The sequence below is a fragment of the Rhodoferax sp. genome, from assembly GCF_034519335.1.
Lineage (GTDB): Bacteria > Pseudomonadota > Gammaproteobacteria > Burkholderiales > Burkholderiaceae_C > Allorhodoferax.
Map to the genome: position 1 here is coordinate 168,193 of NZ_JAXHOL010000035.1, position 40,562 is coordinate 208,754.

41 protein-coding genes, 1 tRNA gene and 1 pseudogene (1 of these 43 running past the window's edge) are annotated in these 40,562 nt (G+C 61.4%); 28 read left to right on the forward strand and 15 right to left on the reverse strand.

Features of this window, described 5'->3' with window-relative positions:
• Both U5O12_RS16180 and U5O12_RS16185 read left to right on the forward strand, forming a co-directional pair.
• A protein-coding gene (locus U5O12_RS16180) for a DUF2189 domain-containing protein (protein WP_322579634.1) crosses the window boundary here: on the forward strand, positions 1 to 115 show its final stretch. Its footprint begins 731 nt before the window's first position; 115 of the gene's 846 nt are visible here — the last part of the coding sequence; the start codon falls outside the window, past its left edge; it ends in the stop codon at positions 113 to 115.
• A complete protein-coding gene (locus tag U5O12_RS16185; protein ID WP_201740788.1) occupies positions 115 to 324 on the forward strand; it encodes a DUF2788 domain-containing protein in 210 nt (69 codons plus the stop codon). The genes U5O12_RS16180 and U5O12_RS16185 overlap by 1 nt, the downstream gene beginning before the upstream one ends.
• 7 nt (positions 325 to 331) lie before the next feature.
• Here U5O12_RS16185 and U5O12_RS16190 read toward each other — a convergent pair whose 3' ends face one another.
• The 3 genes from U5O12_RS16190 to U5O12_RS16200 are packed head-to-tail and all read right to left on the reverse strand — an operon-like array spanning position 332 to position 3,446.
• On the reverse strand, positions 332 to 910 hold the full coding sequence (locus U5O12_RS16190) for an NnrU family protein (RefSeq protein ID WP_322579635.1): 579 nt from the start codon (positions 908 to 910) through the stop codon (positions 332 to 334).
• A 15-nt stretch (positions 911 to 925) separates the two neighbouring features.
• The gene (locus tag U5O12_RS16195) at positions 926 to 2,485 is read right to left on the reverse strand and encodes a diguanylate cyclase (protein WP_322579636.1); all 1,560 of its coding nucleotides are present in this window, start codon (positions 2,483 to 2,485) and stop codon (positions 926 to 928) included.
• 13 nt (positions 2,486 to 2,498) lie between these two features.
• Positions 2,499 to 3,446, reverse strand: coding sequence for an alpha/beta hydrolase (locus U5O12_RS16200; RefSeq protein ID WP_322579637.1), 948 nt, complete (start codon positions 3,444 to 3,446; stop codon positions 2,499 to 2,501).
• Between the two features lie 417 nt (positions 3,447 to 3,863).
• Between U5O12_RS16200 and minC the strand changes: the two genes are divergently transcribed.
• From minC to minE, 3 genes are read left to right on the forward strand one after another with little or no spacing between them, the layout of a single operon-like run.
• On the forward strand, positions 3,864 to 4,631 hold the full coding sequence (gene minC / locus U5O12_RS16205) for a septum site-determining protein MinC (protein WP_322579638.1): 768 nt from the start codon (positions 3,864 to 3,866) through the stop codon (positions 4,629 to 4,631).
• A gap of 38 nt (positions 4,632 to 4,669) precedes the next feature.
• On the forward strand, positions 4,670 to 5,485 hold the full coding sequence (gene minD, locus U5O12_RS16210; RefSeq protein WP_322579639.1) for a septum site-determining protein MinD: 816 nt from the start codon (positions 4,670 to 4,672) through the stop codon (positions 5,483 to 5,485).
• A 3-nt stretch (positions 5,486 to 5,488) separates the two neighbouring features.
• Positions 5,489 to 5,752, forward strand: a complete 264-nt coding sequence (gene minE / locus U5O12_RS16215) for a cell division topological specificity factor MinE (protein WP_322579640.1) — start codon at positions 5,489 to 5,491, stop codon at positions 5,750 to 5,752.
• Between the two features lie 75 nt (positions 5,753 to 5,827).
• Here the strand turns inward: minE and U5O12_RS16220 are convergent, their stop codons facing one another.
• From U5O12_RS16220 to U5O12_RS16245, 6 genes and pseudogenes are all read right to left on the reverse strand, one after another.
• Positions 5,828 to 6,790: a metallophosphoesterase gene (locus tag U5O12_RS16220; protein ID WP_322579641.1), complete on the reverse strand. Its 963-nt coding sequence runs from the start codon at positions 6,788 to 6,790 to the stop codon at positions 5,828 to 5,830.
• A 111-nt stretch (positions 6,791 to 6,901) separates the two neighbouring features.
• The gene (locus U5O12_RS16225; protein WP_322579642.1) at positions 6,902 to 7,681 is read right to left on the reverse strand and encodes an NRDE family protein; all 780 of its coding nucleotides are present in this window, start codon (positions 7,679 to 7,681) and stop codon (positions 6,902 to 6,904) included.
• Between the two features lie 17 nt (positions 7,682 to 7,698).
• Positions 7,699 to 8,163: an Lrp/AsnC family transcriptional regulator gene (locus U5O12_RS16230; protein WP_322579643.1), complete on the reverse strand. Its 465-nt coding sequence runs from the start codon at positions 8,161 to 8,163 to the stop codon at positions 7,699 to 7,701.
• A 320-nt stretch (positions 8,164 to 8,483) separates the two neighbouring features.
• A complete protein-coding gene (gene gstA, locus U5O12_RS16235; RefSeq protein ID WP_322579644.1) occupies positions 8,484 to 9,092 on the reverse strand; it encodes a glutathione transferase GstA in 609 nt (202 codons plus the stop codon).
• A 69-nt stretch (positions 9,093 to 9,161) separates the two neighbouring features.
• Positions 9,162 to 10,787: a GMC family oxidoreductase gene (locus tag U5O12_RS16240; protein ID WP_322579645.1), complete on the reverse strand. Its 1,626-nt coding sequence runs from the start codon at positions 10,785 to 10,787 to the stop codon at positions 9,162 to 9,164.
• 5 nt (positions 10,788 to 10,792) lie between these two features.
• Positions 10,793 to 11,549 (reverse strand): annotated as a pseudogene (locus tag U5O12_RS16245) (class II aldolase/adducin family protein).
• Between the two features lie 103 nt (positions 11,550 to 11,652).
• Here U5O12_RS16245 and U5O12_RS16250 point away from each other — a divergent pair.
• Positions 11,653 to 12,348 carry a Crp/Fnr family transcriptional regulator gene (locus U5O12_RS16250; protein ID WP_322579646.1) on the forward strand — a complete coding sequence of 232 codons (696 nt, stop codon included), beginning with the start codon at positions 11,653 to 11,655 and terminating at the stop codon, positions 12,346 to 12,348.
• Between the two features lie 10 nt (positions 12,349 to 12,358).
• On the opposite strand, the gene U5O12_RS16255 is transcribed toward U5O12_RS16250, so the two are convergent.
• On the reverse strand, positions 12,359 to 13,345 hold the full coding sequence (locus tag U5O12_RS16255; protein ID WP_322579647.1) for a helix-turn-helix domain-containing protein: 987 nt from the start codon (positions 13,343 to 13,345) through the stop codon (positions 12,359 to 12,361).
• A gap of 174 nt (positions 13,346 to 13,519) precedes the next feature.
• Between U5O12_RS16255 and U5O12_RS16260 the strand changes: the two genes are divergently transcribed.
• Genes U5O12_RS16260 through U5O12_RS16285 form a run of 6 tightly spaced genes read left to right on the forward strand, consistent with a single transcriptional unit; the run spans position 13,520 to position 19,590 of the window.
• A complete protein-coding gene (locus U5O12_RS16260) occupies positions 13,520 to 14,719 on the forward strand; it encodes an amino acid ABC transporter substrate-binding protein (RefSeq protein ID WP_322579648.1) in 1,200 nt (399 codons plus the stop codon).
• 7 nt (positions 14,720 to 14,726) lie between these two features.
• Positions 14,727 to 15,602 (forward strand): branched-chain amino acid ABC transporter permease, encoded by an 876-nt coding sequence (locus tag U5O12_RS16265; RefSeq protein ID WP_322579649.1) that lies wholly within the window; start codon positions 14,727 to 14,729, stop codon positions 15,600 to 15,602.
• 8 nt (positions 15,603 to 15,610) lie between these two features.
• A complete protein-coding gene (locus U5O12_RS16270; protein ID WP_322579650.1) occupies positions 15,611 to 16,588 on the forward strand; it encodes a branched-chain amino acid ABC transporter permease in 978 nt (325 codons plus the stop codon).
• Positions 16,581 to 17,336, forward strand: coding sequence for an ABC transporter ATP-binding protein (locus tag U5O12_RS16275; protein ID WP_322579651.1), 756 nt, complete (start codon positions 16,581 to 16,583; stop codon positions 17,334 to 17,336). The genes U5O12_RS16270 and U5O12_RS16275 overlap by 8 nt, the downstream gene beginning before the upstream one ends.
• Positions 17,333 to 18,103 carry an ABC transporter ATP-binding protein gene (locus U5O12_RS16280; RefSeq protein ID WP_322579652.1) on the forward strand — a complete coding sequence of 257 codons (771 nt, stop codon included), beginning with the start codon at positions 17,333 to 17,335 and terminating at the stop codon, positions 18,101 to 18,103. The genes U5O12_RS16275 and U5O12_RS16280 overlap by 4 nt, the downstream gene beginning before the upstream one ends.
• A 32-nt stretch (positions 18,104 to 18,135) precedes the next feature.
• The gene (locus tag U5O12_RS16285; RefSeq protein ID WP_322579653.1) at positions 18,136 to 19,590 is read left to right on the forward strand and encodes an aldehyde dehydrogenase; all 1,455 of its coding nucleotides are present in this window, start codon (positions 18,136 to 18,138) and stop codon (positions 19,588 to 19,590) included.
• 84 nt (positions 19,591 to 19,674) lie between these two features.
• Here U5O12_RS16285 and U5O12_RS16290 read toward each other — a convergent pair whose 3' ends face one another.
• Positions 19,675 to 20,259, reverse strand: coding sequence for an NAD(P)H-dependent oxidoreductase (locus U5O12_RS16290; RefSeq protein ID WP_322579654.1), 585 nt, complete (start codon positions 20,257 to 20,259; stop codon positions 19,675 to 19,677).
• 435 nt (positions 20,260 to 20,694) lie between these two features.
• Here U5O12_RS16290 and mnmG point away from each other — a divergent pair, with 435 nt between their 5' ends.
• The 11 genes from mnmG to U5O12_RS16345 all read left to right on the forward strand — a co-directional run bounded on the left by mnmG (position 20,695) and on the right by U5O12_RS16345 (position 30,603).
• On the forward strand, positions 20,695 to 22,755 hold the full coding sequence (gene mnmG, locus U5O12_RS16295) for a tRNA uridine-5-carboxymethylaminomethyl(34) synthesis enzyme MnmG (RefSeq protein WP_322579655.1): 2,061 nt from the start codon (positions 20,695 to 20,697) through the stop codon (positions 22,753 to 22,755).
• Between the two features lie 37 nt (positions 22,756 to 22,792).
• Positions 22,793 to 23,449, forward strand: coding sequence for a hypothetical protein (locus U5O12_RS16300; RefSeq protein ID WP_322579656.1), 657 nt, complete (start codon positions 22,793 to 22,795; stop codon positions 23,447 to 23,449).
• 5 nt (positions 23,450 to 23,454) lie between these two features.
• Positions 23,455 to 24,018, forward strand: a complete 564-nt coding sequence (locus U5O12_RS16305; protein ID WP_322579657.1) for a DUF4124 domain-containing protein — start codon at positions 23,455 to 23,457, stop codon at positions 24,016 to 24,018.
• On the forward strand, positions 24,005 to 24,688 hold the full coding sequence (gene rsmG, locus U5O12_RS16310) for a 16S rRNA (guanine(527)-N(7))-methyltransferase RsmG (protein ID WP_322579658.1): 684 nt from the start codon (positions 24,005 to 24,007) through the stop codon (positions 24,686 to 24,688). Before U5O12_RS16305 ends, rsmG begins: the two co-directional genes overlap by 14 nt.
• A 412-nt stretch (positions 24,689 to 25,100) precedes the next feature.
• Entirely contained in the window at positions 25,101 to 25,718 is a 618-nt protein-coding gene (locus U5O12_RS16315; RefSeq protein WP_322579659.1) for a LysE family transporter, read from the forward strand.
• Positions 25,719 to 25,783: 65 nt separating this feature from the next.
• Positions 25,784 to 26,569, forward strand: coding sequence for a ParA family protein (locus U5O12_RS16320; RefSeq protein ID WP_322579660.1), 786 nt, complete (start codon positions 25,784 to 25,786; stop codon positions 26,567 to 26,569).
• Positions 26,570 to 26,644: 75 nt separating this feature from the next.
• The gene (locus U5O12_RS16325) at positions 26,645 to 27,196 is read left to right on the forward strand and encodes an RBBP9/YdeN family alpha/beta hydrolase (RefSeq protein WP_322579661.1); all 552 of its coding nucleotides are present in this window, start codon (positions 26,645 to 26,647) and stop codon (positions 27,194 to 27,196) included.
• Positions 27,197 to 27,234: 38 nt separating this feature from the next.
• Positions 27,235 to 28,194, forward strand: a complete 960-nt coding sequence (locus U5O12_RS16330; protein WP_322579662.1) for a ParB/RepB/Spo0J family partition protein — start codon at positions 27,235 to 27,237, stop codon at positions 28,192 to 28,194.
• Between the two features lie 54 nt (positions 28,195 to 28,248).
• Complete coding sequence (locus tag U5O12_RS16335; RefSeq protein ID WP_322579663.1) at positions 28,249 to 29,040, forward strand: class I SAM-dependent methyltransferase; 792 nt, start codon at positions 28,249 to 28,251, stop codon at positions 29,038 to 29,040.
• Entirely contained in the window at positions 29,037 to 29,795 is a 759-nt protein-coding gene (locus U5O12_RS16340) for an HD-GYP domain-containing protein (protein WP_322579664.1), read from the forward strand. Before U5O12_RS16335 ends, U5O12_RS16340 begins: the two co-directional genes overlap by 4 nt.
• 16 nt (positions 29,796 to 29,811) lie before the next feature.
• Positions 29,812 to 30,603, forward strand: coding sequence for a transporter substrate-binding domain-containing protein (locus tag U5O12_RS16345; RefSeq protein WP_322579665.1), 792 nt, complete (start codon positions 29,812 to 29,814; stop codon positions 30,601 to 30,603).
• A 21-nt stretch (positions 30,604 to 30,624) separates the two neighbouring features.
• Here the strand turns inward: U5O12_RS16345 and U5O12_RS16350 are convergent, their stop codons facing one another.
• From U5O12_RS16350 to rtcR, 4 genes are all read right to left on the reverse strand, one after another.
• Positions 30,625 to 31,437, reverse strand: a complete 813-nt coding sequence (locus tag U5O12_RS16350) for an amino acid ABC transporter permease (RefSeq protein WP_322579666.1) — start codon at positions 31,435 to 31,437, stop codon at positions 30,625 to 30,627.
• Between the two features lie 21 nt (positions 31,438 to 31,458).
• Complete coding sequence (locus U5O12_RS16355) at positions 31,459 to 32,265, reverse strand: transporter substrate-binding domain-containing protein (RefSeq protein WP_322579667.1); 807 nt, start codon at positions 32,263 to 32,265, stop codon at positions 31,459 to 31,461.
• A gap of 78 nt (positions 32,266 to 32,343) precedes the next feature.
• Entirely contained in the window at positions 32,344 to 33,768 is a 1,425-nt protein-coding gene (locus U5O12_RS16360) for an FAD-binding oxidoreductase (protein ID WP_322579668.1), read from the reverse strand.
• A gap of 68 nt (positions 33,769 to 33,836) precedes the next feature.
• Positions 33,837 to 35,438, reverse strand: coding sequence for an RNA repair transcriptional activator RtcR (gene rtcR, locus U5O12_RS16365; RefSeq protein WP_322579669.1), 1,602 nt, complete (start codon positions 35,436 to 35,438; stop codon positions 33,837 to 33,839).
• A 200-nt stretch (positions 35,439 to 35,638) separates the two neighbouring features.
• Here rtcR and U5O12_RS16370 point away from each other — a divergent pair, with 200 nt between their 5' ends.
• The 5 genes from U5O12_RS16370 to U5O12_RS16390 form a co-directional block, all read left to right on the forward strand.
• Complete coding sequence (locus U5O12_RS16370) at positions 35,639 to 37,192, forward strand: RNA-binding protein (RefSeq protein ID WP_322579670.1); 1,554 nt, start codon at positions 35,639 to 35,641, stop codon at positions 37,190 to 37,192.
• 250 nt (positions 37,193 to 37,442) lie between these two features.
• Positions 37,443 to 37,514: transfer RNA gene (locus U5O12_RS16375), tRNA-Asp, on the forward strand.
• Between the two features lie 130 nt (positions 37,515 to 37,644).
• The gene (locus tag U5O12_RS16380) at positions 37,645 to 38,877 is read left to right on the forward strand and encodes an RtcB family protein (protein ID WP_322579671.1); all 1,233 of its coding nucleotides are present in this window, start codon (positions 37,645 to 37,647) and stop codon (positions 38,875 to 38,877) included.
• Between the two features lie 9 nt (positions 38,878 to 38,886).
• The gene (gene rtcA / locus U5O12_RS16385; RefSeq protein ID WP_322579672.1) at positions 38,887 to 39,948 is read left to right on the forward strand and encodes an RNA 3'-terminal phosphate cyclase; all 1,062 of its coding nucleotides are present in this window, start codon (positions 38,887 to 38,889) and stop codon (positions 39,946 to 39,948) included.
• Positions 39,949 to 40,013: 65 nt separating this feature from the next.
• Positions 40,014 to 40,562 (forward strand): cob(I)yrinic acid a,c-diamide adenosyltransferase (locus U5O12_RS16390; RefSeq protein ID WP_322579673.1); only part of this gene is annotated, 549 nt, incomplete at its 3' end.

A 40,562-nucleotide genomic window follows, 5' to 3' on the forward strand; every position in this document is an offset into this window, starting at 1 on the left:
GATTCCCATGCTGGGCCATGCCAGCTGGCATGCCTACCGTGACTTGGTGGATGCCTCGGCACTGCCAGCACGTGAAGCCTATTCCGAGCCCTACATCCCACAGGGCCAACGCTAATGTTCGGGTTCTCTGAAGAGCAAATTGCCGGCTTTGGCCTGAGCTTCGGCGTGGGCGGCTTCATGCTCTACATGCTGTTCATCATTGGGCAACTGGCCTGGGAATCAAAAGCCGGGAAGTTCGGCACCTTTGTGCTGTTTTTGGGCCTGGCCTTTGGCATGGTGGGCTTTGCCGCCAAGTTTGTCATCCAGTGGTTACTGACTCCCTGAATGCGCCTCAGCCGAGCGGACGGATGCCGATCAGCACACCGTGCAAATAGAAGGCGAACAATGCCCAGCCCACAACACCCACAACAACTGTAGCGACAGTCCCGGGTAACGCGCCTGCCGCATACACGGTCCCCTGCGCCCGGTCACGCCGGCGCGACGCAACAAAACACAGCACCGCCCACACCAGAAAGCTGCCGAACAATAGGAGGTGTGCCACGGTTCCGGTAGCCAGCAAATGGGCCAATGCCCAGGTTTTGACGGACAACACCATCGGGTGGTGCACACGTGCCTTGATGGCGTTGCCTGGTACATACGCAGCGGCCAGAAAAACGAACGCTGGCAGTGTAAGCAAAGCAGCCAGATGGCGCATGCCGGTGGGCGGCGTCCACAGCACGGCGGGGGTTTCCCGCGCAAGCCCAAAGCCCCAAACGATCAGCCCAAAACCCAGCAAAGAAAGCACGGAATAGACACCCTTGTAGGTGTTCTCTCCCCACACGGTGCGCAGGCGTGTGCGGGTGGTCTCCGCCACGATGCGGATGGAATGTAGGCCCAGAAAAATGAGCAGGCCGGCAAGCAGATACACCATGGTTATGTCTCCCGGTCAGGCGCCCAGCACCCTGTTTTTGCCAGCGCGTTTGGCGAGGTACATGGCCTGATCGGCACGTTTGATGGCGTCGGCAGGCTCTTCGTTGGTCACGAGCTGGGCGACCCCGGCGCTGAAGGTGATCAACACCTTCTCGGTACCGGCAAGAAAGAATTTTTTGGTTAATTCCCGCTGCAAGCGGGTCATGGCATCTATGCCTTTGTCCAATGGGGTATCTGGCAACAGAATGACAAATTCTTCACCGCCGTAACGCGCCAAGGTGTCTTGTGGCCGCATGCATTCGCGTGCCACCTTTGCAAGATGGGTCAGTGCCACGTCACCCGTAGCGTGGCCCATCGTGTCGTTTAGCTTTTTAAAGTTGTCGATATCCAGCAAGGCCACGCTGAGGGGTGCATCTTTGCGCCGCACATTCGAGACTTCGCGGTTCAGCGCTTCGTCCAGTCCTTTGCGGTTCAGGGCACCCGTCAATGGATCATGGCGAGCCTGTGCGCTCACACGGTCCAATTCCTGGTGCAACTTGGCAAGCTGCGCATCGGTCTCTGTAGCGCGCTCTCGCATGTTTTGCATTTGCTCTCGGGATACTTGACTTTCTTGCGCCATCGCGCGGGTGGTACCCACGACATCCTTGAGCACAGGCGCAATCTCGGCAATCGACTTGGCCTGTTCAATCAGCTTCGCACTTTCTTCCAGCTTTTGCTGGAAATTGCCGGTGGATTGCGTCATTTGTGAAAGACGTTCCACAAAAGTGGCCAGCATGCTACGCATCTCATTTTGCGCTTGAAGGGTTTTTTGTTTGGCGTCCTTTTGTTTGAAGATGACGTCCTTGAGGCGGCGTTCAACATCATCCAGGCGACGCAAGGTCAAGGGTGGCGTGGACGCTTCCATCAGCGCATCCATCTGGCCCTTGAGCCACTGTTCTTCGAGGCTCAACTCGCCAATATTTTCAAACACCAGATGCAGCAGTTTCAGCAGGGTGGTGCGAACCTCGGCCTGATCCTCTGCTGCAAACGACAAACGGTGGCTGTAGTTCACCAACATGAGTTTGGCGGTGGCCACATCCGTGCCCGGTTGACGCAAGGCCTTTACCAAGGTGTCTGTCTGCTCGTTGAAGCGGACGTCGTCATTGCCCAAAGCAGGTTGTGCGTACTCGATAAGCTTGCCAATCTGTGCCAAAAACTCGGCGGTGAGTGCTGCGGGCTGTGCCACAGAAGCTGCAGGTTCGGCAGCAAAGCCGCCAGTGCTGGTGGCAGCGCCGTTGTCTGGCACGTTGATTGGTGTGAAACCACCATAGGCCACCAGCGCAGATTTGACACCATCCCAGCTCAGCCTATCAATCGAATAATCCAACAAACCCTTCTGCTTTTGTTGGCCCGGTGTTTTGGCAGGCAGCGACTGGGAAATATCGCGCAAGATGTCTGCCGGGAAATGCGGCACATGGGGTATGCCCGCAATCTCGTTGTAAATGGAAAGGTAATTGGCCGGGGTAGGGACCAGCTTGCGCGCGGTGAGTTGCTTGAGCGTTTCGCGGGCGATTTCAAATGGTTTTTTGTCAGCCATGGCAACACAGGTTCTAAACGATGTTCAGGAAAGCACGCACGGCATCCACCGTGCGCTGGGGGTCCTCTTCATGGGGCACATGCCCCAAGTCATCAAAAACAAGCAGGCGCGCATTGGGGATGTCCCGCACAAACTTCTGGGCATTGTCCAGTGGAATCAACCTGTCTTGTGCACCCCAGATCACCAAGCTAGGTATTTTGAGGGTTTTGAGTGCCTCTGTCTCGCCAAACAGGCCCTGCTGAAAACGATGCGCTAAGGCAGCGCGGTTGCCCGTACGCAAGGTTAGCTCGTAATAGCGGTCTACCAACTCAGGTGTCACTTTAGAGGGATCCCCATAGACATTGCGCAAGCTGCTCTGAATCACCCCGCGCGGCAGCACATACTCCATCAGCTTGCGCACACCGGGCAGACGAGCCATCTGAAACCCAATGGGTACCGATTGCGATGCCAGGGGGTAACCCGCGGAGTCCACCAGAATGAGTTGGCTCACCCGTTGGGGATGGGCCAGCGCAGTGGCCCAGGCAATATGCCCACCCAAAGAGTTCCCCGCCAATACAAACCTTTCAACACCCAGGGCATCCAGAACCTGGGTGACAAATTGCACATACGCTTCAATGGAATAGTTGTTGGCCGGATGGGGTCCGGTCAATCCGAAAGCTGGCAGATCAAAACGGATGACACGGCGGCGGGTCTTCAAATCGGTGGCCCAACCATCCCATGTGTGCAAACTTGCCGATGTTCCATGGAGCAGTACGATGGGATTGGCGTCGTCACGTGGCCCTTCATCGCGCAAATGGACACGCATTCCACCCACATCCAACCAGGTAGACGGCTTTTGGGCCCAGCGTTCAGAAAGTCGTTCCACCGTCCGGTCTGGTGCCCAGGTTGCAATCACTCCGGCTACCAAAAACACGACGCTGGTCACCACCAACACCAACAGAAGACGCAAAAGGTATTTCATAGGGCGTGAATGTACTCTTTCAGTGCGGCGGCGGCGATTGCTAATAACCCTGTGCATAATTTTCTAACAAGCAGCAAGTTATCCACAGTTTTTTTCAAAGAGCCCAAGTTATCCCCGATGGGGTAGCAAAAACAAAGCACAGTCACCCACATGGGTTCATACAAGGTAAGTACTTGATTTTTAACAAAAAAAACTCCTTGTCCACACAAAATGCCTTTGCTTACCTACTACTACTATCTTTAAATAATGAATTTAGTTAAATAGCAGCGAACATCTTCAGACGGAAAGTGCACCCAATTTTTCATCTGAAAAAATGTTGTGAACATCTGCAAAATGAGGACACCAAACTGCCAGAACGACCTTGTCAATCAAGTAAGATTTGCCAGCTTCCGATTACTCCTCCGCAAAAACGCCTACATGCCAGCCCCTTCTGCAGGTTCAGCCCCCATTTCCAAGCCTGTGGGCTTTGAAATCAAAAGTGCCCAGTTGCCGCTGGTGGCTCTGCTCCTGAAGTCGGAAAATTGGAGCACCGTGTGTGCTGAATTGCAGCAGCAGTACGGGCAGGGGAGTGAAAGTGCTGATTTTTTCGACAACGACCCTTTGGTCATTGATTTTTCCCATTTGCCAGCCGATGCGGCAGTGCAAGACTTGGTCCCGCTGCTCAAGGTATTGCGGTCTTGCAACCTGATTCCGGTGGCGGTACGGGGTGCCAGCCCCGAATGGACTGCAGCGGCCTTGGCCGTGGGTTTGGTGGAGGCACCCCCAGAGGTGGTGCGGGTCAAGCAGGCAGAAGCGGTGGTGCCAGTACCCGTGAAAGAAGTGGTGCGCGAAGTGCCAGGCCCGGCCACCATGGTGGTTGACAAGCCTTTGCGCTCCGGCCAAAAGGTCTATGCCCGTGGCGGCGATCTGGTGGTATTGGCCATGGTGAACCAAGGTGCCGAGATTGCAGCCGATGGCAATATCCACGTCTATGCGCCCCTGCGTGGCAAGGCCATGGCGGGTGCACGAGGCAATACCCAGGCGCGAATTTTTTCGCTGTGCCTGGAACCCGAGTTGGTGTCTATTGCAGGTGTGTACCGCACCAGCGAAAACGCATTTCCCAGAGAGGTGCATGGCAAAGCTGCGCAGGTGCGTTTGAGCGACGATGGACAAGAAAAACTGCTCATAGAGCCGCTGAAGGCCTGAGTCCGTTTCCATTTTTTAATTCGAAAGACTTTTCACCCATGGCAAAAATCGTTGTAGTGACCTCCGGTAAAGGCGGTGTGGGAAAAACCACGACCAGCGCCAGTTTTGCAACTGGCTTGGCCCTGCGAGGTCACAAAACTGCCGTCATTGACTTTGACGTGGGCCTGCGTAACCTGGACCTGATCATGGGTTGTGAACGCCGGGTGGTGTACGACCTGATCAATGTGATTCAGGGCGAAGCCAACCTGAACCAGGCCCTTATCAAAGACAAGCAATGCGACAACCTGTTTGTGCTGGCTGCGTCCCAAACACGCGACAAGGATGCACTGACGCAAGAAGGCGTGGAAAAAGTGCTGAGCGATTTGTCCGCCATGGACTTTGAGTTCATTGTGTGTGATTCACCTGCCGGTATTGAAACCGGTGCCCTCATGGCCATGCACTTTGCCGATGAAGCGTTGGTGGTGACCAATCCTGAAGTCTCCAGCGTGCGCGACTCGGACCGCATTTTGGGCATGCTGGCCAGTAAAACCAAACGTGCCATGACGGGTGCAGACCCCATCAAGGAACACCTGCTGATCACGCGTTACAACCCCGCTCGCGTGGACCAGGGCCAGATGCTGTCGCTGGATGACATTCAGGACATCCTGCGCATCAAACTGATTGGGGTGATTCCCGAGAGCGAATCGGTGTTGCAAGCCTCCAACCAGGGCGTGCCTGCGGTGCACATGCAGGGTAGCGACGTGTCCGAGGCATACAAGGACGTGATTGACCGCTTCTTGGGCACTGACAAACCCATGCGTTTTACCGAAGCGCCCAAACAAGGCCTGCTCAAGCGCCTGTTCGGAGGGAAATAAGCCATGGCTTCCCTTCTGTCCTTTTTCCTTGGTGAGAAGAAAACTACGGCCAGCGTTGCCAAAGAACGCTTGTCCATTCTTTTGGCCCACGAACGCTCGGGGCGCAATGCCCTGCAGCCCGACAAACTGATGGAACTGCAGCGTGAGCTGGTAGCGGTGATCAGCAAATACGTCAAGATCAATCCATCTGACATCAAGGTCATCCAAGGTCGTCAGGACAATCTGGAAACTTTGGAAGTCAAGATCGAGTTGCCAGAAGGCCGTTGAGCGGCATTGGTAGCTATCGTATTTGTAGCTGCCCGCGCAATATCCATAAGGGCTAGACGCTAAATTGGCTTGCAGTTATGCCCGTGTGAGGCGCAACAGCGTGATTTCAGAAGGCGCACCAAAACGCTTGGGCGGACCCCAGTAGCCTGTGCCCCGGCTGGTGTACACCCACAGGGCACCCAGCTTGTGCAAGCCCGCGGTAAACGGTTGCTGAAAGCGCACAAAGTAACCCCAGGGCCAGAACTGGCCGCCGTGCGTGTGGCCCGATAGCTGTAAATCAAACCCTGCTTGTTCCGCCGCTGCCGCACTGCGCGGCTGGTGGGCCAGCAGCAGCTTGAAGAGAGCCCCGTCTGGCGCCCGTGCCATGGCGGCATGCGGGTCGCTGCGGTGATTTTCATCAAAGTGGTGCGCCGTGTAGTCCGTCACACCAGCTACCACCACCATGGCGCGCTCTGGGTCTTGCGTGCCATTGCCATGGTGAACCACCACGTGCTCGTTCATCAGTACTTGCACACCGAGTGCGCGTAGCGCATCAATCCAGCTGTGGGCGCCCGAGTAGTACTCGTGGTTGCCTGTCACAAAGAAGGTGCCATGGGTCGATTGCAGGGTGGCCAGAGGTGCAATGTGTGAGCCCAGTTCTTTCACGCTGCCATCCACCAAGTCACCGGTAATGGCCACCATGTCTGCACCCAGGCTGTTCACCCGGTTCACGATGCGTTGCAAGTAGTGTGTTTTGATGGTGGGGCCGACATGGATGTCGCTGATTTGCGCCATGGTGAAGCCTTGCAAGGCTGCTGGCAAGTTGGTGATGGGTACGTCCACCCGCACCACCGCCGCGGTGCGGCGGGCGTTCCAGAAACCCAGCATAGTCATAAGCAATGCGAGCAAAGCCACGGCCTGGGCACTGGTGCCGCGCAGCACCACCCGATCCAGCGTCACTCCCAAAGCCTGTACAGACCATGCACCCAGCAGCAGCACGTCACGCAACAGCGTGAGCACCAGCAACGAGGAAAATAGGCCATGCAAGAAGCCCATCATACAGGGGTATCGGGGCACCCCCCCCCCAACAAAAAAAAAAAAAAAACAAAGAAAAAAAAGAAGGAGGCGGCAGAGTGGAAAGGCTAATAGATGGTGCGCAAATTACCGGGTTCAAGTGCTGAGCTTGCTTGATCCTTTACCCTCACGCAGGGTCAGGGTGCTGTGGCCTGTAGTGCCGTGGGCATCAAAGCGTAGCTCGCTGAAGCGAGTGTCGGCAGTTGTGACCCGCACCACACTGCAAGCCCGTGTGCCATAGCTGGGTGTGGTGATAAACACTGCGGAGAGTGCACGTTCCAGTTCCAGCGGTACGCCGGTCTGGGGCAGTTCCGTATCGGCCGCCAGTGTGGCCGATTGCAGCAGGTCCCAGAGGTGTTCGTCATCTATTTCGCCGCGTTCTACACAAGCCGCCAGACCACTGCTGAGCAGGCGCAGCTTGGGCCAGGGGATGTGAAAGTCGGCATTCGATACCGCGCCTATGCCGGGCTGCAGCGTTACGATGCGGGCGCCGCGGCTTTCCAGGCCCAGCAGGGTGTGGCCGTCAAACACCAGCAGGTTGAAGGGGTTGTAGGTGCTGGCATCGGGCTGCAGCCTACGCAGGTAGGCAGCCGCATCCAGCGGGCTTTGCAGAAAGTCAGTGACCAGCTGACCGCGTGATGGTGCATCTTTGCGGGCTGGCACGCTGCTGCGGTAGTTGGTCAGCGCGGCCAGTCGCCCGCCGCAGCCCACACCCAGCCAGGTACCACCGGCCTGTATATCGCGCCCCGCAAGAATGGGCGCGTCGGGCCAACGGTGCAAAGGCTCGGCAGGGCGAGCGTGAAACTCGTCACGGTTGCTGATCAGCAGCAGAGGTGTTTCACTGCCAGGCTGCCAATTCCAGGCGATCAGGCACATGGGGTGTGTGCCGACGCTCAGGCAACTGGCAGAGCGGTCCGGTCGACCACGCGGCGTAATACAAAGCTGCTGTGTACGCCAGTGACGCCTTCAATACGCGTCAATTTGTTGAGCAGCAAGGCTTGGTAGTGGTCCATGTCACGCACGGCGACCTTGATTTGGTAATCCGCGTCCTGCCCGGTGATGAGCAGGCATTCCAGTACCTCGGGCAGCACGCTTACGCTGGCTTCAAAGTTGGCAAAACGTTCGGGGGTGTGGCGGTCCATGGAAATGTGGACGATGGCCATGAGCGCCAGACCCAGTTTTTTGGCGTCCAGCAGCGCGCGGTAGCCTACAACGAGACCTGATTCCTCCAGCGCGCGCACCCGGCGCAGACAGGGTGACGGGGAAAGGCCGATGCGGTCTGCAAGGTCCTGGTTATTGATGCGGCCATCGGTTTGCAGGATTTCCAGAATTTGCTGATCGTAGCGGTCGAGTTTCATATGTATGCCTCGTAGTTCGATGATTGAGGCAGAGTATGCCAAAAATAATGGCTTACTACGCAATAACGCAATCGTCTGCCGAGGCCTGCGGCCTACACTGGAGTCCTCTGTTACCCACAGCCCCGCAGCGACCCGGGTCTACCAACCCCACGCCGCGCACACCGCCTCACAAGGGCGGTTTCAGCAAGCAAAAAGCCCCTGACCTACCAAGGTTCGGGGCTTTTTGCCTTGTAGCGCCCGTGGAATATGCGCAAACAGCTATAAATACAATAGCAAAAAGGCCCCGCAGGGCCCCTTGGCTGACCAGCGCAAGCCCGGTCTTATTTGATCAAACCCTCTGCCTTCATGGCAGCTACCACGGCGGGGCGGACTCCCACACGTGCGCGGTAGGTGCCCAGGTTCGTGAACCCGGAAATGTCCACCCCCACCAGCCGGGCCCAGTTGGTCACCGTGAAGAGGTAGGCGTCTGCCACGGAATAGGCGTCACCCAAGAGGTAGTCTTTGCCCGCCAGTTCATCGTCAACCCAGGCCAGGCGCACCATCAGGCGCTCTTTGGTGCTGGTTTTGACTTCGTCGGGGGTGCCGGGTGCAAACAAGGGTGAGAAGCCTTTGTGCAACTCGGTGCCAATGAAGGTCAGCCACTCTTGCAGCTTGTAGCGCTCGAAAGTGCCGTTGGCGGGTGCCAGGTTTTTTTCGGGAACCAGGTCCGCGATGTACTGCACGATGGCGGGGCCTTCGTGCAGGGTGCGGCCGTCGTCCAGCACCAGAAAGGGCACATACCCCAGTGGATTGATGGTGTAGAAGTCGGTGCCATCGGGTGTCTTGTGCGTTTTGGTGGGCGTGAGAATGCCCTCATAGGCCAGACCTGCTTCGTGTAGTGCGATGTGGGGCGACAGGGAACAGGCGCCGGGGGAGTAATACAGCTTCATGCGAATCCTTGTGCAATTAAGGTGCCTGGCGACGGGGGTCGCAGACCAACTGTGATGCTAACGCGATGTTCAAGCCCGTGCAGCCATGAGGATCATGTTGGCAGCTTTCTCCGCAATCATGATGGTGGGCGCGTTGGTGTTACCTGTCACCAGGTCCGGCATGATGGATGCGTCCACCACGCGCAGGCGCTGCACGCCGTGCACCCGCAGTTCGGCGTCCACCACGGCCAGGGGGTCGCTGGCGGGGCCCATCTTGCAGGTGCCGACGGGGTGGTACTCGGTGTCGGAGTGGTCGCGCAGGAACTGCTTGATCTGCTCCGGGTTATTGCGGTCGATGGGGTAGAGCATCTGGCCACGGCTGGCCTGCAGGGCCGGGGCCTGCATGATGTCAAAGCCCATTTGCGTGCCACGCACCAGGGTGTCCAAATCGTCGGGGTCTTGCAGGTAGGCGGGGTCGATCAGCGGTGCGTCGGTGGGCTTGGCGCTTTGCAGCGTCACACTGCCCCGGCTCTTGGGCCGCATCAGTGTCACGTGCAGGGTGTAGCCGTGGCCCAGGTGGGCCTTGCGGGTGTGGTCATCCACGATGCCGGTGCAAAACGCGAGTTGAATGTCAGGCGCTTCCACATCGGGCCGGGTTTTCATGAAGGCCTGCGATTCGGCCACGTTGGTGGTGATCCAGCCGGTGCGCTGCTTGCGCCATTCGAAGACGGACTTGACCATATTGAGCGCCCCCTTGGCCGAGAAGCCCAGGGTCGCATCCTGTTGCTGGGTGCGGTAGATCAGCACCGTGGTCACATGGTCTTGCAGGTTCTGGCCCACACCGGGCAACACATGGCGTACCGGAATGCCGTGGGCCTGCAGGTGGTCTGCCGGGCCCACGCCCGAGAGCATGAGGATCTGTGGTGAGCCAAAGGCGCCGCTGCTGAGCACCACCTCGCGCCGTGCGCGCACCTCCTTGGTCTGTCCTTGGTGCAGGTACTGCACGCCCACGGCGTGCTGGTCGTCGTTGCTGCCTTCCAGCAGCACTTTGCAGGTGTGCGCGTGGGTGATGATGGTGAGGTTGGGCCGCTGGCGATGTGGCGTGATGTAGGCCTTGGCGGCACTCCAGCGTTCACCGTCTTTTTGGGTTACCTGCGCGGGCGCACAGCCCCATTGTTGGGCACCGTTGTAGTCAGGTGTGCGCGGCAGGCCCTGGCTTTCGCAGGCATCCAGAAAAGCCTGGTTGAGCGGGCTGGGGCTGCGCAGGTAGCTCACGTTGAGTGGGCCCCCGGTGCCACGGAATTCGTTGGCGCCCACACACTGGTTGTTCTCGGATTGTTTGAACAGCGGCAGCACGTCGCGGTAGCTCCAGCCCGGGTTGCCCAGGCCGGCCCAGCGGTCGTAGTCGCAGGGGTTGCCACGGGTGTACACCATGGCGTTGAGCGAGCTGCTGCCCCCCATGACCTTGCCACGTGGGGCAAAGCCGCGCCGCCCGCCCAGGCCGGGCTGGGGAACGCTCTCGTAGTTCCAGTTGAAGATGCCCAGCGGAGCCGTGGCGGCAAAGCCCAATGGTGCGTGGATGAAGGCGCTGGTGTCCGGGCCACCGGCTTCGAGCAGGCAGACGGAGACCGCCGGGTTCTCGCTCAGGCGGCTCGCCACCACACAACCGGCAGAGCCGCCGCCGACAACGATGTAATCAAATTCTTGGGAAGACATGGTGCTCACTCTTGGTAACTGGGGTCAATGCGGTTGAGTTTGCGGATCAGGGCAGGCCAGACAAAGGAGCCACCCAGCCCACCGGTCTGGACCCGCATGGCTTCGCTCACGCCTTTGACAATGTGCGGGTTCACGTGTGTGAGTTCACCACCGGCCTGGGCGCCGATCTGGATCTGGCAGGTGGCCTCGAAGGTGTACATGCTCAAAAACGCGTCGGCAATCGTCTTGCCCACGGTCAGCAGGCCATGGTTGCGCAGCACCAGAAAGTTGGCTTGGCCCAGGTCGGCCTGCAGGCGCGGCTTCTCTTCTTCGCGGAAGGCCACGCCTTCGTAGTCGTGGTAGGCCAGCGAGGCCAGCACAAAGGTGGACTGCTGGCTCAAGGGCAGGATGCCGGCCTTTTGCGCGCTCACGGCCACACCGGCACGGGTATGGGTGTGCATCACACAGCCTGCGTCTTCGCGCACCTCGTGTACGGCGCTGTGGATCACAAAACCGGCCGGGTTGACGGGGTAGGGTGAGTCGATCAGCTTATTGCACTGCGGGTCAACTTTGACGAGACTGCTGGCCGTGATCTCGTCAAACATCAGGCCGTAGGGGTTGATCAGAAAGTGGTGCTCGGGGCCGGGAATGCGGGCGCTGATGTGGGTGAAAGACCAGGTCGCTCCAGCCGTACAGTGCCACCAGCCGGTAACAGGCGGCCAGGTCCACGCGCAGTTTCCACTCGTCGGCACTGACTTGCGACTGCACAGAGGTGCTTGCCATGCGATATCTCCTGCGTTTGTAAGTTTGCAGTCACGTTAACCGGGGCAGAGGCTCTAAACTGTCAAAAAATCAACAATCTAGGGTATTCACCGGGGAGAAATGGATGGCGTACTCAAAAACCGAGCTGCTGCGCAGAATGTCGCTCAACCCATGGTTTGGTGCACTGCCCTTGGCCGAGCGCAAAGCCATGCTGGCCGTGGCCATGCTGCAGCCGATGCATGTCGGCGATGTGGTCTACCGCAAAGGGGACAAGCAAGGCGGCTTTTATGGCGTGCTGTCCGGAACGCTGCGGGTATCCACCTTGGGAGAAGACGGGCGCGAGGGCATTTTGTCGGTCATGGAAGCGGGCAACTGGTTTGGCGAGACCGCCTTGCTCGACGGCCAGCCACGCCCGCATGATGTGACGGCGCTGGAAGCGTCGGAGCTGTTGGTCATTGCGGCAGCTGACTTCAAGCGCCTGATGCGGCGCAATGGCTTTGCCCATGGCATCACGGCTTTGTTGTGCACGCGCGTGCGCAGCCTGTTCGGGCTGGTGGAAGACACCATGTTGCGCTCTACCCGCACCCGCGTGGCCCGGCGCCTGATTGCGCTCTCCCGGGGCGACACCACCATGGCCCTGCAGGCGCGGCCCAAGGTACAGGTGTCGCACGAGGAGCTGGCCATGATGTTGGGAGTCACCCGTCAGACCCTGGCCAAGGAGCTCAAGTACTTTGTGCACAGTGGCGTGCTGGCGCTGGGTTATGGCCGTATTGACATCGTGGCGCCCGACGCACTGTTGCGCGAAGGCGCTTTGGCCTAAGACCGCTGCTTTAGCCCAACAGTGTCTGCCGGAACTCGCTGGGGCTTTGTCCGGTGCGTTCGCGGAATACGCGGCTGAAGTGTGAGGGGTTGTTGAAGCCCCAGTGCAGCGCAATGTCGGTGATGGGCCGCGCTGCCGGACCCACCTGTTGCAACTCGCGCAGGCAGGCGTCCAGCCGCAGGTGCTGGATGTAGCTGGCCAGCGTATGGGGTTCGTCGGCGAAGGCGTTGTAGAGATGGCGCTTGCTGCAGTTGAGCGCGGTGGCAATCTGGTCCACTGAGAGCTCGGGGTCGCGCAGGTGCAGCGCCACATGGTGGCGAATGCGGTCTTTCAGTGCCTCGCGCTGGGTCACTGGCGTGTGCTGGCCGGCCAGTTCAATGAGTGAGAGCCGCACCAGTTGGGTGACCAGCTCGCCAGCACCCCGGGCGGCATCGGGGCTCATATTGGGCAGCTCTTCAAAGGTGCTGCGCATGGTGGTCAGCGCCACGCGTGCAATGCCGGTGGTGCCGCCCACGGGCCGCGCCATCAGCGTGTCCAGGCGCAGGCCCTGGCCTGCCAGCTGGGCCTTGGGCACCATCACGATCAGGTGCTCCACCCGTTCGGGGTTGGCAATCAAGTAGTCGGCCGTGGTGTCGTAAATCGTCCAGGCGCCGGGGCCCACCCAGGCTTGCCGGCCCGATTGTTCGACACCCGCACGGCCACGCAGCGGGGCCACGATCTTGAGGTAGCCCTCGTCACTGGCGCGCACCATGTCCATGGTGCGAACCACGCGGTGGCGGTTGGCTTCCAGCCGGGTGAGGATCAGGTCACCCGCGCGGCCGGTGCTCAGGTGGCCATCAAAGTCGGTGTCGCCATACAGGTCAGAGCGCAGGCCGCCAAAGTGTTTCCACACCCACTCGCACCACAGCGGCGCGCGCTCTTGGGGCGCGAAGTCGTCTGTGCTCATGGCCCGTGCCGCGGCAGGGCGGGCCGGCGCAAGTGTGGTGGTGGAGTGCATGGTGAAGCGATTATGGGCGGCCCCCCGCGTTTTGGTGCATCCGCGTGCCAAGGGTTATCCCTAGCGGGCTTGCGCGTTTGTGCAAGCGCTTTGTGCACGGCCAGCACAGCCAGCGCGCGTCCGGTTTCCTACGATGCAGACTCCTCAAAAAAACCGCATTGCGCAGGAGACACCATGGTCCAGAACACAAAACGCACCTTGCTCAAAGGCGCTGCCGCCGCGGCCGGCGCTGCCGCTTTTGCCCCGCACCTGTTCGCCGCAGAGCCCCCGGTGCGCATTGGTTACACCATGTCGCGCACCGGCCCCTGGACCGGTGGTGCCCAGGTCAGCCAGGAACCCAACTACCTGCTGTGGGCCGAGCAGCAAAACGCCGCCGGTGGCCTGCTGGTCAAGGGCGTGCGCCGCCCGATTGAGCTGATCAGCTCCGATGACCGCAGTGACACCGAAACCGTGGTGCGCACCTACGAAAAACTCATGGGCAGCGACAAGGTGGATCTGGTGTTGCCGCCCTGGGGCAGCAATGCCAACTTTGCAGTGGCACCGCTGGCCAACCGCTTTGGTTATCCCTTCTTGGCGCCCACAGCCCTGTCCAAGCGCCTGGTGGAGATGAAGCTGCCGTATTTTTTCTTGCTACTGCAGCAGCCCAAGCCCATGTGTGATGCGCTGGTAGACATGCTCAAAGCCAGCGGTGCGAAGACGGTGGCCGTGGTCTATGTGGACGACCTGTTTGGCCTGGAAAACTACGCCGCGCTGCGCGTGGCGCTGCAAGGCAGTGGCATCAGCATGGTGGAGGACAAGAGCTACCCTGCGGGCGTGAAAGACCTGTCGCCCGTGCTGCGCTCCATGAAGGACAAAAACCCCGATGCCTTCATCGGCTTCACCTACCCGCCCGACACCATTTTGGCCAGCAAGCAGGCCAAGGAAGTGGGCTTCAACCCCAAATTCTTCTACGCCTCGGTGGGCACAGCTTTCCAGCTGTACAAGAACGTGATGACCCCGGCCGGCGCAGAGGGTGTGTTGGGCATGGGCTCGTGGAACGGCAAGACCAGCCCGGGCGCCAAGGCCTACTTTGATGCCCATACCAAGAAATTTGCCGGCAAGGAACCCGACCGCTGGGCCAGCGGTGCCACCTGGGCCGGGCTGGAGATCTTGACGGCTGCGGTGGCCAAGGTAGGCTTGGACCGCAAGGCCCTGCGTGACTACATTGCCACCGGCACCCACAAGACCATCCTGGGCGACATCCAGTTCACCGGCAGCGAAAACACCGCCACCCCCGGCACCGTGGGCCAGTGGCAGAACGGCGAGTTTGAGGTGGTGTGGCCCAAGAAGCTGGCCACCGCAGCCTTGAACCCCAACAAACCGGCCTGGAAGTAAAACACCCATGGGATTGGCGTCGTGGTTGGAGTTGCTGGCGTCGGGCTTGATCACCGGAGGCATTTACGCCTTGGTGGCCTTGGGCCTGAACCTCCAGTACGGGCTTATGCGCATTCTCAACATTGCGCATGGCGAGTTTTTGATGGTGGGGGCCTATCTGACCTGGATGGCCCACACCAGTCTGGGCTGGTCGCCGCTGTGGATGGTGCCCATATCGTTCGCGGTGATGATGGCGCTGGGCTTGGTGATCCACTGGCTGTGTTTCCGGCGGCTCAACGCCACCTCGCCCAACCTCGACATCTTTGAGGCACGCGGGCTGATGGTGGCCTTTGGCCTGATGTTCCTGGTGCAGAACTTTGCCTCCTGGATGTGGGGCGGTGACCTGCGCGGTTACGACTACCTGGCCGACCCGGTGAAGCTGGGTGAAGCCCAGTTTGCCGGCAACAAGCTGCTGGTGTTTGCCTTGGCGCTGGTGTTCAGCCTGGCGCTGATGCTGGTGTTGCGTTTCACCCTCTTGGGCAAGGGCGTGCGCGCCCTGATGCAGTCACCCACCGGGGCGCAGCTGGTGGGCATCGACACCAAGCGCCTGCACCCGCTGATGTTTGGCATCGGCCTGGGCCTCTCGGGCGTGGCGGGCTGCTTGTTGTCCATGGCCTACACCATCACCCCCAGCATGGGCGAGCCCTACACGGTAACGGCGCTCATCGTCATCACGCTGGGCGGCTTTGGCAGCATGGGTGGCGCGCTGGCGGGTGGCTTGTTGTTGGGGGTGGTGGAAGCTTTGGGTATGCACTTCAGCAACCCTTCGCTCAAGGCTTTGCTGTCCTACGGCATTTTTATAGCGGTGCTGCTGTTGCGGCCTCGCGGACTGTTTGCGAAATGAGTGGCCTGATGAACAACCGCCAAATGTTGGTGCGTGATCTGCTGGTCTTGCTGGCGTTTGCGGGGTGGGCCCTAGCCCTGCCGCACTACGGCAGCGAGTTTGTGGTGTCCATGGCGCTGACTTGCCTGATGTACGTGGCCCTGTCGTCCAGCTGGGGGCTGTTTTGCGGCAGCACCCGCTACCTGTCGCTGGCCACCTCGGCCTTCTTTGGCATTGGGGCCTACACCAGTGCCTTGGTGCTGGAGCAGCTGGCCTGGTGGCAGGCGGTTGCGCTGGGTGCTGGCATTGCCACGCTGGTGGCGCTGCTGATGGGGGCCGCCGTGCTGCACCTGCGCGGCACCTACTTTGCGGTGCTGACCTTTGGCATGACCGAGCTGATTCGCCACGCCGTGACCTACTTTGAAAAGTCGGTCACCGGCACGGTAGGCCGTGTGCTGATGGTGGTGCCCGAGCGCGACACGATTTACCTCACGGTGCTGTTGCTGGCGGTGCTGGCGGTGCTGTGCTCCATCGTGTTGCGGCGTAGCCGCCTGGGGCTGGCGCTACTGGGCATTGGGGCCGACGAGCAGCGCGCGCAGACGCTGGGCGTGAACACGCGGCTGGTGAAGATTGCCGGTTTCGCGCTGACGGCGGCGTTTGCCGGTGCGGTGGGCGCAGCCATGTCGGTGCGCTGGACCTATATCGACCCGCACACCGTGTTCAACCCCTTCATTGGGTTTCAGACGGTGCTGATTGCCCTGATTGGCGGCGCCGCCACGCTGTGGGGCCCCCTGATTGCCGCGATTGTGTTCAGCGTGCTGGCAGAAACGCTGCGCCTGCAGTTTCCGCAGATCTACATGATGTCGCTGGGCATTCTGTTGATCCTGAGTGTGTTGTACCTGCCCGGCGGCTTGGCATCGCTGCGCTGGCGCACCTTTGCCGACTGGGGGCGCGACAGCCGGCAGTGGCTGCGTGGCCTGGGCCGCAAGGAGGGTCGCCATGTCTGAGGTCTTTCTGCAAGCCCAAGACATCACGGTGCGCTTTGGTGGCCTGACGGCGGTGGACGCGGTGAGTGCCAGCTTTCGTGCTGGTGAGCTGGTGGGCATCATTGGCCCCAACGGCGCGGGCAAAACCACCTTCTTCAATGCCATCTCGGGTGTCACGCCGCCCACGTCGGGCCAGCTGGTGGCTGCTGGCAAGCGGCTCGATGGGCGTGCACCGCACCACTACGCAGCAGCGGGTGTGGCGCGTACTTTCCAGACTCCGCGCGTGTTTGCGGATATGCCAGTGCTCACCAATATTGAGTTTGGCCTGCAATTCGCCGGGCGCAAGCGCGAGGGCCCTTGGCACCTGCGCGACGCCGCGAGCATTCTGGAGCTGATTGGGCTGGCGCATCTGGCGGCACTGCCCGCTGCGGCCATTACGCCCTCGCAGCAGCGCCTGCTGGAGATTGGCATGGCGCTGGCCACACGGCCGCGCATGTTGCTGCTGGACGAGGTGGCTGCGGGGCTGACCGAGTCCGAGGTGGAAGCCATGGCCCAACTGATCCGCCGCATGCGCGATGAGCTGGACCTGACCGTGGTGTGGATTGAGCACGCGGTGACCACGCTGTTGCGCCATGTGGAGCGCGTCATCGTGCTGCACCAGGGCCGCAAGATTGCCGATGGCACGCCAGCCGAGGTGGTGCGCAACCCGGAAGTGATTGAAGCCTACTTGGGCGACGAGATGGCAGAGCCTGCAGGAGTCGCCGCATGATGTGGTTTGAACCCACCCCCTTTGTGCTGGGCGGTGCGCCCGGTGCGCATTTGCAGGTGCAGGGTCTGAGTGCCGGCTACGGCGCCTTTCTGGTGCTGCGCAACTTGTCGCTGGAGATCAAGCCGGGCCTGACCGTCATCCTGGGGCCCAACGGCGCGGGCAAGACCACGCTGCTCAAGGCCTTGTCGGGCCTGATTGCCCGCCAGGGCGAGGTGCTGCTGAACGGCGAAGACCTGCCGACCAAAACCAACGAGATCGTGCAGCGCGGTATGGCGCTGGTGGCGGAGGGCCGCCAGCTGTTCCCGCAGATGACGGTGACCGAAAACCTGGAGCTGGGGGGCTGGCTTGCCAAGCCGTCTGAGCGTGCGCAACGCATGGAGCAAGCCTTTGCCGACTTTCCCAAGCTGCGCCAGCGGGCCCAACAACTGGCCGGCACCATGAGTGGTGGTGAACAACAAATGGTGGCCGTGGCGCGCGCCATGATGAGCGCGCCACGCCTGTTGATGCTGGACGAACCCTCGCTGGGCCTGGCGCCCAAGATGGTGGACGAGCTGCTGGCGATTGCCCGGCGCATTGCCGATGCGGGTACCACCGTGTTGATGGTGGAGCAGAACGTGAAGAAAGCGCTGGCCGTGGCCGACCGCGGCTACGTGCTGGAACGCGGCACGCTGGTGGCCAGCGGACCTGCCGCTTTGCTGGCCCGCTCCAGCGTGATCCGCGAAGCCTACCTGGGTGCACCGGCCGCGACAGCCACGCCCAAACCTTGATCCCCCATTTCCCGAATTTTTAGGAGAACCCCATGTCCGATTTGTCCATGTTGATCAATGGCCTCAAAGTCACCGCCGAGAAGGGCGCCACCTTCGAGCGGCGCAACCCGCTGGACGGCAGCGTGGCCACGCGTGCACCTGCTGCGTCGGTGGCTGACGCCGTGATGGCGGCCGATGCAGCTGCAGAGGCGTTCAAGGCCTGGAGCCAGACCGGCCCCGGCGAGCGCCGTGCGCTGCTGCTCAAGGCCGCCGATGCGCTGGAGGCCAAGACGCCGCAGTTCATTGAGGCTGTGGGCGCTGAAACTGGTGGCACGGGCATGTGGGCCGGCTTCAACGTGCACCTGGCCGCGGGCATGATCCGCGAGGCCGCGTCGCTGACCACGCAGATCAGCGGCGAGGTGATTCCGTCCGACGTGCCCGGCAGCTTGGCCATGGGCGTGCGCCAACCGGCGGGTGTGGTGCTGGGCATTGCGCCGTGGAATGCGCCCATCATCCTGGGTGTGCGCGCCATTGCCACGCCGCTGGCCTGCGGCAACACGGTGATCTTCAAGGGCAGCGAGAACTGCCCGCGCACCCACCAGCTGATTGTCGAAGCCTTTGCCGACGCGGGTTTCCCGGCCGGTGTGGTGAACTACATCACCAATGCTCCGGCGGACGCGGGGGCGGTGGTGGAAGCCATCGTGGCTCACCCGGCCGTGCGTCGCGTGAACTTCACCGGCTCCACCAAGGTCGGCAAGATCATTGCGATGACCTGCGCCAAGTACCTCAAACCCGTGGTGCTGGAGCTGGGCGGCAAGGCGCCGTTGGTGATCCTGGACGATGCGGTGATTGAGGACGCGGTGAATGGTGCGGCCTTTGGCTGCTTTGCCAATAGCGGGCAGATCTGCATGTCAACCGAGCGCATCATCGTGGACCAGACCATTGCCGACGCCTTCACCAAGCAGTTTGCCGCCAAAGCCGCCGCGCTGCCCGTGGGTGACCCACGCAAGCCCGACCCGGTGGTGCTGGGCTCGGTGATTGGCATGAACACGGTGGAGCATTGCAACGCGCTGATCGACGACGCGCTGGCCAAGGGTGCCAAACTGCTGTGTGGCGGCAAGGCGCAGAACACGCTGATGGCCGCCACCGTGCTGGACCATGTGACACCCGCCATGCGCATCTACTACGAGGAAACCTTTGGCCCGGTGAAGTGCGTGGTGCGCGTGAACGGGGTGGAGGAAGCCGTGGCCTGCGCCAATGACAACGAATATGGCCTGTCCTCCGCCGTGTTTGGCGCCGACATCGCGCGTGCCTTCAACGTGGCCCGCCGCATCGACTCCGGCATCTGCCATGTGAACGGCCCTACGGTGCATGACGAGGCGCAAATGCCCTTTGGCGGTGTGAAGGGCAGCGGCATGGGCCGCTTTGGTGGCAAGGCCGGGGTGGCCGAGTTCACCGAGCTGCGCTGGATCACGCTGCAGACCACGCCACGCCACTATCCGTTTTGAGGGCGGCGCAGTGGCGCGTTAGTTTGCTATATAAATAATAGCTGCTGGCGCAATATCCACGGGGGCTAGGGCCCTGTTTGGCACTTAATCGCTCGCCAAACGAGGCGCCGCCCACAGCACCTGGTCCACCACGGCTTGCACGCCACGGCGCTGGCGTTCGTCGATGAGCTGGCCTTGTTCGTCAAAGGCCTTGCTTGCGGAGCCCAGCGCAAACTGTTTGGGCGCCAGCCAGCAGTGCAGGGCGAGCAGCAGGGGCTGCAAATGGCTCAGTGAACGCAGGCCGCCCAGTGCGCCGGGTGAGGCGCTGAGCAGGCCCACCACTTTTCCGCCAAAGGGCTTCTCGCCATCGGCCCACACCGGGTGGCCTTTGACCGGGCTGCTGGCCCAGTCGATGGTGTTTTTCAACAGTCCGGTGTAGCTGCCGTTGTACTCGGGCGAGACGATGATCCAGGCCGGGTGCGCGTCCATGATTTCCTTGAGGCGGATCACGTCGGGCGGCGTGCCGCTGGCTTCCAGGTCGGCGTTGTAGAGCGGGATGTTGAAGTCGCTCAGTTCCAGGTGCGTGACGTCGGCACCTGCCTCACGGGCGAGGGCTGCGGCCACGTGGGCGAGGCGGCGGTTGAAGGAGTGTTGGCGGGTGCTGCCGGCGAAGATCAGGAGTTTGGTCATGGCTTGGATTGTCGCCAAGATGGACTTCTTTTGTTCTTGCTCGCCCGCCCGTTTGTTCGCTCGCCCGCAGCAGGGGCGGCGCATGCGTTTTGCTTCGTGTCCCCCGGCCGCTGCGGGGCCTCCTCCTTTACCTACGCAAAACCCATACCCCACCCCTGCCGCTCGAAGCGTACGTATGCCAATGGTTGAGTGCGGAAACTGTGTGGAGATCCAGTGGGGTGGGTGCTCTGCAAAGTGAGGTAAAGGAGGAGGGCCCTCACGGCCCGGGGGACACGAACGGCGCAGAGTACCCGCCCCGCTGGAGCCAGAAGTAATGCAGCCCAGCAATGACCGAATGCCCACAAGGTGCCAAAAACTTAGGCACCCAGTAAAATCATGCCCTTCCCCCACTTGGCGCGCACCCTCCCTGTCTTTGGCGCGCCTGAACAGAACACCATGCTCTACCCACAAGATTTCGATGTCATCGTCGTTGGCGGCGGCCATGCCGGTACCGAGGCTGCGCTGGCGGCTGCCCGCATGGGCTGCAAAACGCTGCTGCTCAGCCACAACATCGAAACCCTGGGCCAGATGAGCTGCAACCCCTCCATCGGAGGTATTGGCAAAGGCCATCTGGTCAAAGAGGTGGACGCCATGGGCGGTGCCATGGCGCTGGCCACGGACGAATCCGGCATCCAGTTCCGCATTCTCAACAGCAGCAAGGGCCCCGCCGTGCGCGCCACCCGCGCCCAGGCAGACCGTGTTTTGTACAAGGCCGCCATCCGCCGCATGCTGGAAAACCAGCCCAACCTCTCGTTGTTCCAGCAAGCTGTTGACGACCTGATGGTGGAAGGCGACGGAGACGGTGCGCGTGTGGTGGGAGCCGTGACCCAGGTGGGCATCCAATTCCGCGCCAAGACCGTGGTGCTGACGGCCGGTACCTTCCTGGACGGCAAGATCCACGTGGGCCTGAACAACTATGCGGCCGGCCGGGCAGGGGACCCGCCCGCCGTATCCTTGTCCGCCCGCCTGAAAGAACTCAAGCTACCCCAAGGCCGCCTGAAGACCGGCACACCACCACGCCTGGATGGTCGCACGATCGATTTCAGCAAGTGCATCGAGCAACCTGGTGACGGTGTGCCCGGCGGCATGAGCGACGTGATGCCGGTGGCCAGCTTCATGGGCAATGTGGCCATGCACCCGCAACAAGTGCCATGCTGGATCACCCACACCAACGAGCGCACGCACGACATCATCCGTTCCGGCTTTGACCGCAGCCCCATGTTCACCGGCAAGATCGAGGGCGTGGGTCCGCGCTACTGCCCAAGTGTGGAAGACAAGATCAACCGCTTTGCGGACAAGGACAGCCACCAGATTTTTCTGGAACCCGAAGGTCTGACCACGCATGAGTACTACCCCAACGGCATCAGTACCAGCCTGCCGTTCGACGTGCAGTACGACCTGGTACGCAGCATGGCCGGGCTGGAGAACGCGCACATTCTGCGTCCCGGTTACGCCATCGAGTACGACTACTTTGACCCGCGTAGCCTCAAGAGCAGTTTCGAGACGCGCCAGATCGGCGGCCTGTTCTTTGCCGGCCAGATCAACGGAACGACTGGTTATGAAGAGGCTGCGGCCCAAGGCATGTTCGCCGGCATCAACGCCGCGCTACAAGTGCGCGCCATGGGCGGCGGTGTGGCCGCTGCCAGCGCAGCGGGCGCCATTACGTACACGGGTGACAGCTGGTTGCCCGGCCGCGACCAGGCGTATCTGGGCGTGTTGGTGGACGACCTGATTACCAAGGGCGTAACTGAGCCCTACCGTATGTTCACCAGCCGGGCCGAGTTCCGCTTGCAGCTGCGCGAAGACAATGCGGATGCTCGCTTGACCGAAGTGGGCCGCGAGTTGGGCTTGGTGGACAACGCCCGCTGGGATGCGTTCTGCCGCAAGCGCGATGCTGTTTCACGTGAAACAGAGCGCCTCAAGTCCATCTGGGTGAACCCCCGTAACCTGGCTGCCGAGGAGTCGGAGCGGGTGCTGGGCAAGTCCATTGACCACGAATACAACCTGGCCGACCTGTTGCGCCGCCCCAATATCGCTTATGCCGCATTGATGTCTTTGGACCACGGCAAGTACGCCAACCGCGATCTGGCGCCGGCTGTTTCACGTGAAACCACGGACGCAGCGCCCAGCCTGGAAGCTGCGGCACAAGACGCCTTTGTGGCTGCGGTCGTGGAGCAGGTGGAAATTGCCGCCAAGTATTCCGGCTACATCGACCGCCAGAAAGACGAAGTGGAGCGCGCCGCCCACTACGAGAACTTGCGCCTGCCGGCCGAGCTGGACTACATGCAGGTTGGCGCGCTCAGCATCGAGGCGCGCCAGCGCCTGAACAAGTACCGGCCCGAAACCCTGGGCCAGGCCTCGCGCTTGTCGGGCATCACACCCGCCACCATCTCGCTGCTGCTGATCCATCTGAAGAAGGGCAACTTCCGCGGCTTTGCTGAAAAAGTGGCAGCGTAAACTAGCCCCTTTTCAAACGGGCCGGGGAGGGCTGTGCATGCCGCGTGCGATTGTTCTGGTGCTGACTTTGGTGGGGATTCTGGTGGTCCCCTTGATGCTTAAAAAATGCGCTGCCCCCAAAACGCCGCCCGTGGCAGTGGCTCCCTCGGGCGCGCCACTCACGCCTGCCGTGAGCGCACCCGAGCCAGCCGGGAACAAACCCATTGGTTATGGCCTGACCTTTGGTCTGGCCCCACTGGAAGATAACGATCCCAAAGACGTTGCCAATATGGTTTGTGATGCAGGCGAATCCTCCCTGGACCGTGCCTACAAGGGCGCTTGCAACCCCAATGTGGGTGACACCAGTTGTCGCATCGTGCTGCCGGTGTTGTGTATCAAGAAAGGTGACTTGCCCCGCCCCGGAGGCCTGAGTGGCGGCGGCTGGACGCGTGGCGAACTGGCTGCCACCCAAGCGGTAATGGGCGCCACGCTGGACTCTGAAATGAAAGCCAACGTGATGTGCGAGCGCGAGCTGGGCCCCGGCTGGCGCATGGCAACCTTTGCCGATGGTGGCAACCACCTGGACGATCAACATTACAACCACGAAGACCGCGGCGATGTGTGGGCCTTGCAAGGCAAGCTGGGCCCCGGTATTGGCGGGCACGGGCGCTATTGGGTGCACTCGCAGGGTCAGACGGCGAACTGCTGGGATTGATGACCATGTACCTGCTGCGCTTGTACATGGTGGCCGCTGGGCTGTTGGTTCCGGGTGCTGCTGCGCAGGCCGAGGTCTTCAAGTGCAAAGGCACCGATGGCACAGTGGTGTTCAGCGACCATGCTTGTGCGGCGGATCAGACCAGTTCGTCGGTGCCGGGCATTACCAAGTCGGCGCCAAAGGCTGCAGCGTCTCCGGAGCAAGCGAAGGATCCAAGCCTTGCCAGCGCAGCGCACGATGCAAAGCAGAGAGCCCTAAACCGGCGTATATCGGCCGGCATGTCACCCGAGTGCCGGGAGATTGGCGAACAGCTGGGCCAGACCTTGCGCCAAGATTCGACTGCGGAAATGGCAGACTCCAAGCGGCTGTTGACCGAGTTTCAGCAGCGCTGCATGACCGAATTTGCGAAGGTATGGAAAGCCGAGCAAGGCAAGGTGTTGGACTTGGCGAGTTGCAAGCAGTTGCGGCAGTTGGTCGACAAGAGCCGCGCCCGGCTTTCCAGAATGACAGACAAGGAAAAGATGGATTACGCAAAACTACAGAACGAGGTCTCCGTTGCCTGCCCCTAATTTGAACCATCGCGAGGTGTTGGCACAGTCTCTGCCCACCTTGGGCTTGGCACTGGACGATGCCCAAGTCTCTGCGTTGCTGGACTACCTGGCACTCATCGGCAAGTGGACCAAGGTCTACAACCTGACCGCCGTGCGCGACCCCGACGAGATGCTGACCCACCACTTGCTGGACAGTCTGGCGGTGATTGCGCCACTCCAAAAGCAGCTGGTTGTGTTGAAAGAGCAGGGCGTTTGCGGCGACACGCCGCGCTTGCTGGATGTGGGTTCGGGTGCTGGTTTGCCCGGCATCGTGATCGCCATTTGCTGCCCGCACATCACGGTGCACTGTGTGGACACGGTGGCCAAGAAGGCGGCGTTCATTCAGCAGGTGGCGGTGACTTTGAAGTTGCCGAATCTGCGTGGCATCCATGCGCGGGTGGAGAGCCTGACTGAGCCCTATGACGTGGTGAGTTCGCGGGCGTTTGCGTCCTTGGTGGATTTCACGACCTGGTCGGAAAAGGCGCTGGCGGTGCAGGGCGTCTGGATGGGGATGAAGGGCAAGCACCCTGTCGACGAGTTGGCTGCTTTGCCATCTTCGGTGGAGGTATTTCACGTGGAACAACTTTCCGTGCCCGGGCTGGATGCGGAGCGGTGCATTGTCTGGATGCGGAAGAGGGTGGGGGGTTAAGCCACTCGCTTTCAGGTTTGGTTGGTAGCTGGGTTGGGCTATGCGTTTTGCTTCGTGTCCCCCGCCCACTGCGTGGGCTCCTCCTTTACCTACGCAAAACGCATAGCCCAACCCAGCCTGCGGGCGGGATGTGTGCTCACCCGCGGTGGGGAACCCACTCGCTCGTCGTAGCTGCGCGGCAGGGGTGCGCTCCAAAGTGAGGTAAAGGAGGAGACCGCGCAGCGGGCGGGGGACACGAACGGCGGGGCGTACCCCTGCCACGCAGCGAGCCCAGCAAAACCGCTGCCTGCCCACAAAAAGTTTCACGTGAAACAGCGCTTGGCAACGCCAACGCAGGCCACTAGCAACAAGCCACACTGAAGCCCAAAGTTTCCAACGTAAACTCACCCCCTTCCCCCGAAAGAAAATTCCCATGCTCGGCGTCACCGATTACGGCACTTTTGTCATCACCATCATCGTGTTCTTGGCTATTCCCGGCCCGGGTAATCTGGCGCTGGTGACGTCCACCAGCAAGGGTGGAATCCAGGGTGGGCTGGCCGCCACGCTGGGCGTGATTCTGGGAGACCAGGTGCTCATGTGGTCGGCGGTGGCTGGCGTGGCTGCCTTATTGGCCGCATACCCCGACGCCTTTCATGCCGTGCAGTGGGCCGGTGCCGCTTACCTGGCGTGGCTGGGTTTCAAGATGCTGACTGCCAAACCTGGCGCCGCACCCGTGCTCAACATCAAGGCCGGTCAGTACCTGCGCCAGGCGCTGCTCATTACCTTGCTCAACCCCAAGGCCATCCTCTTTTACATGGCCTTCTTCCCACTGTTTGTGGACCGGGTGACAGGCCAGGGCTTGGTGACCTATGGCTTCATGGCGGCCACCATTGCCTTCCTCACGTTTCTGTACGGCTTGGGCGCCACCTTGCTCACGCACTTCTTGGCCGAGCGCATGCGCGCCAACCCCAAGATCGGTCGCGTGCTGGAAAAAGTCGCGGGTCTGTTCTTGGTCGGCTTTGGCATCAAGTTGGCCTTGCAGTCGCGCTGAGCGCCGGCCTGCCTTTTGCTCTCTCGTTTGCTCCCGATTTTTAGTCTCTTCAGGTAAAGCGCTCTATGGCCAAAATTTTCTGTGTTGCCAACCAAAAGGGTGGCGTTGGCAAGACCACCACCACCGTCAACTTGGCGGCCGGTTTGGCCAAGGTGGGCCAGCGCGTGTTGATGATTGACCTGGACCCGCAAGGCAATGCCACCATGGGTTCGGGCGTGGACAAGCGCAAGCTGGAGCTCACCGTGTATGACGTGTTGCTCGAATCTGCCTCCGTGGCCGAGGCACGTGCCACGAGCGAGAAACTGATTGAAGGTGGCTGCAGCTACGACATCCTGGGTGCCAACCGCGAGCTGGCCGGCGCCGAGGTGGAAATGGTGGAGCTGGAGCGCCGCGAAAAACGCCTGAAGCAGGCGCTGGCGGTGGTGGATGCCGAGTACGACTTTGTACTGATCGACTGCCCGCCGAGCTTGAGTATGCTGACGCTGAACGGCCTGTGCTGTGCGCACGGCGTCATCGTGCCCATGCAGTGCGAATACTTTGCGCTCGAAGGGCTGACCGATCTGGTCAACACCATCAAGCAGGTCAAGGCCAACCTCAACGACGACCTGCAGATCATCGGGTTGTTGCGCGTCATGTTTGACCCGCGCATCACGCTGCAGCAGCAGGTCAGCGACCAGCTCAAGGCCCACTTTGGCGACAAGGTGTTCAACACCGTTATTCCCCGCAATGTGCGCTTGGCCGAAGCCCCCAGCTATGGCGTGCCCGGCGTGGTGTTCGATCCCCAGTCCAAGGGCGCGCAGGCCTTTGTGACCTTTGCCCAAGAGATGGTCGATCGCATCAAGGTGATGTGATGCAATCCCAAGCCAAATAGGCCCCTAGCCCCCGTATCTATTGCGCAAACAGCTCCTGAATTCATAGCAAACAGCATGACGTCCCCTGTTACTACCGTCCTTATCCTGCCCGGCTGGCAGAACTCGGGCGCGGCCCACTGGCAGAGCCGCTGGGAAGCGCTGCATGGCTACACCCGCGTGCAGCAGCACGACTGGATGCAGCCCTTGCGCGGTGACTGGATGATGCAACTGGAAGAAGCCGTGCTGGCCGCGCCCACGCCCGTGGTGCTGGTGGCACACAGCCTTGGTTGCATGCTCACGGCCGCCTGGGCCCAGCATTCGCAAAACACGCACAAGGTGCAGGCCGCTTTTTTGGTGGCGCCGGGTGACCCGGAGCGCGAGGAGCTGCGCGCCGCGCTCAAGAGCTGGTGGCCCGTGGTGATGGACAAACTGCCCTTCCCCGCCGAGCTGCTGGGTAGCCAGAACGACCCGTATTGCAGCTTTGCCCGCGCCCAGCAATTTGCCACCGCCTGGGGTGCCGATTTTGTCGACTACGGCCATGCCGGCCACATCAACGCCGACACCGGCCTGGGCGACTGGCCCGATGGCCACGCCCGCTTGCAAACCCTGATTGCACGCAGCGCCTGAGATCAGACGCACAGAAATTCAAAGAAAGAGAAATCGCTATGGTCACGAAGAAACCCAAAGGCTTGGGCATGGGATTGGAGGCGCTCCTGGGCCCCAAGGTGAAGGACGCCCCTGCTGCCGACGCAGCGCCTGCCAACCCGGGCACGCCCAGCACGCTGATGCTGACCGACATGGTGGCGGGTGTTTACCAGCCGCGCACGCGCATGGACGAGGGCGCTTTGTACGAACTGGCCGAGAGCATCAAGGCCCAGGGCATCATGCAGCCGATTCTGGTTCGCCAGCTGGACGAGGCCGATGCCGCCAAGCACCTGGGCGATAGTCGCAAGCGCCCCATCTACGAGATCATTGCCGGCGAGCGCCGCTTCCGCGCGGCCAAGCTGGCCGGGCTGGACAGCGTGCCGGTGCTGGTGCGCGATGTGCCCAACGAGGCCGCCGCGGCCATGGCGCTCATCGAGAACATCCAGCGCGAAGACCTGAACCCGCTGGAAGAAGCGCAGGGCCTGCAGCGCCTGATCAAGGAATTTGGCCTCACCCACGAGACGGCCGCCCAGGCCGTGGGCCGCTCGCGCAGCGCCGCCAGCAACCTCCTGCGCCTGCTGAACCTGGCCGACCCGGTGCAGACCATGCTGATGGCAGGCGACCTGGACATGGGCCACGCGCGCGCACTGCTGGCGCTGGACCGCGCCACGCAGATCACGGCAGCCAACCAGATCGCCACCAAGAAGATGTCGGTGCGCGAGGCCGAGAGTCTGGTGAAGAAGCTGAGCGCCGAGTTCTCGCTCACGCCGCAAAAGCCGACCAAGGAAAAATCGCGCGACCTCAAGCGCGTGGAAGAAGAACTGTCGGATCTGCTGATGGCGCAGGTGGAAGTGCTGGTGAAAAAACGCGTCAAGCGCCATGGCCGTGTGGAGGAGATGGGCGAAGTGGTGATCCAGTTCGGCTCGCTGGACGAGCTCAACGGCCTGATCGAGCGCCTGGCGCCCGGTGGCAACCGCTAATTGCTATCAAAACAGTAGCTGTTCGCGCATATTCCACAAGCGCTGGAGGCCTATTTGACCCCTAAACCCTGGCAGCGCCTGAACCCGGCCACCTGGCTCTGGCCGCTGCCGGCCATCGTGGCCTGGGTGCTGTGCTGGACCTTGTTTCGCGCTGTGTGGGAGCGGGGCTTGGCACTGCACTGGTCGCTGGCGCTGGCCAGTGCTTTGGGCGTGGCGCTGAGTCTGTGGGGCGCCAGCTGGTGGCGCCGTGCCCTGATTGCGGCAGGGTTTCCGGTGTCGCTGGCCCTCACCTTGGGCCTGTTGGGCGGCAGTGCGGTGCCGGCATGGGCCTGGCTGTTGCCGCTGGGGCTGCTGCTGCTGGTCTACCCCATGAACGCCTGGCGCGATGCGCCGCTGTTTCCCACGCCGTTGAACGCGCTGACGGAGCTACCAGCTCATGCGCCGCTGCCTGCGGGTGCGCAGGTGCTGGACGCCGGCTGCGGCCTCGGCCATGGCCTGCAGGCGCTGCGCCTGGCCTACCCGCAAGTCCAGCTGCACGGCATTGAATGGAGCTGGCCGCTGCGCGCCCTGTGTGCACTGCGTTGCCGCTGGGCGCGTGTGCGCCAGGGCGATATCTGGCAGGCCGACTGGTCGGGCTATGACATGGTTTACCTGTTCCAGCGGCCAGAGAGCATGGCGCGTGCCGTCGCCAAGGCGCAGGCCGAGTTGCGGCCCGGTGCCTGGCTGGTCAGTTTGGACTTTGAAGCAACACAGCTGATTTCGAGCGCCAGCTTGCGCACACCCGGTGGCAAAATGGTGTGGCTGTACCGGGCGCCCTTGTCCGCGCCCCCAGGAGAAAGCACATGACATCCGATACCACCCCATCCACCGTGGCCACAACCCTGGACCCTGCGGATGCCCTGCAGGCCACCCAGGTGGTGGTATTTGCATTGGCCACCCTGTCCGAGTTGCGCGACTCCGATACCGAGAGCCACATGTTGCGCGTGCAGCGCTATGTGCGCGCCCTGTGTGCCGAGCTGCAAACCCAGGCCAGCCACGCCGAGGTGCTGACCCCCACCTATGTGGAAATGCTGATCACCAGCGTGCCGATCTACGACATGGGCACCGTGGGCATTCCCGACCGCATCCTGCTCAAGCCCGGTCGCCTCACGCCTGAAGAAGTGGCCATCATGCGCACCCACACCACGTTGGGCCACGATGCACTGGCCCGCGCCGAAAAAACGCTGGGCCGCGTGTCGCCACTGCTCACCATTGCCAAAGAAATCACGCTGTGCCACCAGGAAAAGTGGGACGGCTCCGGCTATCCCAAGGGATTGTGGGGTGCCCAAATTCCGCTCTCTGCCCGCATTGTGGCGCTGGCCGATGTGTACGACGCGCTCATCAGCAACAAGGTCTACAAAGACGGCGTACCGCACGAACGTGCCGTCGAAATCATCACTGAAGGCCGCGGTGCCCACTTTGACCCGGACGTGGTGGATGCTTTCCTGCAGGTGCAGGACAGCTTCCGCACCATCGCCCAGCGCCATGCCGACACCGATGCGGACATGCAGCAGAAGATCGAGTACATGGCCAACGCGATTGCCGAAGTGGCAGTGATCTGAGTCCGTGAGACGCCGCATGCCTTGGCTGTGGGCGGCAGCAGTGGTGTGCCTGAGTGCCGCCGCTGCCACCGCCGCCGCGTGCACCAAATCTGTCCGTTGGTCAGACGATGCACCCTATGCCTTCCGTGGCACCGACGGCGAACTCAGGGGCCTGCACGTAGACACCGTGCGTGCCGCGCTCAAGCGCCTGGGTTGCCAGCCGCAGTTTGTGGAGCGGCCCTGGGCCCGCGCCTTGGTGGAGCTGGAAGACGGCGTGCTCGACATCCTGCCCGGCACCCTGCGCCGGCCCGAGCGCGAGGTCTACGCCATGTTTTCCCGGCCGGTGAATCGCTCGCCCAACGTGCTGTTCATGCGCAAGGCGGCGGCCGACAAATACAAAATCACCAAACTCGCGGATCTGATCGGCACCCCGTTCCGCTTGGGGGCACAAATTGGCGTGGCCTATGGCCCGTCGTTTGAGGCATTGCAAAAAGACCCGCGCTTTGCCGCCTTGCTCACACCGTTCACCGCGCGGCGTGGCGCCTGGCAGATGATGGATATGGACCGGCTCGACGGCCTCATTGCCGATGAAACCACCGGCCTGCTGGAGTTGCAGTCACTGGGCTTGTCGCAGGCGATCGTTAAAACGCCCATCGTGACCTCGTGGGAGCCCGGCATGTTTGCCCTGAGTAAAAAGGCATTAACGCCCCAGTTTGCCGCTGACTTTGACCGCGCGCTGGACGCCATGGTCAAGGACGGCGAGTTGCGCCAGATCCGTGAGCGTTACGTGCCCTGCCCGGTGTCGGCCGACCAGATCGGTTGCAAATAGGCCAGCCGACCCAGGCCGGGTTCAGGCACTGCCGCGCTGCTTCAGGTGCCGCTCCAGCCGGCGCAGCAGCAGCGACAGCGTGATGGTCAGCATCAGGTAGAGCACCGCCACCACGTTGTAGGTTTCGACCGTGAGGAAGGAGCTGGACGCATACAGCTTGCCCAGCTGGGTGATGTCATTCACGCCCAGCACCGACACCAGCGACGAGTCTTTCACCATGGCAATGAAGTCATTGCCCAGCACCGGCAGCACGCGGCGCACCGCCTGCGGCCACACCACCAGCCGGAAGGTGAGCCAACGGTTCAGGCCGATGGCTTGGGCTGCTTCGATCTGCGCACGCTCCACACTCTGCAGCCCGGCGCGGAATACCTCCGCCAGAAACGCACTGTAGGCCAGTGCCAGCGCCACAATGCCGCGCACGGTGTTGGACACATCGCGCACTTGCACATCGGGCAGCCACCCGTTGGCAATCCAGCCTTCGCAGGCCCACTGGTACAGGTTGACCAAGGCAGGCGCCCCCACAAAGGTGACGTAGAGCAGGATCACCAAGGCCGGCAGGCCGCGCACCACCTCGATGTAGAAGCGCGCGCTCTGGCGCAGCCACAGCCACTGCGAGCGGCTGGCCAGCGCCAGCAGCAGACCGATGCTGGCGGCCAGCGCAAAGCTGATGACCGCCACATAAACGGTGGTCCACAGCCCTTCGGCCAGGGTCTGAAAGATGAAGGCATAGCGCCCGTCAGCCACCGCCAGCGCCACGAAGGCGGCGCTGATCAAGCCCAGCGCGATGAGCCAGTAAGGACGTTCGGACGATTCCGAATCAACAAGGATCTGCACGCGGTGCTGTCCCGGTGCCGCTTATTGGTTCAGCTTGTAGTCCACAAACCATTTCTGGTCCAGGGTCTTGAGCGTTCCATCGGCCTTCATTTGTTTGAGTGCTGCGTTGATGGGCTTCACCAGGTCCGAGCCCTTTTTATAGATGAAGCCAAACTCCTCGCGGCCCATGGGCTTGCCCACCACCTTGTAGACGCCGGGAAACGCTTTCACATAACCCTGGGACGACACGCCGTCGCTCAGCACCGTGTCCACATCTCCGGCCTTGAGGGCTTGCATGGAGAGGCCGAAGGTTTCATACAGCTTGATGCGTGGGTTCTTTTCGTTGCCGTCCAGCACTTCGTACACCGCGGTGTAGAAGTTGGTGGTGCCGTTTTGTGCGCCCACCAGCAGCTTGGGGTTGGCCTTGAAGCCCTTGGCATCGGTAAAACGTTTCTCGTTGGCGCGCACCATCATGAACTGTTCCGACACCATGTAGGCGTCCGAAAAGTCCACCTGCTTCTTGCGGTCGTCCTTGATGGTGATGCCGTCCATGCCCACGTCGAACTGGCCCTTGCGCACGGCTTCGATCATGGTGTCCCAGCTGGTCAGCTTCCAGTCCACCTTGGCGTTGAGGCGCTTGGCAATTTCGTTGAAAACGTCGTACTCCCAGCCCACGCTCTGGCCGGTCTTGGGGTCCTTGAAGTTCAGGGGCGGATAGGCGTTTTCGGTCACCGCTATGATGGTGCGGCCCTTCAGGTCGGGCAGGGCTTGGGCGCTGGCGTGGGTGGACCAGGCGCCCAGGGTGGCAAGCAGGCTGGCAGCGAGGGTGAGGCGGCGAGTAGCGGTCAAAGGAAGCTCCAAATCAACGATGGTATGAATGAAATAGGGCGCTAGCGCCCATGGAATATGCGCGAATAGCTACTAAAGTTATAGCGAAAAAATCTTGCCGGGGTTCAGGATGTTGTGCGGGTCCAGCGCGCGCTTGATGGTGCGCATCATGTCCACCGCACCGTTGCCCGTCTCTTCCACCAGAAAGCCCTGCTTGTGCAGGCCCACGCCGTGCTCGCCTGTGCAGGTGCCGCCCAGCTTGAGTGCGCGGCCCACCAGCTGGTGGTTCAGCTGCTCGGCCAGCTCGCGTTCCTCGGGCTTGTTCGGGTCAATCAGGTAGCCCATGTGGAAATTGCCGTCGCCCACGTGGCCGACCATGAAGTAGGGCAGGCCGGCCTCTTTCGCCTCGGTCACGCTGTCCAGCAGCGCCTCGGCCAGGTGCGAGATGGGCACGCAGGCATCGGTGGTGATGGCCTTGCAGCCGGGGCGCGACTGCACGCCTGCAAAGTAGGCGTTGTGCCGCGCGGTCCACAGGCGGGTGCGTTCTTCCGGGGTTTCGGCCCAGGCAAAGGCGGCAGCGCCGTGCTCGCCTGCAATCTCCTGCACCACGGCCACTTGTTCTTTCACGCCATCGGGCGAGCCGTGGAACTCGAACAGCAGCATGGAGCTCTCGGGCAGGCTCAGCTTGGAGTGCGCGTTGACCATGCGGATCGTGTTTTCGTCCAGCAGCTCGCAGCGCGCGATCGGCACGCCCATCTGGATGATCTGGATGGTGGTGTTCACCGCGTCGGCCAGCGTGGGGAAGGAGCAAGTGGCCGCCATCACCGCTTCGGGCAGGGGGTAGAGCTTGACGGTGATCTCGGTCATCACCCCCAGCGTGCCTTCGCTGCCGACCAGCAGGCGCGTGAGGTCGTAGCCCGCGCTGCTCTTCTTGGCGCGTGTGCCGGTGCGAATCACTTCGCCGCTGGCCGTCACCACTTCCAGCGCCAGCACGTTCTCGCGCATGGTGCCGTAGCGCACGGCGTTGGTGCCGCTGGCACGCGTGGCGCTCATGCCGCCAATGGTGGCGTCCGCGCCGGGGTCTATGGGGAAGAACAACCCGCTGCTCTTCACCGCCTCGTTCAGCGCCTTGCGCGTCACGCCGGGCTGCACGGTCACCGTCAGGTCTTCGGCGTTGATGGACAGCACCGCATCCATGCGGCTCACGTCCAGGCTGATGCCGCCCTGCACGGCCAGCAAGTGGCCTTCCAGCGACGAGCCCACGCCAAAGGGAATGACAGGCACCAAGTACTGCGCAGCGAGCTTGACGGCATCGCTCACGTCTTGCGTGCTCTGCGCGAACACCACGGCCGCGGGCGGCGGGATGTCAAAGGCCGACTCGTCGCGCCCATGTTGCTCACGCACGGCCATCGCAGCAGAGAACTGCGCGCCGAAGCGGGCTTGCAAGGCGTCCAGCAGGGCCTGGGGCACATCGCGTGCTTGGACTTGGGGCAACAGGTGGTGGGGGGCGGTGGGGGCGTTCATGGGGGTGTCTCCGGTACGGGCAAGGCCCCATTTTGATCTAAAGCCATGCGCCTAGCCTCACCCTAGGGCTACCGCGAAATGACGTCCCAGCTCAAACCGAACTTCAGCAAATATTTGCGCAACCGGTCGGCGTCATTGACCACGCTGCGCTGCGCGCGCGATCGGTCGAACAGGGCGCGGCCCGCATCGCTCAGAGACGTGTGTTTTCTGCAAACTGTGATGACCGATTGCAGCTGTAGCAGGTCAAACTGATCCAGTTCATTCGTCCGCTCGCCGAGCAGGGCATACAGATCAAATGCGTCAGCTGCCGAGGAGCTGGCTTCCTCCACATCGCTCCATTGCCAGCGCAGGCGCTGTATCTCAGCTTCCACCAGGCCTATGCCGATACGACCGTGCTCTGCAAGGGTGGCCAGGCGTGTGACCGAAGCGCTCAAGTCCCGGAAGTTTCCGCTCCATGCGGCCTCCGGGGATGTGGCGTAACGCAGATACGCCGCGCGCCCCTCTGCCGTTAGCCGTACCTGCTTGCCCAGATCTTGCGATGCCTTGTCCAACTGGTGGTCCACGTTGGGCTCAATGTCTTCGCGCCGCCGCGCCAAGCCGGGCAAGGTGTACGTCCACAGGTTGATACGGGCGAACAGGTCTTCGCGGAAGCGCCCTGCGCGAATCTCCAGCCGCAAGTCCCGGTTAGTGCCTGCAATCAGCTGGAAGTCGCTTTGAACTTCCCTGTCAGACCCCATGGGGAAGAAGCGCTTTTCTTCTACCGCCTTCAAGAGCATGGCCTGTTCGTCCAGTCCGAGTTCACCGATCTCGTCCAGAAACAGCAGGCCCTGGTGCGCGGTGCGCAGCACACCGGGGCGGTCCGCCACGGCGCCGGTGAACGCGCCCTTTTTGTGGCCAAACAGGGTGGAGCCCGCACCGTCCCCACGCAAGGTGGCGCAGTTGATCTCGACAAAACTGCCTTCGAGTTGATGGCGTGCTTTCTTCAGCTCAAACACACGCCGCGCCAGCATGGACTTGCCTGCACCGGTGGGGCCGGTCAGCAGCATGGGGGCTTTGCTTTGTACGGCGACGCGCTCCACCTCTTCAATAAGCGCATTGAACTTGGCATTGCGGGTGGCAATGCCGCTTTTCAAGAACTTCAGGGCGTCTTGCTGAGCGTTGTGCAAGCGCTGGTTGATTGCGTCGTAGCGCGATAGATCGAGGTCGATGATTTCGTGGCTGCCGGGGCCGCTGCTCTGGCGCCCGCGGGGTGGCGCGCTCTGCAACAGCACCCCAGGGAGGAAACGCGCTTCCACCAGCAGGAAGAGGCAGATCTGCGCCACGTGCGTGCCGGTGGTGATGTGGGCTTGGTAGTTCTCTTTGGTGGTATCAAAAGGGTAGGCCGATGCCCAGTCATACAGCGCCGCGTACACCTCGCCAAAGTCCCAAGGGTTGGCGAGATTCATCTCCACCAGCTTCACCTCGGTCTCTGGCGATGTTTGGGCAATGTCTTGCTTGACCAGCGCTGCCAGGGAGACGTGGCGTCGGTCATGGAACAGCTCCAAGCGGTCCACCACCAGATCCTCGTGCTGCGTCAGCGCCACCGTGGGACGCCACTTCTCCCAACGGCCCGCGCTTTGCCCGGAATCCAGTTGGCTGCCAAGAAATCCAATCACGACCGTTTTCTTCATTTGGCTAATGTACTAGCTAAAAATCTATAAATAGAAAAACGTCGAGGGCTCAATGCCTGAGGAAAAACATGGATGTTGGAATTAAATCCTTATAAATCAATGATTTACGAATAAATCTGTTGTCATGGCGATGGTTGGCACGATGGCTGCAATAGATGTTCCGTCACCGACATACGGTGAATGCAAACAAGGAGCACAACATGGTGAATACCCAGCTTTTCCAAACTCTCAAGGGCAAATTTCTGCCTGCTGCTAACACGGTGAACAAAGCCGGTGGCGTGGCATACAGCCTGAGCCCCAAGCAGGCATTGGCGCAGCTGGCAACCACTGGTTGCCTGAGCAATACCTATTACGCCGGCGCAGCCCAGCAACTCGATAAGGTATTGGAGTTGGCAGCTCAGGTGGATGCGAAGTTTGTGGCTCAGACCGCCATCTATGCCCGTGAACGCGGCCACATGAAGGACATGCCTGCGCTGCTGTTGGCAACGCTGGCAGTACGGGATGTGGCGCTGTTTGCCGCTGCATTCCCCCGCGTGGTGGATGGCGGCAAGATGTTGCGTAACGTGGTTCAGATTCTGCGTAGTGGTCAGGTGGGTCGCAAGTCGCTGGGTTCGCGTCCCAAGAAGCTGGTGCAAGCGTGGTTGTGCAATGCCACCGAGGCGCAATTGCTGAATGCGAGTGTAGGTACGACTCCTTCCCTGGCGGACGTGGTGAAGATGGTTCACCCCAAGCCGCAGGAGGCCTGGCGTGCCGCCTGGTTTGCCTGGCTGATCGGTCGTAACTATGAGGCTGCCCAACTGCCTGCTGTGACGCAAGCGCTGGAAGCCTATAAGCAGGATGCTGGTGCGACGGTGCCCAAGGTGCCGTTTCAGATGCTGACGGCATTGAACCTGAATACTGCGCAATGGACATCGGTTGCGTTGCAAGGATCGTGGCAGATGGTGCGTCAGAACCTGAACACCTTTGCACGGCACGGTGTGTTTGCTGATGCGTCGGCGACGCAGGCCATTGCCGCCAAGTTGCGGAATGCCGAAAGCATTGCCAAGGCGCGGGTTCTGCCGTACCAGCTGATGGCTGCATTTACTGCCACCGGAGAAGGTGTGCCATCAGAGGTGCGCGAGGCATTGCAGGATGCGATGGAGGTTGCGCTGCACAACGTGCCCGCCGTGGCGGGCCGCGTGGTGGTGTGCCCTGACGTGTCAGGCTCCATGAGCTCGGCAGTTACTGGTCAGCGTGGTTCGGCTACGTCGGCGGTGCGTTGCATCGACGTAGCGGCTCTGGTGGCTGCAGCCTTGCTGCGCAAGAACACTGGCACTCTGGTGCTCCCGTTCGAGCAAAAAGTGGTGAAGCTGTCACTGAATCCGCGTGACTCGGTGATGACCAACGCGGTCAAGCTGGCTGCCGTGGGTGGTGGTGGTACTAACTGCGCCGCACCATTGGCGCAGTTGAATGCCGACAAGGCCCAGGCAGACCTAGTGGTATTGGTTTCGGACAACGAGTCGTGGGTGGATGGCAAGCGTCGGGGAGCAACGCAGACCATGGTGGAGTGGGAGATGTTCAAGCAACGCAACCCGCGCGCCAAGTTGGTGTGCATCGATATCCAGCCCTCTGCCCATACGCAAGCGGTCGAGCGGGCAGACATTTTGAACATCGGTGGCTTTACCGACGAAGTGTTCAAGGTGTTGGCCATGTTCGCGGCGGGGGAACTAGGTCCAGACCACTGGGTTGGTGTGATTGAGGAAACGACTTTGTAGAAAGGAAATGTGTCGTCGCCTGAGGAATGCTGGTGTGATTACATCCAAATTGTCAGATCACACCAATTGTTCGTCCTCAGGCGGGGGCGCTGATACGCAGAGCGTTTTGACAAGCGCGAATGCTGATGGGATTACATTGGATTAGCCGGTTCGACTCTGGCCATGTGCAGCACAGGCAACTGACTGCGCATGAAATCTCATCGATCTCGTCGCGCTTGTTAAAACGCTCTGCCAGCGCAAAAACTTTTGAAGGTTTGCGGTGAATGCCGTTGAAATTACAGCATTGTCACTGCCGATGTCGCGGGTTCGAATCCCGCCGGCACAGCAATGGGTTCATGACCGAATCTATTACTGTGCCGTAGCTCAGCCTGGTAGAGCACGAACATATTTCAGCAATTTAGTCGCTGCAAGCATTCAAAAATTTTTGAACAAATGAACTGGGAGAAAAAAACATGAACTACCAACAACTCGAAGTAGAAGGCGGCGTACCCGTCAAGATGTGGACGAATGGCGTGCCCATCGAAGAGTCGGCCCAGCGCCAGCTGGAAAACACAGCCAAGCTGCCAGTGGTGTTCAGCCACGTGGCAGTGATGCCCGACGTGCACTATGGCATTGGTGCCACCATTGGTAGCGTGGTACCCACGCTCAAGGCCATCATTCCCGCTGCGGTGGGTGTAGACATTGGCTGCGGCATGATGGCCTGCAAGACCACGCTGGTTGCGGCCGATTTGCCCGACAACCTGGGCCCACTGCGTACCGAGATTGAGAAGGCTGTGCCGCACGGCTCAGCACCCAAGCAGTTTCGTCGCCACGGCTCTAACCGCGAGGTGGGCGCCTGGACCAACCCGCCCGTGACGGCGGACACGGCCTGGGCACAACTGGTGGAAGAGTTCGACGCCATTTGCCAGGACTACCCACGCTTGAAGAACACCAACAACCACCGCCACATGGGCACGCTGGGCGGTGGCAACCACTTTGTGGAAGTCTGCCTGGACGAAGCCGGCAGCGTATGGATCATGCTGCACAGCGGTTCGCGCGGCGTAGGTGGTGCCATTGGTAACCTGTTCATCGAGCTGGCCAAAAAGGATGCAGAACAACACCAGCGCAACCTGCCCGATCAGGACCTCGCGTATCTCGAAGAGGGCTCCCAGTACTTTGGCGACTACGTGCGCGGTGTGGGCTGGGCCCAAAAATTCGCACGTTTGAATCGTGAAGTGATGATGCAGGCTGCGATTGGCGCACTGCGCAAAGTGATCAGCAAGCCCTTCGAGACCCACCTGGAAGCGGTGAACTGCCATCACAACTACGTGCAGAAAGAAAACCACTTTGGGCAGGACGTGTATGTGACTCGCAAAGGCGCGGTGAGCGCCAAGGCAGGTGAGCTGGGCATCATTCCGGGCAGCATGGGGGCCAAGAGCTTCATCGTGCGTGGCAAGGGAAATCCGGAGAGCTTCCAGAGCTGCAGCCACGGCGCAGGACGCACCATGAGCCGTACCAAGGCCAAGAAGCTGTTTACGGTGGAAGACCAGGTGCGTGCTACAGAAGGCGTGGAGTGCCGCAAGGATGCCGACGTGATCGATGAGATCCCGATGGCATACAAAGATATTGATGCCGTGATGGCGGCGCAGAGCGATCTGGTGGAGGTGGTCTACACCCTCAAGCAGGTGGTGTGCGTGAAGGGTTAGGGAGAAAAAATGATTGAAATTGATGGTTCGCAAGGTGAAGGCGGAGGCCAGATCCTGCGCACGGCACTGGCCCTGAGCCTGGTGACGCAACAGCCTTTCACGCTGGCCAACATTCGTGCCAAGCGCTCCAAGCCAGGGTTGATGCGCCAGCATCTGGCCTGCGTGCAGGCCGCGGTCGCCGTGGGTGGTGGTGAGACGCAGAGCCATGCGATAGCGCAAGGAGGCGGACCGGTCGGTCTTGGCTCCAGTCATCTGGTGTTCCAGCCCGGCCCGGTACAAGGTGGTGACTTCACGTTCGCCGTGGGCTCAGCTGGTAGTTGCATGTTGGTGTTGCAAACGGTGCTGTGGCCTTTGGTCATGGCGGCCCAACCCTCCAACCTTGTGCTGCAGGGCGGCACGCACAACCCTATGGCACCTTCGTTCAGTTTTCTGCAGCATGTGGCGCCTTTCTTCGTTGGCCAAGGCTCGGCGTTCTTCAGCATGACGCTACAGCGCCACGGCTTTTACCCCGCAGGCGGGGGTGAAGTGCACGTTCGTGTGCAGCCTCCGTCCGATGGATTGGCCGCGGTTGAACTTATGGAGCGCGGCGACTTGATCGAAGCGAGGGCCGAAGCCTTGCACGCGGGCATCCCCAGAAGCGTGGCCGAGCGAGAGCTGGGAGTTCTGCAGCGCGCGCTGGGTTGGCGCGATGACCAGTTGCATGACCGCGGCCTGCGCAGCAACGAAGGCCCTGGCAATGCATTGCAAGTGATTCTGCGTTACCAGCACATCACGGAAGTTGTGACCGCCTACGGAGAGAAGGGCGTGGGCGCGGAAGAGGTTGCGCGCAAGGTGCTGACGGAGGTGAAGGACTACATGGCGCATCAGGCACCTGTGGGCGAGCACTTGGCCGATCAGCTCATGATCCCTGCGGCTTTGGCTGCCTTGCAGGGCAAGACGTGCCAGTACTGGGCGACTACTCTGTCGGAGCATTCAAGAACTAACGCACGGGTTATCGAGGCATTCTTGCCCGTGACGTTTGACATGGCGCCCTGGAAAGAAGGCTATCTGGTGCGTACAAGTAAGGCCTAGAGACGCTGCGCCAGCGTGACGGGGCAGATTACGATAGGGTCCAGCCAGACAACACGGAGCGCCTGATGGCCAATCGACTCACACAAATCGCCACCCGCACCGGGGACAACGGCACTACGGGGCTGGGTGACAACACCCGGGTTTCCAAGAACAGTTTGCGCGTGCACGCCATGGGCGATGTGGACGAGCTCAACAGCCACATCGGGCTGCTGCTGTGCGAGCCCATGCCCGAGGGCATGCCCGCGCTGCTGGTGGAGATTCAGCACCAGCTCTTCAACCTGGGGGGCGAGTTGTCCATCCCCGGCTACGAGCTGCTCAAGCCCGAGGCCGTGCTGGCGCTGGACGAGGCGCTGGCGGAGCACAACGCGAACTTGCCGCGCCTGCAGGAGTTCATCTTGCCGGCCGGCACGCGCGCTGCCAGCCAGGCCCACATCTGCCGCACCGTAGCCCGCCGGGCCGAGCGCGCGGTGGTGGCGCTGGGCAACGAAGAAGCCCTGAAGGACACGCCGCGCCAGTACCTCAACCGCCTCTCGGACCTGATGTTTGTGCTGGCCCGTGTGCTCAACCGCTACCGCACCGATGGCACGGTGGGGGACGATGTGTACTGGAAGAGC

Bases quoted from the DNA above. Each gene is read 5' to 3' on its own strand.
- rtcR (WP_322579669.1), bottom strand. From the start codon at position 35,438: ATGAAGAAAACGGTCGTGATTGGATTTCTTGGCAGCCAACTGGATTCC.
- U5O12_RS16380 (WP_322579671.1), top strand. From the start codon at position 37,645: ATGAACTACCAACAACTCGAAGTAGAAGGCGGCGTACCCGTCAAGATG.
- U5O12_RS16220 (WP_322579641.1), bottom strand. From the start codon at position 6,790: ATGATGGGCTTCTTGCATGGCCTATTTTCCTCGTTGCTGGTGCTCACG.
- minC (WP_322579638.1), top strand. From the start codon at position 3,864: ATGCCAGCCCCTTCTGCAGGTTCAGCCCCCATTTCCAAGCCTGTGGGC.
- U5O12_RS16200 (WP_322579637.1), bottom strand. From the start codon at position 3,446: ATGAAATACCTTTTGCGTCTTCTGTTGGTGTTGGTGGTGACCAGCGTC.
- U5O12_RS16240 (WP_322579645.1), bottom strand. From the start codon at position 10,787: ATGTCTTCCCAAGAATTTGATTACATCGTTGTCGGCGGCGGCTCTGCC.
- U5O12_RS16225 (WP_322579642.1), bottom strand. From the start codon at position 7,681: ATGTGCCTGATCGCCTGGAATTGGCAGCCTGGCAGTGAAACACCTCTG.
- U5O12_RS16275 (WP_322579651.1), top strand. From the start codon at position 16,581: ATGTCTGAGGTCTTTCTGCAAGCCCAAGACATCACGGTGCGCTTTGGT.
- U5O12_RS16315 (WP_322579659.1), top strand. From the start codon at position 25,101: ATGCTCGGCGTCACCGATTACGGCACTTTTGTCATCACCATCATCGTG.
- U5O12_RS16255 (WP_322579647.1), bottom strand. From the start codon at position 13,345: ATGCACTCCACCACCACACTTGCGCCGGCCCGCCCTGCCGCGGCACGG.
- U5O12_RS16325 (WP_322579661.1), top strand. From the start codon at position 26,645: ATGACGTCCCCTGTTACTACCGTCCTTATCCTGCCCGGCTGGCAGAAC.
- U5O12_RS16185 (WP_201740788.1), top strand. From the start codon at position 115: ATGTTCGGGTTCTCTGAAGAGCAAATTGCCGGCTTTGGCCTGAGCTTC.
- U5O12_RS16190 (WP_322579635.1), bottom strand. From the start codon at position 910: ATGGTGTATCTGCTTGCCGGCCTGCTCATTTTTCTGGGCCTACATTCC.
- U5O12_RS16370 (WP_322579670.1), top strand. From the start codon at position 35,639: ATGGTGAATACCCAGCTTTTCCAAACTCTCAAGGGCAAATTTCTGCCT.
- U5O12_RS16320 (WP_322579660.1), top strand. From the start codon at position 25,784: ATGGCCAAAATTTTCTGTGTTGCCAACCAAAAGGGTGGCGTTGGCAAG.
- U5O12_RS16195 (WP_322579636.1), bottom strand. From the start codon at position 2,485: ATGGCTGACAAAAAACCATTTGAAATCGCCCGCGAAACGCTCAAGCAA.
- U5O12_RS16230 (WP_322579643.1), bottom strand. From the start codon at position 8,163: ATGAAACTCGACCGCTACGATCAGCAAATTCTGGAAATCCTGCAAACC.
- minD (WP_322579639.1), top strand. From the start codon at position 4,670: ATGGCAAAAATCGTTGTAGTGACCTCCGGTAAAGGCGGTGTGGGAAAA.
- U5O12_RS16285 (WP_322579653.1), top strand. From the start codon at position 18,136: ATGTCCGATTTGTCCATGTTGATCAATGGCCTCAAAGTCACCGCCGAG.
- U5O12_RS16330 (WP_322579662.1), top strand. From the start codon at position 27,235: ATGGTCACGAAGAAACCCAAAGGCTTGGGCATGGGATTGGAGGCGCTC.
- U5O12_RS16290 (WP_322579654.1), bottom strand. From the start codon at position 20,259: ATGACCAAACTCCTGATCTTCGCCGGCAGCACCCGCCAACACTCCTTC.
- U5O12_RS16305 (WP_322579657.1), top strand. From the start codon at position 23,455: ATGTACCTGCTGCGCTTGTACATGGTGGCCGCTGGGCTGTTGGTTCCG.
- U5O12_RS16270 (WP_322579650.1), top strand. From the start codon at position 15,611: ATGAACAACCGCCAAATGTTGGTGCGTGATCTGCTGGTCTTGCTGGCG.
- U5O12_RS16280 (WP_322579652.1), top strand. From the start codon at position 17,333: ATGATGTGGTTTGAACCCACCCCCTTTGTGCTGGGCGGTGCGCCCGGT.
- U5O12_RS16300 (WP_322579656.1), top strand. From the start codon at position 22,793: ATGCCGCGTGCGATTGTTCTGGTGCTGACTTTGGTGGGGATTCTGGTG.
- rtcA (WP_322579672.1), top strand. From the start codon at position 38,887: ATGATTGAAATTGATGGTTCGCAAGGTGAAGGCGGAGGCCAGATCCTG.
- minE (WP_322579640.1), top strand. From the start codon at position 5,489: ATGGCTTCCCTTCTGTCCTTTTTCCTTGGTGAGAAGAAAACTACGGCC.
- U5O12_RS16250 (WP_322579646.1), top strand. From the start codon at position 11,653: ATGGCGTACTCAAAAACCGAGCTGCTGCGCAGAATGTCGCTCAACCCA.
- mnmG (WP_322579655.1), top strand. From the start codon at position 20,695: ATGCTCTACCCACAAGATTTCGATGTCATCGTCGTTGGCGGCGGCCAT.
- U5O12_RS16360 (WP_322579668.1), bottom strand. From the start codon at position 33,768: ATGAACGCCCCCACCGCCCCCCACCACCTGTTGCCCCAAGTCCAAGCA.
- U5O12_RS16265 (WP_322579649.1), top strand. From the start codon at position 14,727: ATGGGATTGGCGTCGTGGTTGGAGTTGCTGGCGTCGGGCTTGATCACC.
- U5O12_RS16345 (WP_322579665.1), top strand. From the start codon at position 29,812: ATGCCTTGGCTGTGGGCGGCAGCAGTGGTGTGCCTGAGTGCCGCCGCT.
- U5O12_RS16340 (WP_322579664.1), top strand. From the start codon at position 29,037: ATGACATCCGATACCACCCCATCCACCGTGGCCACAACCCTGGACCCT.
- gstA (WP_322579644.1), bottom strand. From the start codon at position 9,092: ATGAAGCTGTATTACTCCCCCGGCGCCTGTTCCCTGTCGCCCCACATC.
- U5O12_RS16260 (WP_322579648.1), top strand. From the start codon at position 13,520: ATGGTCCAGAACACAAAACGCACCTTGCTCAAAGGCGCTGCCGCCGCG.